Source organism: Neisseria bacilliformis, from assembly GCF_014055025.1.
Classification (GTDB): Bacteria; Pseudomonadota; Gammaproteobacteria; order Burkholderiales; family Neisseriaceae; genus Neisseria; species Neisseria bacilliformis.
Genome location: NZ_CP059571.1, coordinates 112,124 through 167,677, shown reverse-complemented (window position 1 = coordinate 167,677; position 55,554 = coordinate 112,124). Strand labels below are relative to the sequence as shown.

55 protein-coding genes and 2 tRNA genes (1 of these 57 running past the window's edge) are annotated in these 55,554 nt (G+C 58.2%); 29 read left to right on the top strand and 28 right to left on the bottom strand.

What is annotated here, in order from left to right; all coding sequences use genetic code 11:
- Positions 1 to 188: 188 nt before the first annotated feature.
- From mltA to H3L91_RS00860, 4 genes are all read left to right on the top strand, one after another.
- Complete coding sequence (gene mltA / locus H3L91_RS00875) at positions 189 to 1,517, top strand: murein transglycosylase A (RefSeq protein ID WP_007341500.1); 1,329 nt, start codon at positions 189 to 191, stop codon at positions 1,515 to 1,517.
- A gap of 267 nt (positions 1,518 to 1,784) precedes the next feature.
- Complete coding sequence (grpE, locus tag H3L91_RS00870) at positions 1,785 to 2,333, top strand: nucleotide exchange factor GrpE (protein ID WP_040659275.1); 549 nt, start codon at positions 1,785 to 1,787, stop codon at positions 2,331 to 2,333.
- A gap of 233 nt (positions 2,334 to 2,566) precedes the next feature.
- Complete coding sequence (dnaK, locus tag H3L91_RS00865; protein ID WP_007341496.1) at positions 2,567 to 4,498, top strand: molecular chaperone DnaK; 1,932 nt, start codon at positions 2,567 to 2,569, stop codon at positions 4,496 to 4,498.
- Positions 4,499 to 4,628: 130 nt separating this feature from the next.
- Positions 4,629 to 4,705, top strand: a tRNA-Met gene (locus H3L91_RS00860).
- 331 nt (positions 4,706 to 5,036) lie between these two features.
- Here the strand turns inward: H3L91_RS00860 and H3L91_RS00855 are convergent.
- The 10 genes from H3L91_RS00855 to H3L91_RS00810 all read right to left on the bottom strand — a co-directional run bounded on the left by H3L91_RS00855 (position 5,037) and on the right by H3L91_RS00810 (position 11,065).
- Positions 5,037 to 5,609 carry a hypothetical protein gene (locus H3L91_RS00855; RefSeq protein WP_007341494.1) on the bottom strand — a complete coding sequence of 191 codons (573 nt, stop codon included), beginning with the start codon at positions 5,607 to 5,609 and terminating at the stop codon, positions 5,037 to 5,039.
- 659 nt (positions 5,610 to 6,268) lie between these two features.
- Positions 6,269 to 6,433, bottom strand: a complete 165-nt coding sequence (locus H3L91_RS00850) for a hypothetical protein (RefSeq protein WP_007341493.1) — start codon at positions 6,431 to 6,433, stop codon at positions 6,269 to 6,271.
- Entirely contained in the window at positions 6,430 to 6,675 is a 246-nt protein-coding gene (locus H3L91_RS00845; RefSeq protein WP_007341492.1) for a hypothetical protein, read from the bottom strand. The genes H3L91_RS00850 and H3L91_RS00845 overlap by 4 nt, the downstream gene beginning before the upstream one ends.
- Before the next feature lie 244 nt (positions 6,676 to 6,919).
- A complete protein-coding gene (locus H3L91_RS00840) occupies positions 6,920 to 7,381 on the bottom strand; it encodes a hypothetical protein (protein ID WP_007341490.1) in 462 nt (153 codons plus the stop codon).
- An 8-nt stretch (positions 7,382 to 7,389) separates the two neighbouring features.
- Entirely contained in the window at positions 7,390 to 7,665 is a 276-nt protein-coding gene (locus tag H3L91_RS00835; protein WP_007341489.1) for a helix-turn-helix domain-containing protein, read from the bottom strand.
- A gap of 11 nt (positions 7,666 to 7,676) precedes the next feature.
- Positions 7,677 to 7,904, bottom strand: a complete 228-nt coding sequence (locus H3L91_RS00830) for a helix-turn-helix transcriptional regulator (protein ID WP_007341488.1) — start codon at positions 7,902 to 7,904, stop codon at positions 7,677 to 7,679.
- An 89-nt stretch (positions 7,905 to 7,993) separates the two neighbouring features.
- Entirely contained in the window at positions 7,994 to 8,755 is a 762-nt protein-coding gene (locus tag H3L91_RS00825) for a hypothetical protein (RefSeq protein WP_007341487.1), read from the bottom strand.
- Between the two features lie 13 nt (positions 8,756 to 8,768).
- Positions 8,769 to 10,010 (bottom strand): tyrosine-type recombinase/integrase, encoded by a 1,242-nt coding sequence (locus H3L91_RS00820; protein ID WP_007341486.1) that lies wholly within the window; start codon positions 10,008 to 10,010, stop codon positions 8,769 to 8,771.
- 207 nt (positions 10,011 to 10,217) lie between these two features.
- Positions 10,218 to 10,293: transfer RNA gene (locus tag H3L91_RS00815), tRNA-Phe, on the bottom strand.
- Positions 10,294 to 10,498: 205 nt separating this feature from the next.
- Complete coding sequence (locus H3L91_RS00810) at positions 10,499 to 11,065, bottom strand: NADPH-dependent FMN reductase (protein ID WP_007341484.1); 567 nt, start codon at positions 11,063 to 11,065, stop codon at positions 10,499 to 10,501.
- A 198-nt stretch (positions 11,066 to 11,263) separates the two neighbouring features.
- On the opposite strand from H3L91_RS00810, the gene H3L91_RS00805 reads away from it, so the two are divergent.
- From H3L91_RS00805 to lptA, 3 genes are all read left to right on the top strand, one after another.
- The gene (locus tag H3L91_RS00805) at positions 11,264 to 11,809 is read left to right on the top strand and encodes a KdsC family phosphatase (RefSeq protein ID WP_007341483.1); all 546 of its coding nucleotides are present in this window, start codon (positions 11,264 to 11,266) and stop codon (positions 11,807 to 11,809) included.
- A complete protein-coding gene (gene lptC, locus H3L91_RS00800; protein ID WP_007341482.1) occupies positions 11,806 to 12,387 on the top strand; it encodes an LPS export ABC transporter periplasmic protein LptC in 582 nt (193 codons plus the stop codon). Before H3L91_RS00805 ends, lptC begins: the two co-directional genes overlap by 4 nt.
- Before the next feature lie 181 nt (positions 12,388 to 12,568).
- Entirely contained in the window at positions 12,569 to 13,057 is a 489-nt protein-coding gene (lptA, locus tag H3L91_RS00795; RefSeq protein ID WP_050783151.1) for a lipopolysaccharide transport periplasmic protein LptA, read from the top strand.
- Positions 13,058 to 13,402: 345 nt separating this feature from the next.
- Here lptA and H3L91_RS00790 read toward each other — a convergent pair whose 3' ends face one another.
- Together H3L91_RS00790 and lysS are read right to left on the bottom strand one after the other, a co-directional pair.
- Positions 13,403 to 14,005: a UbiX family flavin prenyltransferase gene (locus H3L91_RS00790; protein ID WP_007341480.1), complete on the bottom strand. Its 603-nt coding sequence runs from the start codon at positions 14,003 to 14,005 to the stop codon at positions 13,403 to 13,405.
- 117 nt (positions 14,006 to 14,122) lie between these two features.
- Positions 14,123 to 15,634: a lysine--tRNA ligase gene (lysS, locus tag H3L91_RS00785; protein WP_040658506.1), complete on the bottom strand. Its 1,512-nt coding sequence runs from the start codon at positions 15,632 to 15,634 to the stop codon at positions 14,123 to 14,125.
- A 257-nt stretch (positions 15,635 to 15,891) separates the two neighbouring features.
- Here lysS and H3L91_RS00780 point away from each other — a divergent pair, with 257 nt between their 5' ends.
- From H3L91_RS00780 to fabF, 4 genes are all read left to right on the top strand, one after another.
- Positions 15,892 to 16,263 (top strand): ACP-like domain-containing protein, encoded by a 372-nt coding sequence (locus tag H3L91_RS00780; RefSeq protein ID WP_007341477.1) that lies wholly within the window; start codon positions 15,892 to 15,894, stop codon positions 16,261 to 16,263.
- Between the two features lie 94 nt (positions 16,264 to 16,357).
- The gene (locus tag H3L91_RS00775) at positions 16,358 to 18,382 is read left to right on the top strand and encodes a prolyl oligopeptidase family serine peptidase (protein ID WP_007341476.1); all 2,025 of its coding nucleotides are present in this window, start codon (positions 16,358 to 16,360) and stop codon (positions 18,380 to 18,382) included.
- A gap of 231 nt (positions 18,383 to 18,613) precedes the next feature.
- Complete coding sequence (gene acpP, locus H3L91_RS00770) at positions 18,614 to 18,850, top strand: acyl carrier protein (protein ID WP_007341475.1); 237 nt, start codon at positions 18,614 to 18,616, stop codon at positions 18,848 to 18,850.
- 118 nt (positions 18,851 to 18,968) lie between these two features.
- Positions 18,969 to 20,216, top strand: a complete 1,248-nt coding sequence (fabF, locus tag H3L91_RS00765) for a beta-ketoacyl-ACP synthase II (RefSeq protein WP_007341474.1) — start codon at positions 18,969 to 18,971, stop codon at positions 20,214 to 20,216.
- A gap of 465 nt (positions 20,217 to 20,681) precedes the next feature.
- Here the strand turns inward: fabF and pyrI are convergent, their stop codons facing one another.
- The 6 genes from pyrI to H3L91_RS00735 form a co-directional block, all read right to left on the bottom strand.
- Entirely contained in the window at positions 20,682 to 21,140 is a 459-nt protein-coding gene (pyrI, locus tag H3L91_RS00760; RefSeq protein WP_007341473.1) for an aspartate carbamoyltransferase regulatory subunit, read from the bottom strand.
- 11 nt (positions 21,141 to 21,151) lie between these two features.
- On the bottom strand, positions 21,152 to 22,072 hold the full coding sequence (gene pyrB / locus H3L91_RS00755; RefSeq protein ID WP_007341472.1) for an aspartate carbamoyltransferase: 921 nt from the start codon (positions 22,070 to 22,072) through the stop codon (positions 21,152 to 21,154).
- Between the two features lie 422 nt (positions 22,073 to 22,494).
- Positions 22,495 to 24,414, bottom strand: coding sequence for a nucleoside-diphosphate sugar epimerase/dehydratase (locus tag H3L91_RS00750; RefSeq protein WP_040659267.1), 1,920 nt, complete (start codon positions 24,412 to 24,414; stop codon positions 22,495 to 22,497).
- Positions 24,415 to 24,550: 136 nt separating this feature from the next.
- Positions 24,551 to 25,039: a DUF302 domain-containing protein gene (locus tag H3L91_RS00745; RefSeq protein ID WP_007341469.1), complete on the bottom strand. Its 489-nt coding sequence runs from the start codon at positions 25,037 to 25,039 to the stop codon at positions 24,551 to 24,553.
- A gap of 77 nt (positions 25,040 to 25,116) precedes the next feature.
- Complete coding sequence (locus H3L91_RS00740; RefSeq protein ID WP_040658505.1) at positions 25,117 to 25,491, bottom strand: rhodanese-like domain-containing protein; 375 nt, start codon at positions 25,489 to 25,491, stop codon at positions 25,117 to 25,119.
- A gap of 163 nt (positions 25,492 to 25,654) precedes the next feature.
- A complete protein-coding gene (locus H3L91_RS00735; RefSeq protein WP_007341467.1) occupies positions 25,655 to 25,990 on the bottom strand; it encodes a carboxymuconolactone decarboxylase family protein in 336 nt (111 codons plus the stop codon).
- A 102-nt stretch (positions 25,991 to 26,092) separates the two neighbouring features.
- On the opposite strand from H3L91_RS00735, the gene H3L91_RS00730 reads away from it, so the two are divergent.
- Positions 26,093 to 27,025, top strand: coding sequence for an AraC family transcriptional regulator (locus H3L91_RS00730; RefSeq protein ID WP_007341466.1), 933 nt, complete (start codon positions 26,093 to 26,095; stop codon positions 27,023 to 27,025).
- 76 nt (positions 27,026 to 27,101) lie between these two features.
- On the opposite strand, the gene H3L91_RS00725 is transcribed toward H3L91_RS00730, so the two are convergent.
- The gene (locus H3L91_RS00725) at positions 27,102 to 27,395 is read right to left on the bottom strand and encodes a hypothetical protein (RefSeq protein ID WP_007341465.1); all 294 of its coding nucleotides are present in this window, start codon (positions 27,393 to 27,395) and stop codon (positions 27,102 to 27,104) included.
- Positions 27,396 to 27,492: 97 nt separating this feature from the next.
- Here H3L91_RS00725 and H3L91_RS12415 point away from each other — a divergent pair, with 97 nt between their 5' ends.
- The 9 genes from H3L91_RS12415 to mutY all read left to right on the top strand — a co-directional run bounded on the left by H3L91_RS12415 (position 27,493) and on the right by mutY (position 36,326).
- Positions 27,493 to 27,615 carry a hypothetical protein gene (locus tag H3L91_RS12415; protein WP_256998568.1) on the top strand — a complete coding sequence of 41 codons (123 nt, stop codon included), beginning with the start codon at positions 27,493 to 27,495 and terminating at the stop codon, positions 27,613 to 27,615.
- Positions 27,616 to 27,690: 75 nt separating this feature from the next.
- Positions 27,691 to 28,368 (top strand): sulfite exporter TauE/SafE family protein, encoded by a 678-nt coding sequence (locus tag H3L91_RS00720; protein ID WP_007341463.1) that lies wholly within the window; start codon positions 27,691 to 27,693, stop codon positions 28,366 to 28,368.
- Between the two features lie 107 nt (positions 28,369 to 28,475).
- The gene (locus H3L91_RS00715) at positions 28,476 to 30,416 is read left to right on the top strand and encodes an ATP-binding cassette domain-containing protein (RefSeq protein WP_007341462.1); all 1,941 of its coding nucleotides are present in this window, start codon (positions 28,476 to 28,478) and stop codon (positions 30,414 to 30,416) included.
- Between the two features lie 81 nt (positions 30,417 to 30,497).
- Positions 30,498 to 31,133, top strand: a complete 636-nt coding sequence (locus tag H3L91_RS00710) for a DUF1287 domain-containing protein (RefSeq protein WP_007341461.1) — start codon at positions 30,498 to 30,500, stop codon at positions 31,131 to 31,133.
- Between the two features lie 104 nt (positions 31,134 to 31,237).
- Positions 31,238 to 31,657 carry a hypothetical protein gene (locus H3L91_RS00705; protein ID WP_007341459.1) on the top strand — a complete coding sequence of 140 codons (420 nt, stop codon included), beginning with the start codon at positions 31,238 to 31,240 and terminating at the stop codon, positions 31,655 to 31,657.
- Between the two features lie 192 nt (positions 31,658 to 31,849).
- Positions 31,850 to 34,012: a YccS family putative transporter gene (yccS, locus tag H3L91_RS00700; RefSeq protein WP_040658504.1), complete on the top strand. Its 2,163-nt coding sequence runs from the start codon at positions 31,850 to 31,852 to the stop codon at positions 34,010 to 34,012.
- 190 nt (positions 34,013 to 34,202) lie between these two features.
- On the top strand, positions 34,203 to 34,865 hold the full coding sequence (gene nth, locus H3L91_RS00695) for an endonuclease III (RefSeq protein ID WP_007341456.1): 663 nt from the start codon (positions 34,203 to 34,205) through the stop codon (positions 34,863 to 34,865).
- 26 nt (positions 34,866 to 34,891) lie between these two features.
- Positions 34,892 to 35,200, top strand: coding sequence for a DUF7716 domain-containing protein (locus H3L91_RS00690; protein ID WP_154647165.1), 309 nt, complete (start codon positions 34,892 to 34,894; stop codon positions 35,198 to 35,200).
- A gap of 34 nt (positions 35,201 to 35,234) precedes the next feature.
- Positions 35,235 to 36,326 (top strand): A/G-specific adenine glycosylase, encoded by a 1,092-nt coding sequence (gene mutY / locus H3L91_RS00685; RefSeq protein WP_081458556.1) that lies wholly within the window; start codon positions 35,235 to 35,237, stop codon positions 36,324 to 36,326.
- Positions 36,327 to 36,707: 381 nt separating this feature from the next.
- Here mutY and H3L91_RS00680 read toward each other — a convergent pair whose 3' ends face one another.
- The 4 genes from H3L91_RS00680 to rsmI all read right to left on the bottom strand — a co-directional run bounded on the left by H3L91_RS00680 (position 36,708) and on the right by rsmI (position 40,456).
- Positions 36,708 to 37,748: a zinc-dependent alcohol dehydrogenase family protein gene (locus H3L91_RS00680; RefSeq protein WP_007341453.1), complete on the bottom strand. Its 1,041-nt coding sequence runs from the start codon at positions 37,746 to 37,748 to the stop codon at positions 36,708 to 36,710.
- A 270-nt stretch (positions 37,749 to 38,018) separates the two neighbouring features.
- Positions 38,019 to 38,969 (bottom strand): 4-hydroxy-3-methylbut-2-enyl diphosphate reductase, encoded by a 951-nt coding sequence (gene ispH, locus H3L91_RS00675; protein WP_007341451.1) that lies wholly within the window; start codon positions 38,967 to 38,969, stop codon positions 38,019 to 38,021.
- Entirely contained in the window at positions 38,966 to 39,481 is a 516-nt protein-coding gene (lspA, locus tag H3L91_RS00670) for a signal peptidase II (RefSeq protein ID WP_007341450.1), read from the bottom strand. Before lspA ends, ispH begins: the two co-directional genes overlap by 4 nt.
- A gap of 102 nt (positions 39,482 to 39,583) precedes the next feature.
- Positions 39,584 to 40,456, bottom strand: coding sequence for a 16S rRNA (cytidine(1402)-2'-O)-methyltransferase (gene rsmI / locus H3L91_RS00665; protein ID WP_040658503.1), 873 nt, complete (start codon positions 40,454 to 40,456; stop codon positions 39,584 to 39,586).
- A gap of 118 nt (positions 40,457 to 40,574) precedes the next feature.
- On the opposite strand from rsmI, the gene H3L91_RS00660 reads away from it, so the two are divergent.
- The 4 genes from H3L91_RS00660 (at position 40,575) to H3L91_RS00645 (ending at position 43,768) form a co-directional block, all read left to right on the top strand.
- On the top strand, positions 40,575 to 40,919 hold the full coding sequence (locus tag H3L91_RS00660; RefSeq protein WP_007341448.1) for a YraN family protein: 345 nt from the start codon (positions 40,575 to 40,577) through the stop codon (positions 40,917 to 40,919).
- 5 nt (positions 40,920 to 40,924) lie between these two features.
- Complete coding sequence (locus H3L91_RS00655; protein WP_007341447.1) at positions 40,925 to 41,518, top strand: phosphoheptose isomerase; 594 nt, start codon at positions 40,925 to 40,927, stop codon at positions 41,516 to 41,518.
- A 158-nt stretch (positions 41,519 to 41,676) separates the two neighbouring features.
- Complete coding sequence (locus H3L91_RS00650) at positions 41,677 to 42,831, top strand: THUMP domain-containing class I SAM-dependent RNA methyltransferase (protein ID WP_007341446.1); 1,155 nt, start codon at positions 41,677 to 41,679, stop codon at positions 42,829 to 42,831.
- 199 nt (positions 42,832 to 43,030) lie between these two features.
- Positions 43,031 to 43,768, top strand: a complete 738-nt coding sequence (locus H3L91_RS00645) for a pseudouridine synthase (RefSeq protein WP_007341445.1) — start codon at positions 43,031 to 43,033, stop codon at positions 43,766 to 43,768.
- Between the two features lie 549 nt (positions 43,769 to 44,317).
- On the opposite strand, the gene H3L91_RS00640 is transcribed toward H3L91_RS00645, so the two are convergent.
- The 5 genes from H3L91_RS00640 to tagD all read right to left on the bottom strand — a co-directional run bounded on the left by H3L91_RS00640 (position 44,318) and on the right by tagD (position 51,727).
- Complete coding sequence (locus tag H3L91_RS00640; RefSeq protein WP_007341442.1) at positions 44,318 to 45,784, bottom strand: DASS family sodium-coupled anion symporter; 1,467 nt, start codon at positions 45,782 to 45,784, stop codon at positions 44,318 to 44,320.
- 186 nt (positions 45,785 to 45,970) lie between these two features.
- A complete protein-coding gene (locus H3L91_RS00635; RefSeq protein WP_007341441.1) occupies positions 45,971 to 47,041 on the bottom strand; it encodes a glycosyltransferase family 2 protein in 1,071 nt (356 codons plus the stop codon).
- Between the two features lie 18 nt (positions 47,042 to 47,059).
- Positions 47,060 to 50,047, bottom strand: coding sequence for a CDP-glycerol glycerophosphotransferase family protein (locus H3L91_RS00630; RefSeq protein WP_007341440.1), 2,988 nt, complete (start codon positions 50,045 to 50,047; stop codon positions 47,060 to 47,062).
- Positions 50,034 to 51,323 (bottom strand): LicD family protein, encoded by a 1,290-nt coding sequence (locus tag H3L91_RS00625; protein WP_007341439.1) that lies wholly within the window; start codon positions 51,321 to 51,323, stop codon positions 50,034 to 50,036. Before H3L91_RS00625 ends, H3L91_RS00630 begins: the two co-directional genes overlap by 14 nt.
- Before the next feature lie 2 nt (positions 51,324 to 51,325).
- A complete protein-coding gene (gene tagD / locus H3L91_RS00620) occupies positions 51,326 to 51,727 on the bottom strand; it encodes a glycerol-3-phosphate cytidylyltransferase (RefSeq protein WP_007341438.1) in 402 nt (133 codons plus the stop codon).
- Positions 51,728 to 51,879: 152 nt separating this feature from the next.
- Here tagD and H3L91_RS00615 point away from each other — a divergent pair, with 152 nt between their 5' ends.
- From H3L91_RS00615 to pdxA, 4 genes are all read left to right on the top strand, one after another.
- Positions 51,880 to 52,560 carry an IS1595 family transposase gene (locus H3L91_RS00615; protein ID WP_007343968.1) on the top strand — a complete coding sequence of 227 codons (681 nt, stop codon included), beginning with the start codon at positions 51,880 to 51,882 and terminating at the stop codon, positions 52,558 to 52,560.
- A gap of 162 nt (positions 52,561 to 52,722) precedes the next feature.
- Positions 52,723 to 54,378, top strand: coding sequence for an ArnT family glycosyltransferase (locus H3L91_RS00610; RefSeq protein WP_040658502.1), 1,656 nt, complete (start codon positions 52,723 to 52,725; stop codon positions 54,376 to 54,378).
- Positions 54,379 to 54,568: 190 nt separating this feature from the next.
- Positions 54,569 to 55,045 carry an RICIN domain-containing protein gene (locus H3L91_RS00605; protein WP_007341436.1) on the top strand — a complete coding sequence of 159 codons (477 nt, stop codon included), beginning with the start codon at positions 54,569 to 54,571 and terminating at the stop codon, positions 55,043 to 55,045.
- Between the two features lie 78 nt (positions 55,046 to 55,123).
- Positions 55,124 to 55,554 carry the 5' end (the start) of a 4-hydroxythreonine-4-phosphate dehydrogenase PdxA gene (gene pdxA / locus H3L91_RS00600; RefSeq protein WP_007341435.1) on the top strand. The gene runs 547 nt beyond the window's last position, so 431 of the gene's 978 nt are visible here — the first part of the coding sequence; it begins with the start codon at positions 55,124 to 55,126; the stop codon falls past the right edge of the window.

Genomic DNA, 55,554 nt, shown 5'->3' with positions numbered 1-55,554 from the left:
CAAACCGAATGCCGACACGCCCCGGCATCTCTGCGCCGCACCGCCCGCCGCCCTGACGTGCCGCTTCTCGCCCGCCAAAACGGCGCGGCGGCGGCCTTGTGGTATAGTGCCGTCGTTTTCCCTTCTCATGTTTTTCAGGCCGTCTGAAAAAGCATTTCAGACGGCCTTTCCCTTTGCATCGAAACCGTATGAACAAAACCCTAATGCGCGGCGGCATCCTGCTGCTGGCCTGCCTACTGGCCGCCTGCCCGTCGAAAAGAGCCCCCAAACCTGCCCCCGCCGGCCAAACCCTGCCGCCCGTCAACACCCGTCTGCCGCCGCAGCCGGCCGGCCAGCGCGCCCCCGCCGGCACAAGCGTATCCGGCGGCGGCGCGGTTTACACCGCCGCCGACTATTCCGCCCTGCCGCAGTGGACGCACCAGCATTTCGCCGCCTCCCTCGAATCCTTCCTCAAAGGCTGCGCCAAACTGCAAAACCAGCCCGGCTGGCAGAGCGTCTGCATCCAGGCCGCGCAAACACCGCGCCACAACCACGCCGCCCGCCACTTCTTCGAGCAGTATTTCACCCCTTGGCAGGTAAACGGCAACGGTAGCCCCGCCGGCACCGTAACCGGCTACTACGAACCCGTCCTCCACGGCAGCGCAAGCCCCACCGCCCAAGCCCGCTTCCCCATCTACGGCATCCCCTACGACTTCGTCTCCGTCGAACTGCCCGCCGCCCTGCGCAACAGCAAAACCACCGTGCGCGTCCGCCAAACCGGCCAAAACAGCGGCGTCATCGACCCCGCGGGCAGCTACACCGCCAACCTCGCCGCCTTCCCGACCAACGAACGCAGCAAAGCCCTCAAAGGCCGTTTTGAAGGCAGCCGCTTCGTCCCCTACCACACCCGCCGCGAAATCAACGCCGGCGCGCTCAACGGCAAAGCTCCCGTCCTCGGCTACGCCGACGACCCCGTCGAACTCTTCTTCCTGCAAATCCAAGGTTCGGGCCGTCTGAAAACCCCGCAGGGACGCTACATCCGCCTCGGCTATGCCGATAAAAACGAATACCCCTATGTCTCCGTTGCCCGCTACATGGCCGACAAAGGCTACCTGCCGCTGGCGCAGACCGACATGCAGGGCATCAAAAACTACATCCGGCAAAACCCGCAGCGGCTGGCCGAAATCCTCGGCCAAAACCCCAGCTTCGTCTTCTTCCGCGTCCTCGAAAACAACGGCGACGGCCCCGTCGGCGCACTCGGCACCCCGCTCACCGGCGGCTACTCCGGCGCGGTGGACAAACACTACATCACCCTCGGCGCGCCCCTCTTCCTCGCCACCACCCACCCCGACACCCGCCACGGCCTCAACCGCCTCATCATGGCGCAGGACACCGGCAGCGCAATCAAAGGCGCGGTGCGCGTCGACTTCTTCTGGGGCTACGGCGACGAAGCCGGCCGCACCGCCGGTAAAATGAAACACCCCGGCTACGTCTGGCAGCTCCTGCCCAACGGCATGAACCCGCGCTACACCCCCTGACCCCGCCCGCAGCAAGAGGCCGTCTGAAAAACGTTTTTCAGACGGCCTCTGCCCTTATGCAACGTGTGCGGCGCAGCCACGCACGCATTTTTTCGGGGTCGGCAGTTGGTTTGAGCGGAGAAAAAGCAAGAGGCCGTCTGAAAACCGGTTTTTCAGACGGCCTCTCCAAAAGACCCCTGCATTGCGCCCGCGCTTGAAACCCTTTCAGACGGCCCTATATAGTCACGCATGAAAAACCCATTCCGTCATCTCAAAAAAGGCAAAAGCATGAACGAACAAAACCCTGCACCCGAAGAAGAACAAACCCCCGCTGCCGAACAGCCCGCCGAAGCCGCCCCGCCTACCTACGAAGAGCTGCAAGCCAAAGTAGAGGAGCTTGAAGGCCGTCTGAAAGACGAAGAATTGCGCGGCCTGGCCAACGAACAAAACCTGCGCCGCCGCCACCAGCAGGAAACCGCCGACGCATACAAATTCGCCGGCCAGAAATTCGCCGCCGAAATGCTGCCCGTGAAAGACTATCTGGAAATGGCCCTGCTCGACCAAAGCGGCAATTTCGACGCGCTGAAAACGGGCGTGCAAATGACGCTGAACGAGTTGAACAAAGCGTTTGAAAACACAAACATCAGCGAAATCAACCCGCAGCCGGGCGACAAACTCGACCCGCACCGCCACCAGGCCATGCAGGCTGTGGAAAGCGATCAGGAGCCGAACACCGTGGTCGGCGTGATGAAAAAAGGCTACGCCCTATCCGACCGCGTATTGCGTCCGGCCATGGTAACCGTCGCCAAAGCCGCCGCAGAAAACACGGCGCAATAAACACGGCACAGAGGCATTTTCAGACGGCCTTTTGAGGCCGTCTGAAAAGCCGGTAGGCAGCAAAAACCGCATAACGGTTTGATTTTAAAATTCAAAAAGTTGTGATTTTTTTACAACACAGCACTTGAAAAGTTTCTCTTCTTCCCTATTTTGCAGCGCATGACAAGACGGCGGCAGCATCATGAGGCCGTCTGAAAACAGATTAACCAATCATTTTTTAGGAGCAATACAATATGGCAAAAGTAATCGGTATCGACCTGGGTACAACCAACTCCTGTCTGGCCATCTCTGAAAACGGCCAAACCAAAGTCATTGAAAACGCCGAAGGCGCGCGCACCACGCCTTCCGTGATCGCCTATCTCGACGGCGGCGAAATCCTCGTCGGCGCACCGGCCAAACGTCAGGCCGTAACCAACGCCAAAAACACCATCTACGCCGTCAAACGCCTGATCGGCCACAAGTTTGAAGACAAAGAAGTGCAGCGCGACATCGAATCCATGCCCTTCAAAATCGTCAAAGCCAAAAACGGCGACGCATGGGTGGAAGCGCAAAACAAAGAACTGTCTCCGCCGCAGGTTTCCGCAGAAGTGCTGCGCAAAATGAAAGAAGCCGCCGAAAGCTATCTGGGCGAAAAAGTAACCGAAGCCGTGATTACCGTGCCGGCCTACTTCAACGACAGCCAGCGTCAGGCCACCAAAGACGCAGGCCGCATCGCCGGTTTGGACGTAAAACGCATCATCAACGAGCCGACCGCAGCCGCACTGGCCTTCGGCATGGACAAAGGCGACAGCAAAGACCGCAAAGTAGCCGTTTACGACTTGGGCGGCGGCACATTCGATATTTCCATCATCGAAATCGCCAACCTCGACGGCGACAAACAGTTTGAAGTATTGGCCACCAACGGCGACACCTTCTTGGGCGGCGAAGACTTCGACCAACGTCTGATCGACTACATCATCGCCGAGTTCAAAAAAGAACAGGGCATCGATCTGAAAAACGACGTGATGGCCTTGCAGCGTCTGAAAGAAGCCGCCGAAAAAGCCAAAATCGAGCTCTCCAGCGGCCAGCAGACCGAAATCAACCTGCCGTACATCACCATGGATGCCGCAGGCCCGAAACACTTGGCGATGAAAATCACCCGCGCCAAATTCGAGAGCCTGGTGGAAGACCTGATCCAACGCTCCATCGAGCCTTGCCGCATCGCGCTGAAAGACGCAGGTTTGAGCACCGGCGAAATCGACGACGTGATTCTGGTCGGCGGTCAGAGCCGTATGCCGAAAGTTCAGGAAGCCGTAAAAGAATTCTTCGGCAAAGAACCGCGCAAAGACGTGAACCCCGATGAAGCCGTTGCCGTAGGCGCAGCGATTCAGGGCGAAGTATTGAGCGGCGGCCGCAGCGACGTATTGCTGCTCGACGTTACCCCGCTCTCGCTCGGTATCGAAACCATGGGCGGCGTGATGACCAAGCTGATTCAGAAAAACACCACCATTCCGACCAAAGCGTCGCAGGTGTTCTCGACAGCCGAAGACAACCAGAGCGCGGTAACCATCCACGTTTTGCAGGGCGAACGCGAACGCGCCTCGGCCAATAAATCGCTCGGCCAGTTTAACTTGGGCGACATCGCACCCGCACCGCGCGGTATGCCGCAAATCGAAGTAACCTTCGACATCGATGCGAACGGCATCCTGCACGTTTCGGCCAAAGACAAAGGCACGGGCAAAGCCGCCAACATCACCATCCAAGGCTCTTCCGGTTTGAGTGAGGAAGAAATCGAACGCATGGTGAAAGATGCCGAAGCCAACGCCGAAGAAGACAAAAAACTGACCGAACTGGTGCAGAGCCGCAATCAGGCCGAAGCCCTGATTCATTCAGTGAAAAAATCGCTGGCCGACTACGGCGACAAACTCGACGCTGCCGAGAAAGAAAAAATCGAAGCCGCGCTGAAAGAAGCCGAAGAAGCCACCAAAGGCGACGACAAAGCTGCCATCGATGCCAAAGCCGAAGCACTCGGCGCAGCCAGCCAGAAACTGGGCGAAATGGTTTACGCCCAAGCGCAGGCCGAAGCACAGGCAGAGGGGGGCGCGGCGCAGTCGGAGTCTTCCGCCAAGAAAGACGACGACGTAGTCGATGCCGATTTTGAAGAAGTGAAAGACGACAAGAAATAAGGCCGTCTGAAAAGAAAAAACGGAAGCAGCCAAAGCCGCTTCCGTTTTTTCTTTCCCAATACCGCCGGACGGATTATCGGTAGAACGCTTGACACGCACCAGCCAAGCCTGTATAGTTCACTCCTTCTGACGCGGGGTGGAGCAGCATGGTAGCTCGTCGGGCTCATAACCCGAAGGTCGTAGGTTCGAATCCTGCCCCCGCAACCACTAAACCGCTTTTGAGCGGTTATTTTTTTGTCCAACGCTGTCTAATCATCAACCAAACCCGCGCCCGCATGGTTTGCCGCCGGTTTTATCCTGTTTCAATCATCCAACGCTGCCTAATCCCGTTTAATCGAATCGTCCAAAATCAAAGGTATTATGGGAAGGAATCCGCAAATTTTGTTTGAATAAAAGAAAAAGCCCAATCAGAAGATTGGGCTTAGGAAACCTGGTCAGAGGCTCTATCGAAATAGCAAATCAACACACTGATTTAAAAAATAATTTTTCTATTAAAAATCAGGCTAACCAACAAAAACGCCAACAAATTACAAGGGCTTTATTTCTTAGCCGCCGTCTGCGGTTTCAGATTATCCAGCCGCCTTCCCAAGATGCCGAGTTTCTTAGAAACCAGCTCATCGGCTTTTTCTTCTGCTGCCAGCCATTGCCGGTAAATCCGCTCGTAGGTTTGATGGTGCATTCCTTTGGGGCGGCGCGGTATGCCTGTATCCAGCGGGTCGATTTTTGCCAGCAGGCGGCGGGCTTTGTCGATTGCGTTGTAGGCGGCGGGCTGCCTTGTGCTGGGGTAGTTCAGGTTTTTGCAGTGTCGGCATACGAAAACACGCCCGCTGTACAGTACGCCGACGCGGTGGCGGCATTGCGGGCATTCAAACCATAAGCGGCTGCCGCCGTAGTTGCAGGGGGTATGCAGCAGTTTGACGGGATAGGTGCGGGCTTCGCCGTTTATGCGGTAATCCAGTATCAGGCGGTTTTCGGTTGCCCGATAGCTTCGGATGGCTGCCTGCTCTATGCCGCCGCGTGTCCAGCGGGCAGTGATAACGCTGCCTGTCGGGTATTTGGCGATGTCTGTGATTTTGAGCTGCCGATAGTCTTCTGTGCTTGCTTTTGCCATTTTTGCCTGTTGATTTAGTCTGTTTGCAAGTTTAACCGATTTTCCGCCCTCGGCTCAAAAATGAGCTTGCGGCCTCAAATTTGAGGGCGTTAGCCCGTCCATATTTGGATTGGCTGAAACCAAATATGGATTTAGTGCCGAAATGGCTCTGTGCTGCGTTTTTAGCGCGGTTAAATGCGCTAGTAATGGGGTAGGGTAGCGGACAGGGTGCAAAATCAATCCTAGCGCGTTCTAGGGGGTATTTACGGCGGTTTAGCTTTTCAGGCTGCCTTTTGGTTTCCTGCCTAAGTTTTACTAAGTTGGGATGGTTTGGCAAATCCGTTTTTCAGGCTGCCTTGCGGATGGGAAAACGGCCAAATTCGCCCCCCATCCCTTTTGCCTTAAATTTTTCAAGAAAAGGGCAAGAGGGACGCGCTAAAAAGCGCGTATAGATGGCTTATATAGAAAGGTGTACGGAAAACGGGGCAATGGGTAGGGCGAAAATGGGCTGACTGCCCCGTAAAACGGGGCAATGGGGGTGTTCTTTACATTTATGTGGTACGTAAAACGGGGCAATGGATGGGCTATTGCCCCGTTTTACGGGGCAAGGACTTTAATTTTTCAGGCTGCTTTGTATCTGCGGCCAGCGGCCTTGCGCGGCGGCTTTGAGGTCGGACAGGTCAAAGGGTTTCATGCGCTTCGCTCCTTTCGGGTGGTTCTCCCAATGTGTCCCAATCGGGCGGAAACAGTGCCAGCAGCAAATCGGTTTCCGTTGCGTCGGCGGGCAGGGCTTCGATTTGTGCCGTTACCCATTCCCGTATGCGGGTTTCGTTTTCGCCGCTCATTGCGTTCTCCTTTCGGGCGTTTCGGGCAGGATGCCCATGCTTTCGGGGCTTGCGCCTGCCGCTTCCAGCACGGCATACAGCAGGCTGCGCATTTGGGCGGTGGTGGTTTGGTTTTCGGGATGCGGGCAGGATGTTTTGCCGCATCTCGGGCAGGGCGGCAAATCGGCGATGCGCCGTAGCTCGGCAAAGGGCAGATTCAGCCTGCGCAGGCCGTCGGCCAAAATGGTGCGGTTGGTGTCCATGCGGTTGCCTTTTCCCCGCCGCGCAGGCGCAATACGGGCTTTTGTGTGGCGGGGATAGGGTAGGGGATGCCTGCAAAGGCCGTCTGAAAGCCTCTGTGGTTTCGGATTGATGGGTTTTGCCATTTCTGCCAAAATAAAAAAATCAAGATATTGTTTTATAGTAATATTTTATGTTTTCACACCCCATGCCCCCCTCGTTTTCTGCCATTTTTCTGTTTCAAGATGTCGTTGATACGGCATTGGGTCAGTCCGTAGCGTTGGTTTGGTCGGGCGGTTTCAACGGTGGGGGCGGGGTCATTTCGTAGTGCCGCCGCTTCCAGTCGTCAGGCGGGCGGGCGGTGGCCTCGATGTCCAGCTTGCCGCCGCAGTGGTCGATGGCTAGGAAAGTCATGGCATACAGGTTGCAGCGGTTGCGTCCGCCCTGCCTTGATACGGTTATCAGGCCGTTGCCCCGCAGTTCGGCAATCGCTTTTCCCAATGTCTCTTTGGACGGGAAACCTGCGCTTGCGTATGTGGCCGTCAAATCGCCGTTGTTGTGGCCGTTGTACTGCGCCATAAGGTGCAGCAGCAGGCGGGCGGCACTGCCGGAAAGGGTTTGTACTACGGGGCTGCGCAATACGTCGTGCCGCAGCGGCATGAATGACTGGTTGCCGCGTTTTTCGGCGGCCTCGCGCCATTTGTCGGCCTGTTTTTGTCGGCTTCCCATGCCGCCCCCTATGCCAGCCAATACCGTTTAATTTTTGTTTTCCGCCCGAACTGGTTGGTATGCGGCTCGTAACGGTCTTGCACGGGGTAGCCCATGCGGCGCAGTTCCGAAATGCGGGCGGTGGCGGCGTTGATGCCGCGCGTGTGCATTTCGTAGTTGGTAATGCCGCCGTTTTTGAGCCATTGCAGAATGCGTGCGTGTTGGCTCGGCGGTTTGGTAGAATGGCGTTTGCTGTTCGTGCCGTCTGAATGGTTTGCCGTTTGGGCGGTATTTTTTTGCGTCATGGTCTGCCCTCCTATTTGCCTGCTTCGCGGCTGCGGCTGATTAAAATCTGCTGGTAGGCGGCAATTTCGCTTGCCAGCCATGCGGTGGCGCGTTTGCCCACTTTCACGGATTTGGGCATATCGGGGTCGTAGCGGGGGTTGCCCTCGCGCATACGGGAATAAACGGCCTCGCTGCTGGTTACGCCTAAGGCTTTTTTGACTTCGCCGATACGCAAAAAGGTTTCTACTTGGTTTGTCATAATGGCTTCCTTTTGCCGTTGGTTGTGAAACAGGCAAAAGAATAGCCGCCTTGATAGGCGGCTTCATTCTAAATGGGGTGGATTTTGCCCTATTTAGGGTCTGACAAATACTGGTTTGCCAAAGAAAAAACGTTGTCTAAATTGCTGTCTGATATACCTGTGTAGCCGTCATATTGCTTTAACAGGTAGGTTTTCAGCTCGGCTTGGCTTTTAAATCTGTTTTCAGATAACACCGTGCCAAGCAATGCGCCGATAATATTCATATTTGCTGTAACCGATTTTCCTGATTTGATAACGGCATTCAGGTTATTTTTTAAAGCGGTATTGTCAGATTCAAGTTGTCTGTTTGCCGCCATGAATGCTTCCGTATCGGAAGAATCTACCCTATTTGGGGTGGGGGTATTTCCTGAAAACAGGCCGTAGTGTTTGCAAAATTCAAAAAATTTGTCTTTTTTCCAGTAAATGTCAAAATCATTTTCTACGCCAAAATCGTGATAGGTACAGCAGTTAGTTTCAATCAGATGTTGTACAAACCTCGCTGTTTCGTCGTTGTATGCCTCGGGGGTAACGGTAAACACTCCCTTATCAGCATTTGTAAAAAAGCAATTAGCAAAATTTCTTGCTTCTATATCTAGCTCTATTGGTTCGATTTTTTTGTATATCCCTGTATCTTCATATTGGTAATACGAAAAATCGCAAAATTCAACATGGAAGAAAAGGCTTGCCAAGAATCTGCCCACTTCCCGAATTTCATCATTTGTTTCTCTTGCTATCAATTCTACCGCTTCACGGCAATGGATATACTCATCATCATGCCTGACGGATTTTAGAATGCTTTGTAATTTACTCATTTTTCAGACGGCCTCAAACGCCAGCGGCAAGCGTTTCAACCGCTTTGTCAAACCGCTGTTTCAAAAATTCCGCATACCATTTCATCATCTCGTGCCGTTGGGGCAGGTATTCCGTGCGGTGGTATGCCGCTCTTACTTTGTTTTGTTCCACATGGGCAAGCTGCCGCTCTATCACGTCGGGCGGGTAGCCGTTTTCGTTCAATACGTCCGTTGCCAAGCTGCGGAAACCGTGCGGGGTGGCAATGCCGCTGTATCCCATGCGGCCTGTGAGGTAGCTTAGTGTGTTTTCGCTCATGGGCTTGTCGGGGCTGCCGACGGCGGGAAACAGATAGCGGCTGTGGCCTGTGATGATTTTCAGCTCGGCCAAGATTTCCAGCGTCCAATCGGCCAGCGGTACGATGTGCGGGGCTTTCATCTTCATCTTTTCGGCGGGTATGCGCCATTCACGCGCTTCAAAATCAAAATCTGCCCATTCCGCTTTGCGAAGTTCGCCCGCCCGCACAAAGGTCAGCATGATAAGCAGCATGGCAAGGCGGGTGGGCTGTTTGATGTTTTCGCGCATCAGGCGGCGGTAAAACTCGGTCAGCTCGGATTGCGGTAAGGCAGGCTGGTGTTTTTGTTTGGGTACTTTAATCACGCCCGTCAGCGGTACGGCGGGATTGTTTTCCGCCCGCTCGGTGCGTATGGCGTAATTAAATACGGCCTTGATGCGCTGCAAGACGGTGGCCGCCGTATCCAATGCGCCGCGTGCGGCCACATGGTCGATAACGGCCTGAATCTGTTTGACGGTAATGGTGTGTATCGGTTCTTTGCCGATGGCGGGCAGTATATCCGCCTCAAAGCTGCGCCAAACTTTGGCGGCATGGGCGGGTGTCCAGCTTGGCCGCTGGTAGGCGTGCCATTCTGCGGCGATGTTCTCAAAAGTGTTTTTCAAGGCGGCCTGCTTGGCTTGTTTGGCCTGCTGCTTTGAGGCGTTGGGGTCTATGCCCTCCGCCAGCATTTGCCGCGCCTGCAAGTGTTTTTCACGCGCCTTTGTCAGGGGGATTTCGGGGTATGAGCCAAGCCGCAAGGTTTTTTGTTTGCCGTCATGCCTGAAATTGTATTGCCAGTATTTGCCGCCTGCGGGGGTAACAACCAACGACAAGCCGCCGCCGTCGGAAAGTGTCTGTTTCTTGCCCGTTGGTTTGGCCGCTCTGATTTGCCTGTCGGTTAAAGCTATGTCTGATAAGCCTTTTCTGGGGATTTGTTGGTGCATTTTTTTGAAAGTGTTGGTGCTTTTCTAAAAAATGTTGGTGCTTTGCTGCAAATGTACCAACAAAAATATGTTGCTTCAAGCGGTCGAAAATGGCGGTTTGTTGCGAAAGTGTCAGGCTGGAAAATTAAAAAATATCTGATATATGAAAGAGTTGTTGCTGTTGGTTGTGTTCGGAAGACAAAAAAATAACCGCTGAAAAGCGGTTAATGGTGGCCAGAGGCAGGATCGAACTGCCGACACACGGATTTTCAATCCGTTGCTCTACCGACTGAGCTATCTGGCCTTGCGAAAGACGCGCATTAAATCATATTCTTCTTACCGAGGCAAGCATATATTTTTGAATACTTGTTAAGCATTTAATATTTAACAATAATTCTGTTTTGCTGCGTCCGGATTCGCGGCATCACATGGCAAAGGCCGTCTGAAAAGCGTTTTCCATTGTAGGGGAGTTGGGTTTTCAGACGGCCTTTTCGGTTTTCCGAACGCTGTTATTTCGGGTTTTTCTCAATCAGCGCGACGAGCTGGTCGATGTAGCCCTGAACAAAGCCGCGTGCGGATTCGATCAGTTTGCCGTTGTCGTCGAACAGGGTCGGCGAGTTGCCCAAAAACACTTCGGGCTGGCCAGTGAGCGGCATGTCGAAGTAGGAGAGGGCGAGGCGCAGGTTTTTCTGCGAGCTGTAGCCGCCCATTTTGCCGACCGAGTGGCTGATGATGCCGGCGGGTGTTTTTTTCCAGGCTACGTCGGCGTTGGGTTTGGAGCCGATGTCCACCGCGTTTTTCAGGCAGGCGGGCACGGTGCGGTTGTTTTCGGCGGTAACGAACAGCACGCCGTCGGAGGCTTTGATGGTTTCGCGGAATTCGGTGTAGCTCTCGGGCGTGGGGAAATCGGTTTCGTTGGGGTCATCGTAGTCGAAGTTGTACAGCGGCAGGTGGCCGATTTCGACGATTTTCGCTTCGTAGCTTGCGGGGAACATGTCAATCGCGTTTTGCGCCACTTTGCGGGCGAAAGAGCCTTTGCGCAGGCTGCCGACGAGGATGCTGACTTTTTTTGCCATGATGTTTTCCTTTCGAAGGGGTGGAAGAAGCCGCCGTGCGGCGGCGGGAGTTTGGGGAATGATAATAAGTGTAAAACCATTGTAATGCAAGCGGCGACGGGTGCGGGTATGCGCATGGGCGCATGGGCGGTTTGTGCGCAGACGCTGAACGGGTTCTAATGTTAAAATAAACTTTTTTATGCCGTCTGAAAGATTGCTATGAGAAAGAGAAGCCTTATTCCCGAAGAGTTGCAGGCGCGTGCCGCCAAAGTGAAGCTGCTGATTATGGATGTGGACGGAGTGCTGACCGACGGGCGCATTTTCATCCGCGACAACGGCGAGGAAATCAAGTCTTTCCACACGCTCGACGGGCACGGCCTGAAAATGCTGCATGCGGCGGGCGTGCGCACCGCCGTGATTACCGGCCGCGACGCGCCCTCTGTTGCCGTGCGCGTGCAGCAGCTGGGCATAAGTTATTATTTCAAAGGCATTTACGACAAACTGGCGGCCTATGGCGAGCTGCTGGCGCAGGCGGGCGTGGCGGAAGATGAATGCGCCTATATCGGCGACGATGTGGTCGATCTGCCGGTGATGCTGCGCTGCGGCCTGTCTGCCGCCGTGCCCGAGGCGCACTGGCTGGTGCGCAAGCACGCGGGCTATATCACCCAGAGCGGCGCGGGCTGCGGCGCGGTGCGCGAGCTGTGCGAACTCATCATGCAGGCGCAGGGCACGCTGGCCGCCGCGCTGGAAAGCTATGTCAAATGACCTACAAACGCTATGCCGGCTGGCTGTTTCCGCTGGTGCTGGCACTCGCGCTCGGCGGCCTTTCCGCCTGGCTCGACCGCATCAGCACCGTTACGGTCGAGGAGGCCGCCCTCAATCCGAACGAGCCGCAGTATGCGATGGAAGGCATTTCCGGCAGCCGTTTCGACCGGCAGGGTGCGTTGCAGGACAGGCTGGACGCCGAAGCCGCATGGCAGTTTCCCCAAAGCAAAGAAGTGGTTTTCAGACGGCCTCTGTTGCAGGTTTACGCGCAGGGGGAGAAAGCCTACCAGGTCGGCAGCGAAGAAGCCCGCTACGACACCGGCAGCCGGAAAATCCTTTTTGAAAAACAGGTTGTGCTGGACAAAGAAGCCGCCGCAGGCAAACCCGCCGGACGGCTCGCCACCGACAGCCTCTCTGTTGACACCGTTTCCAAAACCGCCGCCGCCCCCGGCTTCGTGCGCTTCGACTACGGCCAGTCGCACGGCACGGCCGAGGGCATGACCTACGACTACAACCAAGGGCTGCTGCGCCTGCCCTCACGAGTGAAAGCAACTGTTTATGAACCGAAAAACCCTTAAAACCTGTTTGGTGTCTCTGGCACGGACGCCGCTGACACATCTTAGCCGTCCGGCTGCGTTGCGAAACTTGACAATAGTCCCGCTATTGCCTGCGTTTTGCGCCTTGCCGTGCAGCCAATCTGTATCAGCGGACGTCGCGCGCAGAGGCACCAAACAGGTTTTTAACGCCCTTGCCGCCGCCCTGCTGCTGGCCGCCCCCTTGGCGCACGCCCTCGAAAGCGACCGCAAACAGCCCATCGAAATCGAAGCCGACCAGGGCGAACTCGACCAGAAAAACCGTTCCACCACATTCAGCGGCAACGTGTCCATCAAACAAGGCACGCTCAATATCCGCGCCGCCAGCGTGCACGTCGTGCGCAGCGACGACGGCCAGCAGACCATGAAAGCCACCGGCAGCCCCGTGCGCTTCGGCCAAACCCTCGACGGCGGCAAGGGCACGGTCAGCGGCGAGGCGTCGCAGGTGGACTACTCCTCCGCCACCAACGTCGTGCGCCTCAGCGGCAACGCCAAAGTAACGCGCGGCGGCGACAAGGCCGAAGGCGCGGTCATCACCTACAACACCCGCACCGAAGTCTATACCGTCAGCGGCAGCAAACCCGCCAGCGGCAAGGGCGGCAAACGTGTCAGCGTCGTCATTCAGCCCGACAGCATGGGCAGCCGGGGCAAATAACCGCCAACGCCCGCAACGGGGTGTGCGGCGGAGTGCCGGACAGAGGCCGTCTGAAAAACAGCAAACAAGGTTTTCAGACGGCCTCTCGGTTTGTTTGCAGCAAACGCGTTTTATGCCAGCAGGTAGGGTGTGTCGCCCCAGCGACGCACGCGGTCTCTGCCATGTAACAAATCCGCGCTTTCCCAAAAATCCGAAACTGCGTGCGTGGCTGCGCCACACACCCTACTGGGCTTGGGACGGCACCCTGCCTTATTGTCCGCATTGGCGTTACAGCAGCAAGAGGCCGTCTGAAAAATGCTTTTCAGACGGCCTCTGTGTGTTTGCGGCGTTTGGCGGCCGGGCGTTTCATTCGGCCGTGCCGCCCTGCCATTGCAGGTTTGGCGGCAGGGGGATGCCGAGCAGGGCGAGGGCGCGGGCGGTGCTGTGGGCGACGATTTCTTCGGCGGTTTGCGGGCGGTGGTAGAGGGCGGGCACGGGCGGGAAGACGATGCCGCCCATTTCGGTTATGCGGCGCATGTTGTCGAGGTGGGCGAGGTTGAGCGGGGTTTCGCGCACCATCAGAACGAGGCGGCGGCGTTCTTTCAGGGTAACGTCGGCGGCGCGGGTGAGCAGGTTGTCGGACAGGCCGTGCGCAACGGCGGCGAGGGTGCGCATCGAGCAGGGAGCGACGATCATGCCGTCGGCGGGAAACGAGCCGCTGGACACGGGCGCGCCGAGATTGCCGACGGCGTGCACCGTGTCGGCCAGGGCGTGGATTTCGTCTTTGCGGTGCGGCGTTTCGAGGGCGCGGGTGAGTTCCGCGCCTTTGGAGACAATCAGGTGGGTTTCCGCGCCCGCTTCGCGCAGGATGCGCAGGGCGGCGATGCCGTATTGGAAGCCGCTGGCTCCGCTGATGCCGACGATGATGCGGCGTTTGTGCATGTGGTTGTCCTTCGTGGTTGCAGCCATCCGCTTTTTTCGGACGGCTTTCAGACGGCCTCTTGGCCAAGTCGGCATGATGAATCAGGCCGTCTGAAAACCGAAACCGGGCTTTTCAGACGGCCTTTTGGTCTGTGAACGCTGCGCCTACTCCGGCCGCATCTGCGGGAACAGAATCACGTCGCGGATGCTGGGCGCGTCGGTGAGCAGCATCACCAGGCGGTCGAGGCCGATGCCGCTGCCGCCGGTGGGGGGCAGGCCGTATTCCATCGCGCGGATGTAGTCGGCATCGTAGTGCATGGCTTCGTCGTCGCCTGCGTCTTTCTGCGCCACTTGGGCTTTGAAGCGGGCGGACTGGTCTTCGGGGTCGTTCAGCTCGGAATAGCCGTTGGCCAGCTCACGGCCGACCACAAACAGCTCGAAGCGGTCGGTCAGGCCGGGTTTGGTATCGGAGGCGCGCGCCAGCGGCGATACTTCCACCGGATAATCGATGATGAAAGTCGGGTTCCACAGTTTGCCTTCGGCGCAGCCTTCAAACAGCGCCAGTTGCAGGCTGCCGATGCCGGGCGCGGGCGGCAGACTTTCGCCCAGGCGCACGATTTCTTTTTTCAGCCACGCTTCGTCGGAAAGCTGCTCGTCGGTGTAGTGCGGATTGTATTTTTTGATGGCTTCGAGAATGGTCAGACGCTCAAACGGGCTTTCCAAATCGACTTCTTTGCCGTTGTAGCTGATTTTGGCCGTGCCGCACACTGCTTGGGCGCAGGCGCGGATCACGCCCTCGGTCATCTGCATCATGCGCTCGTAGGTGCAGAAGGCTTCGTAAAACTCCATCATGGTGAACTCGGGGTTGTGGCGGGTGGACATCCCCTCGTTGCGGAAGCTGCGGTTGATTTCAAATACGCGCTCCAAGCCGCCGACAATTAGGCGTTTCAGATAAAGCTCGGGTGCGATGCGCAGATACAGCGGCATATCCAGCGCGTTGTGGTGGGTTACAAACGGTTTCGCGCTCGCGCCGCCGGGAATCGGGTGCATCATCGGTGTTTCCACTTCGAGATAACGCTCGCCCACCATGTAGTTGCGCACGGTTTGGATGATTTTGCTGCGTTTGATAAAGGTGTCGCGCGATTCGGGGCTGACGATCAAGTCCACATAACGCTGGCGGTATTTGACTTCCTGGTCGGCCAAGCCTTTGTGTTTGTCGGGCAGCGGGCGCAGCGATTTGGACAACAGGCGGATATTCGACACGCGCACGGTCAGCTCGCCGTGGTTGGTTTTGAACAGTGTGCCTTCCGCGCCGACGATGTCGCCCATGTCCCAATGTTTGAAATCTTCGTGCGCCGCTTCGCCTACGCCCTGATTGTTGATGTAAAGCTGGATTTGGCCGCTCACGTCCTGAACGGTGGCGAAACTCGCTTTGCCCATCGCGCGTTTGAGCATCATGCGCCCCGCGATTTTGACGGGGATTTCCTGCGGGTCGAGTGCTTCTTTAGAGAGGGCATCGTATTTTTCGTGCAGCTCGCCCGCGAAGCTGTCGCGTTGGAAATCGTTGGGGAAGGCGATGCGCTCTTGGCGGATGGCATGCAGTTTTTCGCGGCGCAGGGCGATAATCTGGTTTTCGTCGAGCTGGGGTTCGGCGGCGGGGGTTTGGTGTTCGGTCATATTATTTGCCTGATAAAAAACAGGCAGTTGTAACTGCCTGACGGTGGAGGGATTTACGCGGATTTTACGCGGTTTTTCTTTTTTTTGAAAGACAGGCCGTCTGAAAACACGGCGGCGCGGCCGGTTTCCTTTACAAAAATTATCCGAAATCATTAGGCGTTTTAACGGAAAAAGTTTTAGTATGCGCTCGCTTTGCGCACGGGCGGCCGCGTCCGGCGCAAAGCGTTTCAAATTTCACATTTTTTGAGGATATTAAAATGAAATTGTTATCTGCCGTTGTCTTGTCTTCCCTTGTTGCCTTCAGCGGCACCGCCCTGGCCGAAACCGGCAATCCCACCGTGTCCAAAAAATCCGTTTCCTACCGCTGCCAGCAGGGCAAACGCATCAACGTAACCTACGGTTTTAACAAACAAGGCCTGCCCAACTACGCCGTTGCCCGCATTGACGGCCGCAACCGCACCATGGACATCAACCTCGACCGCTCCGACAATGTGGACACCTTCTTCATCGACGAGGGCGGCTACACTCTGGGCACCGGCGCGATGAGCACCAAAAACTACCGCAAGCAGCCCATCATGATCACTTCGCCGAAAGACGAAATCCTGTTCAAAAGCTGTACGCCCCGCTGATTGTGCATCAAGCGCAGAGGCCGTCTGAAAACGTTTCAGACGGCCTTTTTGTTTATAATCGCGCCCTTTTCTCCTTTTCAGACAGCCTCACACCATGCCCGAGCAACACGATCCGTTTTCCCGTTTCCACAATCTTTCCGACCCCGCCACACAGGATTTCGCCCGCGCCGCCCATGCCGAAACGCTGGCGCGTTTTGCCGGCGACGACGCCTTCCGCGCCCTGCGCGACGACATCGCCCAAGCCATGCGCGACGAGCGGCAGATTCCGTTTTGCCAGGAACACCGCGCGCGGATGTACCATTTCCACCAGAGCGCGGAATTTCCCAAAGGCGTCTACCGCGTCTGTTCCGCCGCCTCCTACCGCGCCAGTCTGCCCGATTGGGAAGTGCTGTTTTCCGTAGCCGATTTCGACGAAATCCTCGGCGACGACGTTTACTTGGACGGCGTGTCGCATTATGTCGGGCAGCCGCTGCGCGTGCTGTTGAGCCTGAGCGTGGCGGGCGGCGACGCGGCCTACACGCTGGAATTCGATTTGGCCGGGCGGCGCATCGTCGAAAACGGCTTCCAATTTCCGGCGGGCAAAAACCATATTTCGTGGCGCGACGAAAACAGCGTGTGGGTCTGCCCCGCCTGGGACGATCGCCAGCTCACCGAATCGGGCTATCCGCGCCAGGTGTGGCTGCTCGAACGCGGTCAGGCGTTTTCAGACGGCCTGCCCGTGTTGCAGGTGGCGGAAAACTGGATGATGGCCAACGCCTGGCGTTATCTCGACGGCCTCGGTTCGCCCGTGGATCTGATCGAAGCGGCGGAAGGCTTTTTCACCAAAGACTATTACCAGGTGCTGCCCGACAACAGCACCGCCAAACTGAACCTGCCGCGCGACTGCGACATCGTCGGCTACACGGCGGGGCAGTTGCTCGTGCAGCTGCGCGAACCGTGGCAGCGCGCCAAGCAAAGCTATCCGGCGGGCGCGCTGGTGGCGGTGAAGCTGAACAAGGGCGTGCTGGGCGAAGCGGTGCTGTTGTTCGAGCCGGCGGACACGCAGGCGGTGGACAGCGTGGAAACCACCAAACGCTTTATCGCCGTGTCGCTGCTGGATAACGTGAAAGGCCGTCTGAAAGCGTGGAAATGGACGGGCAAAACATGGGAAGAACAAAGCCTGCCCGAGTTGCCCGAAGGCGCGCTGGAAATTACCGACCAGCCCTGGGGCGGCGACGTGCTCTATCTGGCCGCCGACGATTTCACCACGCCGCTCACTCTGTTTGCCCTCGATTTGCACGTCAACGAACTGAGCGTGCTGCGCCGCCAGCCCGAACAGTTTGTTTCAGACGGCATCAAAGTACAGCAGCTTTGGGCAGAGTCGGCCGACGGCACGCGGATACCTTATTTCCACGTCGGCAAAACCGCCGCGCCCGACACGCCGACACTGGTTTACGCCTACGGCGGCTTCGGCGAACCCGAGCCGCCGCACTACCCCGAAAGCATCGGCCGCCACTGGCTCGAACAGGGGAATGCTTTTGTCGTTGCCAACGTGCGCGGCGGCGGCGAGTTCAAACACTGGCATGCCGCCGCACAAGGCAGACACAAACACCGCAGCGCCGACGACCTTCTGACCGTGGTGCGCGATCTGGCCGCGCGCGGCATGAGTTCGCCCGAGCGCATTGCCGTACAGGGCGGCAGCAACGGCGGCCTGGTTGCCGCCGCTGCCTTCGTGCGCGAGCCGCAAAGCATCGGCGCGCTGGTGTGCGAAGTGCCGCTCACCGACATGCTCGCCTACACCGAGCTCTCCGCCGGCGCAAGCTGGACCGACGAATACGGCGACCCCGCCGATCCCGAAATACGCCCGCACCTGGCCGCCCTCTCGCCCTACCACAATCTTTCAGACGGCCTCAGCTACCCGCCCGCCCTGATTACCACCAGCCTGTCCGACGACCGCGTCCACCCCGCCCACGCCTTGAAGTTTTACGCCAAACTGCGCGGCTTCGGCGCACCCGCCTGGCTCTACGTCCCCGACAGCGGCGGCCACACCGGCAACGGCACACAGGAAGACACGGCGGCGGAACTCGCCTGCGTGCTGTGTTTCCTCAACCAAACCATAGGCCGGAAAAACGGCGGATAATCGCCGAACAGGGCGCAACTGCGGCGAAAACCGGACAACGCCCCCTTGTCGGAAAAATCGGCCGCGTGCTAATATGCCGCACATTGCGCCGCATCAGGCCGTCTGAAAAACAGAAAAACGCGGCCGCCGAATCAGATAGCAAACTCCAAGCCAATCGGTTACAATGCCGCCCGTTTCGAGTTTCAACACCAACCCCACCCGCCGCAAGGCTCAAATTAAGGACTTAAAAACATGTCAAACGTTGAACAAAAAGTGAAAGAAATCGTTGCCGAGCAGCTTGGCGTTGCCGCCGACGAAGTGAAAAACGAATCCTCTTTCCAAGACGACCTCGGTGCCGACTCCCTCGACATCGTCGAACTGGTCATGGCTTTGGAAGAAGCCTTCGGCTGCGAAATCCCCGACGAAGAAGCCGAAAAAATCACCACCGTGCAGAAAGCCATCGACTACATCAATGCAAAACAGGGCTGATACGCGTCTGTAACCCCTTTCCCGGCCTCTGTGCGCAGGCTTTCTGCACACAGGGGTCGTTTCTCATTGATACGGCGCAGCGTGCCGCCGCAACCCGATTATCCGACGAGCAGATTTTATGAGTCAGAGAAGAGTAGTGATTACCGGACTGGGGCAGGTTTCCCCGGTCGGCAACGATATACCGAGCGCGTGGGAAAACCTGCTCGCAGGTAGAAGCGGCATCGGCCCGATTACCCGTTTCGACGCATCCGACATCAACAGCCAAATCGCCGGCGAAGTGCGCGGCTTCGACATCGGCCAATACATCAGCGCGAAAGAAGCCCGCCGCATGGATGCCTTCATCCACTACGGCATCGCCGCCTCCCTGCAAGCCATCGCCGACGCAGGCTTGGACGACATCTCCGGCCTCGACAAAGACCGCGTCGGCGTCAACATCGGCTCCGGCATCGGCGGCCTGCCCAGCATCGAAGCCACCGGCAAAGCCGTGGCCGAAGGCGGCGCGCGCAAAATCAACCCCTTCTTCATCCCCGGCTCGCTGATCAACCTCATCTCCGGCCACGTTACCATCCTCAAAGGCTACCGCGGCCCCAGCTACGGCATGGTTTCCGCCTGCACCACCGGTGCGCACGCCATCGGCGATTCCGCCCGCCTCATCAAATACGGCGACGCCGACATCATGATCGCCGGCGGCGCGGAAGGCGCAATCTGCGCCCTGGGCGTGGGCGGCTTTGCCGCCATGAAAGCCCTTTCCACCCGCAACGACGACCCCGCCGCCGCCTCCCGCCCGTGGGACAAAGGCCGCGACGGCTTCGTCATCGGCGAAGGCGCGGGCATTTTGGTCTTGGAAGAACTCGAACACGCCAAAAAACGCGGCGCGAAAATCTACGCCGAGCTGGTCGGCTTCGGCATGAGTTCCGACGCCTACCACATCACCGCCCCCGACGAAGAAGGCCCCGCGCTGGCCGTTACCCGCGCCCTCAAAGACGCAGGCTTGAACGCGCAAGACGTCGATTACGTCAACGCGCACGGCACGTCCACCCCGCTGGGCGACGCCAACGAAACCAAAGCCCTCAAACGCGCCCTGGGCGAGCACGCCTACAAAACCATCGTCAACTCCACCAAATCCATGACCGGCCACCTCTTAGGCGCGGCCGGCGGCGTGGAAGCCGTGTACAGCGTATTGGCCGTGCACCACCAAAAATCCCCGCCCACCATCAACCTGTTCGAGCAGGACATCGAAGGCGGCTGCGATTTGGACTACTGCGCCAACGAAGCCCGCGACGCCAAAATTGGCGTGGCGATTTCCAACTCCTTCGGCTTCGGCGGCACCAACGGCACGCTGGTGTTCAAACGTTACATCGGCTGACCGGCAGGACTTGCCGCAATATCAAACAGGCCGTCTGAAAAACGCTTTTTGCGCTTTTCAGACGGCCTGTTGTCCTTCCGCCCATGGTGAATCAAACGTAGGGTGTGTCGCGCCCCAAGGCGGCGCACGCGTTCCCTGCTGCGCAAAGAATCCGCAAGTTTCCCCAATCCCAAACCGCGTGCGTGGCTGCGCCACACACCCTACCTTAGCGGCAGATTGCGTAGGGTGGGTCTCGACCCACCATTTCAAACGGCTTCCGATGCCGGTGTTTAAAAGGGAATGACGGCGGGCGGGTTATACGTAGGGTGTGTCGCCCCAGCGGCGCACGCGTTCCCCGCCGCGTAACGAATCCGCGCGTTTGCCCAAAACCGAAACCGCGTGCGTGGCTGCGCCACACACCCTACCTAACGGCGAAAGGCCGTCTGAAAACCCGTTTTACGGTTTTCAGACGGCCTTTCGCCGTGTTTACGCTTCCAACACCGCCTGTCGCGGGAAGGTTTTTTCGCAGTAGCGGCATTTGAGTTTGGTGTGGCCGCCCTGGTGTTTCACATAGAAGCGGCTTTTCACCGGCTCGCCGTGGCTGGCGCAGTTGGCGTTGGGGCAGCGGAACACTTCGGCGATTTCGTCGGGCAGGGTGAGGCGGCGTTTGGATACCACTTTGAAATCGGCGATGGTGTTGACTACGGCTTCGGGGGCGAACAGGGCGAGGCGGTTGGCGGCGGCTTCGTCGAAGCTCACGCCCGCGATTTTGATGATGTCTTTGCTGCCCTGCGTTTTGCTGGGCAGGTTGAAGCCCACCGTTACCGCGCTGCCGTAGTGCAGCAGTTTGAAGCGGTGCAGAATGGTCAGCCCCAAACCGGCGGGGATGTGGTCGATGACGGTGCCGTTTTCAATGGCTTCTACGCTGAGTTTCTGATGTTCCATGGTTGCGCTCCTTACACTTCTTCGTTCAATACCAGCGACAAAATCGCCATGCGCGCGTACACGCCGTTCACGGCCTGCTCGAAATAGTAGGCGTGCGGCGTGGCATCGACATCGGGATGGATTTCATCGACGCGCGGCAGCGGGTGCAGCACGCGCAGATTGGGTTTCGCGCCGGCGAGCATGGAAGCGTCAAGGTTGAATTTGCCTTGGATTTTGGCGAACTCCTGCTCGTCAAAACGCTCGCGCTGCACGCGGGTCATGTAGAGAATGTCCGCCCATTGCGCGGCTTCTTCGAGGCTGGGGAGGATTTGGTAGGCGCAGCCGGCTTCGTCGAGTTCTTCGGTGATGTAGTCGGGCATGGCGAGGCTGGGGGGCGACACAAAGGCAAATTCGCAGCCCCAGCGTTTGAGTGCCTGGCAGAGCGAGTGCACGGTGCGGCCGTATTTCAAGTCGCCCGCCATGGCGATTTTCAGATTGTTCAGACGGCCTTGGGTTTCGTAAATCGTTACCAAATCCAGCAGGGTCTGGCTGGGGTGTTGGTTGGTGCCGTCGCCCGCGTTGATGACGGGCACTTTGGAAAACTCGGCCAGCACACGCGCCGCGCCGTCTTTGGGGTGGCGTTGGATAATCGCGTCGGTGTAGCTGGAAATAATCCGCGCGGTGTCGGCCAGCGTTTCGCCTTTTTTCGCGCTGGTGTTCGCGCCGTCGGCAAAACCGATCACCTTGCCGCCCAAACGCTGCACGGCGGTTTCAAACGACAGCCGCGTTCGCGTGGACGGCTCGAAAAAACACGAGCCGACGAGCCTACCCGCGAGCAGGTCGCCGCGCGGCGCGGCTTTGAGTTTCAGCGCGGTGTGCAGCAGGCATTCGAGCTGTTCGGTTGACAAATCGGCAATGGAAATAATGTGTTGGCGGTAGAGGGGATTGGGCATGGGTTTCTTTGTTCCGTAAAAAAACCCGCGCGTCGGCGGGAAGGATGGAAAAACGGAAAACCGCTGCGGCGGGCGGCGGCGGTACGGGGGGCGGCGCACTGGGGCATGGCGGTTGTCCTGCGGGAAAAAACGGCGCGATTATCGCACAAGGGCAGGCCGTCTGAAACCATATCGGGCGGTTTGGGCGCGGAGGAGGCCGTCTGAAATACCGTTTGCGTTTTTGGCTGCGCCGAAGCCGCGCTTTCAGAAACGTCATCCCCGCGTAGGCGGGGACGGCCTCTTTCGCTCATGTAGGGTGTGTGGCGCAAGCCGCGCACGCGGTTTTGGACTTTGGGGAAGGCGCGGATTCGTTACGCGGCGGGGAACGCGTGCGTCGCCTTGGGGCGACATACCCTACGTCTGGTTCGGCATGGGTTGGTTTTTCAGACGGCCTCATCCGCTTTGCGCCCGCCGCCGTTTTGCGCGGTCCACACCAGATCGCAGATGCCGTCCTGCGGGGCGAAGGCGGCGGGGGCGGACAGCAGCAGGCGGCGCAGGGTGGCCTGGTCGCCCGCGTCGCAGGCGGCGGCGGTGTCGTCGAGCAGGGCGCAGAGTTCTGGCCAGGGCAGCATGGTTTCGGCGGCGGTGAGGATACGCGGGTGGCGGGTGGGGGAGACTTGGTCGCCGATGAGCAGTTCTTCGTAGAGTTTTTCGCCCGGGCGCAGGCCGGTGATGCGGATTTCGATGTCGCCGTGCGGGTGGCTTTCGTCTTTCACTTCGAGGCCGGAGAGGCGGATCATGCGGCGGGCGAGGTCGGCGATTTTCACCGCTTCGCCCATGTCGAGCACGAACACGTCGCCGCCTTTGCCCATCGCGCCGGCCTGGATGACGAGCTGGGCGGCTTCGGGGATGGTCATGAAATAGCGGGTGATGTCGGGGTGGGTGAGGGTTACCGGGCCGCCTTGGTCGATTTGGCGGGCGAAGGCGGGCACGACCGAGCCGGAGGAGCCCAGCACGTTGCCGAAGCGCACCATGCAAAAGCGGGTGCGGCAGGCAGGCTCGGCGGCCAGTGCCTGCAATACCAGTTCGGCCATGCGTTTGCTCGCGCCCATGGTGTTGGTGGGGCGCACGGCTTTGTCGGTGGAGATCAACACAAAGGTGGACACGCCGCCTTCCTGTGCGGCCAGGGCGCAGGCGAGTGTGCCGAACACGTTGTTGCGGATGCCTTCGATGGTGTTGAGGGCGACGAGGGGGACGTGTTTGTAGGCGGCGGCGTGGTAAACGGTGTCCACGCCAAAGGCGGCGATCACGCTTTTCAGACGGCCTTTGTCCTGCACCGAGCCCAAAAGCGGCAGGATTTCGCAGCCGCCGTGCTGCCGCTGCCATTCGTCCAACTCGCGTTCGATGGTGTAGAGGGCGAACTCGGAAAGTTCGAACAGCACCAGCCGCGCGGGGCGGCAGGCGATAATCTGTCGGCACAGCTCCGAGCCGATGGAGCCGCCCGCGCCGGTTACCATCACGCTTTTGCCGGCGATGTCCAGCGACATCAGTTCCGCATCGGGTTCGACCGGCTCGCGTCCCAAGAGGTCGGCGACGGAGATTTTTTTCAGTACGCCGGTGTGGATGCGGCCGTCCACCAGGTCTTTCATGCCGGGGATGGCCAGCACTTCGCAGGGGTAGGCTTCGAGTCGGCGCAGGATGGCGCGGCGGGCGGCGGGCGGCGCGCTGGGGATGGCGAGTAGGATTTTTTTCACGCCGTAGCGGGCGATGAGTTTTTCGGTTTCGGACGGCCTGTGCACCGGCAGGTCGCTGACGGTGGTGTCCTGCAAGCGCGGGTTGTCGTCCACAAAGGCCACGGCGCGGTATTCGTTTACCTGTTTCACCGCCTCGGCAAGCTGCCGTCCCGACTGCCCCGCGCCGTAGATGATGACCGGCACCGCGCTGTTGCGCTCGCTGCGCTCGGTGAGCATCAGCCGCAGCAGCAGGCGCGAACCGGCAATCAGCACCACCAAAAGGAAGAAATACACCACCGGCAGGGCGAGGCGCAGCTGTTTTTCAAACACCAGCACGCTGAAAAAAAACGCCAGCATCGAGGCGAAGCTGCCAAAGAGGGCGACGGCGAGGATGCGCAGGCTGATGTAGCGGGTAACCGCGCGGTAGAGCCCCAGCCGCGCGAACAGCGGCACGGTGAAGGCCACGGTGGCGGCGAAGGCGTACCAGTTGGCCGGGTCGTACCATTCGCGGTCGTAATCCGCTTTCAGGCTCTGGGTGAACCAGAAGGCGCAGAAAACCAGCAGCAGGTCGTGGACGACGAACAGCAGTTTTTTCACATGGCGCGGCAGCGACAGCAGGGTTTCGGGCATGGCGGGGGCGGGTTTGGCGGTTGTCAAAAAGGCCGCCCGAACGGCATCGGTCCGGGCGGCGCGCATTATAGCGGATTCGGCAAAACAGGCCGTCTGAAAAACACGTTTCAGACGGCCTCTGCGTTTGGCGGCGCGGCTATTGCGACACGGTTTTCTCAATCAGCACCCCCGCGAGGGCGAGGCTGTTTTCCACATCGGCAGCCGAGATGCCGCTGTCTGCGATCAGGTCGCGGGTGTCGTAAAACACGGCGCGTACCCGGCCGCCGGTTTCGGTTACCAGCACTTTGAGCGGCAGCCGCAGCGCGAAATCGGGGTCTTTGACCATCAGCGGCGTGCCGGCCTTGGGCGCGCCGAACACAATCACCGTGGCCGGCTGCATCTCCAATCCGGCGGCGCGGGCGGCGGCCTGATGGTCGATGACGGCAAACACGGTCATGCCTTTGGCCTTCACGGCCTGTTGCAGGCGGGACACGGTTTCGGCGAAGCCGTAGCGGCTTTGCACGCTGCGGGTGCGGGTGGCTTGGGACACGGTTGCCTCCTTGTCCGAATGTGCGGCCGAGGGCGCGGCGCAGGCGGCAAGCGCGAGCGCGGCGGACAGCAGCACGGGTTTTGCGGAAAATTTCATCGGATGCTCCTTTAAGGGAAAGGGCTTTGAGGCCGTCTGAAAAATACGTTTTCCATTTTTCAGACGGCCTCAAAGCCTTATTTCAAACCCTTGGCCAGCAAATCCTGATAGCCGCCCCGGTTGCTTACATTGGTGTAGCCCAGCTTTTCCAGCATCTGCTTGGCCAGCCCCGCGCGGCGGCCGGATTTGCAGTAGAGGTTGATCGGGGCGGTTTTGTCCGGCTGCACCTGGACGATTTTGCCGGTAATCTGTTCCAGCGGGATGTTTGTCGAGTCCGACAGATGGCCTTCGGCGTATTCCTCGGGCGAGCGCACATCGATCCACACGCCCTCGGCGCGCACGGGCTGCTGCGCTTGGGCGGCATGGCCGGCCTTGTGCGCGGGCGAAACGGCGAAGGCGGGCTGGGCGGCCAGAGCGGCGGCCAGCAGGGCGGGGACAATCAGTTTTTTCATGGGTTTTCCTTTCGGGTGGTCAAACGGGAAACGGTTGCGGGGCAGGCCGTTCCCGCCTATGCGGGGATGACGTTTCTGAAAATGTCTGAAACGCTGTTTTAACTTCGTTGAAGTTTCGCTTTCAGACGGCCTCAAAGCGCAAGGCCGTATGCAAGTATTTGTTTCAGCGTTGGCTTTCGGCCGCCTCGAACGCACGCAGGGCGTAAGTATAGGCCGCGCCGGCGTTGAGGGAAATCGCGGTGGCCAGCGCGCCGGCGATTTCGCCTTCGGTCGCGCCCGCTTTCACGGCGGCGGCGGCGTGCACGCTGATGCAGCTTTCGCAGCGGGTGGTGATGGCCACGGCGATGGCGATCAGCTCGCGCGTTTTCGCATCGAGGGCTTCGGCGGCGGCCGCCTGCTCCAACGCGCCGTAGGCTTGCAGCATTTTCGGATGGTCTTTGCCCATTTGGGCAAACGCTTTTTTCACCAGGGCGGTGTGTTCGGGCCAGTCTTTAAACATGGTTTGATCCTTTCTTCAAAATGGAGTCGGTGGGAAAAGGCCGCCATTTTTGCGCCTTTCGCTTTATAATACCCTGCAAATCGTATCATAAGGCTGTGCAAAATGGATATGCTCGACAGATTGGTGTCGCTCGCGCAAATCAGCGGCAGCGCGGACGTGCAGTGCCTGTTTCAGGGCGGCTGGTATGTGCGGCACGAGGTTCGGCGCGGGCGCGCGCTGGTGCACATCGTTACCGGCGGCACAGGCTGGCTCAAAGCCGACGCCGAAGCCCAGCCGCGCCGCCTGCACGAGGGCGACGTGGTGTTTTTCCCGCGCGGCGCGGCGCACGTTTTGAGCAGCGAAGAGGGCTGCGCCAACAGCGGCGCGGCGGTGGAAACGGCTGAGGACGGCGCGTTTCTGCGCAAAAAAAGCGGCAAGGGCGCGGCCGATTTGAGCCTCTTCTGCGCCCGTTTTTCCTACGACACACAGGCCGACCTGATGGCGGGGCTGCCCGAAACCGTGGTGCTCAACATGCGCGGCACGCCGCTGCGGCATCTGCTTGCCCTGTTGCAGACCGAGGCCGACAACGCCGCGCCCGGCGCGCGCTCGACGGTGGACGCGCTCGCCACTGTGCTCTTGGTGCAGCTTTTGCGCGTCTTCCTCGCGGAAAAACGCCTCAGCCCGCTGCCCGAGGGCGTGCTGCGCGGCTGGCGCGACCGCCGCCTGCGCACTGTGATCCGCGCCGTGCTCGACGACCCGGCGCACCCGTGGGCGATCGAGGAAATGGCCGCCCTGGCCGGCGTTTCCCGCGCCCAGCTTATGCGCCTGTTCAAAACCCACACCGCCACCAGCCCCTATGCCTTCGTCAACCGCATCCGCCTGCAACAGGCCGCCGTGCGCCTCAAACGCAGCGCGGATTCGGTGCTCGCCGTCGCGCTGGACGTCGGCTTCGGCTCGGAAACCCATTTCGGCAAAGCGTTCAAGCGCATGTACGGCATCACCCCCGGGCAGTACCGCAAACAAAGCGAAGCGGCAGAGGCGGATTTTGTGATTTGAGGCCGTCCCCGCCTTCGCGAGGATGACGTTTCTGAAAGCGAAGCTTCAACGAAGTTAAAACTGTTTTTCAGACGGCCTAACGCGTCGGCCGGTATTCCCAACGCCGGTTTTGTTCGTCCCACCGCCAGTCCTGATCGCGATCCCGCTCCTGCGGCACCACCACGACAACCGGTTCGGCCTTCGGCGGGCGGCCGTAGAGGCGGTCGAGCCGGTCGCAGGCGGGCGTGCCGTTGCGCTCGCGCAGCAGCGATTCGCGCCCGATGGCGCAGCTGCGCTCCAAACGTTCGGTTTCGTAAGAATCGGGCTTGGTCTCCGCCGCAAAAACGGGCGCGGCGGCAAGCAGCAGCAAAACAGAAAAAAGGCGCGGCATTTCGGTCTCCTTAAAAAACGGCTGCGGGTGCGGCGGCTGCGCCTATTTTATTGCTGTATATTGTTTTTAAAACGGTTTTTACATTTTCCAACCCGATATGAACGCTTTTTTATTTGTCGGCAAACTGTACAACCTGCCTTTTGAAAGTGCCGCCCGAACCGCCGCCGCCGTGTCGGCCAACCTTGCGGCCATGCTGTTTTTCTTTTATACCAGCCGCTGAACCCGTTTGCAAACAGGCATTCAGGCCGTCTGAAAAAAGGGAAAACCGTTTTTCAGACGGCCTCAAACACACACCATGAACAACCTCTCCTACCTCACCCTCTTCCTGCTCGGCTTCTTCGGCGGCGGGCACTGCCTGGCCATGTGCGGCGGCCTCTCCTCCGCCTTCGCCCTGCAACTGCCGCCGCACATCGGCCGCCTGCGCCTGATTGTGTTAATGAACCTCGGCCGCCTTGCCAGCTACACTGCCATCGGCACGCTGGCCGGTGCGTTCGGCCAGTTCGGCATTTCGCTCTACCAGACGCGCGGCCTGCAAACCGCCCTGTTTTTCGCCGCCAACATCCTGCTGCTGCTGCTCGGCCTTTATCTGGCCGGACTGTCCGATTTCGTGCGCCATATCGAGGGCGCGGGCAGACCCGTTTGGCGGCGGCTCAACCCGCTGCTCAACCGCCTGCTGCCGATCAAAAGCACCCCCGCCTGTTTCGCCGTCGGCCTGCTGTGGGGCTGGCTGCCCTGCGGCATGGTGTACAGCGCGTCGCTCTACGCCCTAGGCAGCGGCAGCGCGGCGCAGGGCGGCCTCCTGATGCTCGCCTTCGCCCTGGGCACCCTGCCCAACCTGCTGGCCTTCGGCTGGTTTGCCGGACAACTCAAAACCCTGCTGCAAAACCGCCGCCTGCGCCTCGCCGCCGGCCTGTCCGTCTGCGGCTGGGCACTGTGGCAGCTCTACCGCGCCGCCGCGATGCTGTTCGCCTGAGGCCGTCTGAAAAACCATAAAACAGGGTTTCAAACGGCCTTTGTGCCTTTTCCAAGCTGCCTTTGCCTGTACAATCCGCCTCTTTCATCCCTACTAACCGAACCCCCATGAACATCCTCCAAGCCGAAAACCTGTGTTTTGCCGTCGGCCATGTCGCCCTGCTCGACAAGGCTTCCTTCCAACTCGACGCCGGCGAGCGCGTCGGCCTGATCGGGCGCAACGGCGCGGGCAAGTCGTCGCTCTTGAAAATCCTCGCGGGCGTGCAGAAGGCGGACGACGGCCAAATCGTGCTGCAAAACGGCCTGAAAACGGTGTATGTGCCGCAGGAGAATTTTTTCGACCCCAAATCCACCGTGTTCGACGCCGTATCCGAAGGCTTGGGCGGCCTGCGCGATGTGCTGCGCCGCTATCATGCCGTGTTGTCCGAACTCGAAAGGCAGCCTGCGACCGAAGGAAGTCCCTTTGGGAAAAATTCGGAACTCGCCGCCGAAATGAACGCGCTGCAAAACCAAATCGAAGCGCAAAACGGCTGGCAGTTTGATGCCGCCGTGCGCCAGACCATCGGCGAATTGGGGCTGCCTGAAAACGAAACCATCGCCAACCTGTCCGGCGGCCAGAAAAAGCGCGTCGCGCTGGCGCAGGCGTGGGTGCAAAAGCCCGATATTCTGTTGCTCGACGAGCCGACCAACCACCTCGACATCGACGCGATTTTGTGGCTGGAAAACCTGCTGCGCGGCTTTTCAGGCAGCCTGATTGTCATCACCCACGACCGCCGCTTCCTCGATAACGTCGCCACCCGCATCGTGGAACTCGACCGTGGCACGCTGCGCTCCTACCCCGGCTCGTTCGCGCGGTACAGCGAGAAAAAAGCCGAAGAGCTGGCCGTGGAAGCCGAACACAACCGCCTGTTCGACAAATTTCATGCCCAAGAGGAAGCGTGGATACGCAAAGGCATCGAAGCCCGCCGCACCCGCAACGAAGGCCGCGTGCGCCGACTGGAAGAGCTGCGCCGTCAGCGTGCCGCCCGCCGCGAGCGTCAAGGCCAGGTGTCCTTCCGCCTCGACGCGGGCGAAAAAAGCGGTAAAATCATCGCCGAACTGGAACACGCCTCCTTCGACTACGGCGGCAAACCCATCATGCGCGACTTCTCCGCCGTCATCCAGCGCGGCGACAAAATCGGCCTTATCGGCCCAAACGGCATCGGCAAAACCACCTTTTTAAAGCTGATTCTCGGCGAACTCGCGCCCACATCGGGCAAAATCCGCCTCGGCAGCAAGCAGGAAACCGCCTATTTCGACCAGTTCCGCAGCGCGCTCAACGAAAACGACACCGTGTTCTACACCCTCGGCCAGGGCAACGATTATGTGGAAATCGGCGGCAGAAAACGGCATGTGATGGGCTACTTGGAAGACTTCCTGTTTTCCCCCGCCCGCGCCCAATCGCCCGTCTCCTCCCTCTCCGGCGGCGAGCGCAACCGCCTGCTGCTGGCCAAACTGTTCACCCGCCCCGCCAACATCCTCGTCCTCGACGAGCCCACCAACGATCTGGACATCGACACCCAAGAGCTGCTGGAAGACCTGCTGCGCGACTATGCGGGCACCGTGTTCCTCGTCTCCCACGATCGCGCCTTCCTCGACAACGTGGTAACCCAAAGCATTGTGTTTGAAGGGGAAGGCCGTCTGAAAGAATACATCGGCGGCTATCAGGATTATCTCGATGCCAAAAACCGCGAACAGGCTTTTCAGGCTGCCCCGCCTGCGAAATCAGCCGCCGAAGACACGCCCGCCAAGTCCAAACCCAAGCCCAACCGCACGGTCAAACTCTCCTACAAAGAACAGCGCGAACTCGACGCCCTGCCCGACCAAATCGCCGCCCTCGAAGCCGAACAGGCCGCCCTCGCCGCCCAACTCTCCAACCCCGACATTTTCCGCGACTACGAAAAAGCCGCCACGCTGCAACAGCGGGCGGAAGAAATCGAAACCGAATTGTTGGAAAAGCTGGAACGCTGGGAGGAATTGGAAGCGAAACAGGGCGGAGAGGCCGTCTGAAAAAGCCGTCTCTGCCATGCAGGTAGTTTTTTGCCATACAAGCCTGTTTACACACAACAGAGGCCGTCTGAAAACCACGCCATGAAACCCGCCCGCCCGTATCCCGCCGTTTTACTGGCCGCCCTGCTGGCCGCCTGCTCCGATTCCGAACCGCAGCCGCCGCAAGCCCCGCCCGACGCGTCCGCCGTGCAAACCGAAGCCGCCGCCGCGCCGCAAAATCCGTCTCCCCCGCTGGTGGCCGCCGCCCGCGCCCAAATCGGGCAGACAGTGGCCTACGACCCGGCCTACACCAAACTCGCCTACCCGATGGGCGACGTACCGCCGCATAAGGGCGTGTGCACCGACGTGATCATCCGCGCCCTGCGGCGGCAGGGCGTGGATTTGCAGCGGCTCGTGCACGAAGACATGCGCCGCCACTTCTCCGCCTACCCGCAAAAATGGGGGCTCTCCGCCCCCGACCCCAACATCGACCACCGCCGCGTGCCCAACCTCGCCGCCTATTTCCAACGGCAGGGCTATCAGGCCGATGGCCGCGATTTTCGGGCGGGCGACATCGTTACCTGGAACGTAGGCCGCGACCGCCCGCACATCGGCATCGTCTCCGACCGCCGCGCAGGCAGCCGCCCGCTCGTCATCCACAATATCGGGCGCGGCACGCAGGAGGAAGACATCCTCTACCGCTACCCGATCACCGGCCACTACCGCCTGTCGCAGTAGCCGCCGCTTAAAAGGCCGTCTGAAAGCAAGCGTAGGGTGTGCGGCTCCGCCACGCACGCGGTTTCAGACTGCCGGAAAAACCCTCTGCCCCCGCCCCGCCCGTTATGCAAAAAACAAGCCCCGAACCTTTTTCCCTGAAACGCGTACCGCTGCGCCTGTGGCGGCGGCTGGCGCACATTGCGCTGCCGCTCTTGGCCGTGTCGGTGCTGCTTGCGCTGCTGATGCTGGGCACGGCGCTGGCGGGCGTGTTCGGCCAACCGCTTGCGCCGAAAAAACGGCTGTGGCTGGCCGGTTTGTGGCTGGCACTGACCACGTTGTTTGCGGTGTGGCTGGCAGAGGAAGACTTTGCCGAGCCGCAGCCGGCATACAGCCGCTTCGACCAATATCTGATTGCCATCACGGGCGGGGCGGCGGCGGGCGGTTTGATGGGGCAGGCTTGGGCGGCGGCATTGGCGGGCGCGGCCGTCGGCGCGGCGGCGGCTCTGCTGATGCGCTGGCTGAAGTATGTGATGCGGTATCTTTAAGGCGTGTTGACATTCAGCCTTGCGGGCGGTGTTTTTGGCAACAAACACCGCCCGCACCGCATTTTGTTCGGAAAAAGGCCGTCTGAAAAAGCCGCGCCAGCCGCGCCGCAGCTTTTTCAGACGGCCTTATGCGCCCGCCGCCGCGCCGTGTACAATCCGCCCCCGTTTTGTCCGCTTTGTTTTGGGAATGCCATGAAATTCAAAACCCCGCCCGTCAGCGGCAAGGTGCTGGCGGTGCTGCCGCCGCTGCTGGCCGTGTCGATTGTCGCCCTGCTTGTGTACCGCTTCCGCCTGCAAAGCGTGGCCATTCCGCTGGTGTTGGGGGTGATTGCGGGCGGGCTGGTGGATTTGGACAACGCCTTTGCAGGCCGTCTGAAAAACAGTGCGGTGTCGCTGGCAGCCTTTGCCGTGTCGTCGCTGGCGGTGCAGGCTTCGCTGGGTCATCCGGCGATATTTCTGCCGGTGATGGCGGCTCTGGCCTTTGTGTTCACCATGGCCGGGGCGGTGGGGCTGCGCTACCGCACCATCGCCTTTGGCACGCTGGCGGTGGCGGTGTACACCACGCTCACCCACAATCCCGAGAGCGCGTCGCCCTGGTATCTCAACCCGCTGATGATACTGTGCGGCGCGGGTCTGTACAGCCTGTGCGCCCTCGCCATGCACGCGCTGCTGCCGCACCGCACGGTGCAGGAAAACACCGCCGACGCTTATGAAGCGTTGGGCGCGTATCTCGACGCGAAGGCCGGTTTTTTCGACCCCGACGAAACCGCCGCCCTCGAAGAGCGGCAAATTGCGCTGGCGATGGCCAACAGCCGCGTCATCCAGGCCTTCAATCTCTGCCGCAGCGCGCTGTTTTACCGGATGCGCGGCCAGCACCGCCACCCGCGCACCACCCGCATGCTGCGCTACTACTTCGCCGCGCAGGACATCCACGAGCGCGCCAGTTCCAGCCACATCAGCTACCGCGACGCGGCCGACAAGCTGAAAAACACCGACCTGATTTTCCGTTTCCTGCGCCTGATGGAATTGCAGGCGCAGGCCTGCCGCGACATCGCCGAGAGCCTGCGCGACAACCGCGTCTACGAACCCGACCCCCGCCTCGCCCGCGCCCGACGCGGCCTGAAACAGTCGGCCGCCCACTACGCCGCCGCCCACGCGGGCGCGCCGGAAACGCCGCTGCTGCAACGCCTCTCCGGCAACCTGCAAAACATCAACCACCGCCTCTCCACCCTCGACAGCGGCCTGGATGAAAACCCGTCCGCCGACCAGCGCATCGCCCACCACGACTCGGCCAAACTGCGCGACGCCCTCAAAAGCATCGCCGCCCAGCTCAACCCCCAGTCGGCCACCTTCCGCCACGCCGTGCGCATGTCGCTGCTGGTGCTGGTGTGCGGCCTCATCGTCGAAACCCTCAACCTCAACTTTGGCTACTGGATACTGCTCACCGCCGTATTCGTCTGCCAGCCCAACCACTCCGCCACCCAAAGCCGCCTCAAACAACGCATCACCGGCACCCTCGGCGGCGTACTGGTCGGCTCCCTGATGCCCTATTTCACCCAGTCGCTCGAAGCTAAACTGATGGTCATGTCCGCCGGCGTCGCCCTCTTCTTCCTCTTTCGCGCCAACAAATACAGCTACTCCACCTTCTTTATCACCATCCAGGCACTCATCAGCTTCTCCATCGCCGGCTACGACATTACCCAAGCCCTGCCCATGCGTATGGCCGACACCGTCATCGGCTGCCTCCTGGCCTGGGCGGCCGTCTCCTACATCTGGCCCGACTGGCACTACCTGCAACTGGGCAAAACCGGCGCGGCCGCCGTATCCGCCGACGCCGGCTACCTGCGCGCCGTACTCGTCCAGCTCGAACACGGCGGCGGCGACAACGTCGCCTACCGCGCCGCCCGCCGCCTCGCCCACGAACGCGCCGCCGCCCTGTCCAGCACCCTCTCCGACATGTCCGGCGAACCCGAAAAATACGGCACCCGCCTGCACGACGGCTTCCGCCTGCTCAAAATCAACTACTCCCTCATCGGCTACATCTCCGCCCTGGGCGCATACCGCGACACCCTCAGCCGCGACGAGTCCCACCAAACCTTCCTGCGCCAATGGTTTCCCGCCGCCGATGCCGTCTGCACCCTCGCCGCCGAACTGCCCGAACTGCCCGAAGACACCTTTGCCCAACGCCTTGCCGACACCCGCGCCGCCCTCTCCGCCCTCACCCCCGACAGCGAGCAGGCGCACGTCCTCACCCAGCAGATCACCGCCACCGCCGACCTGCTCCAACCCGCCCGCGAATCCCTGCACGGCAAAGCCCGACCCGCCCCCGTCCCGCAGGCCGCAGAGGCCGTCTGAAAAGCGCGTTTTACGTTTTCAGACGGCCTCTGCGGCCAAGGCAGGGTGTGCGGCGCAGCCACGCACGCGGTTTGGGAGTGGCGGCGGTTGTTTGGTGCGTTGGTGAAACGAAAGGCCGTCTGAAAAACGTTTTTCAGACGGCCTCCACCAATTGGGCTACAATACCGGCACACAAAACACACGCGAAAACATGAACAAACATACCCGCTACCAAATCTTCGCCCGCTGGCGCGCCGCCAACCCGCACCCGCAAACCGAGCTGCACTACAACAGCCCCTTCCAGCTCCTCATCGCCGTCCTCCTCTCCGCCCAGGCCACCGACAAAGGCGTGAACAAAGCCACTGCGCACCTCTTCCCCGCCGCCCCCACGCCGCAGGCCATGCTTGATTTGGGCTTGGCCGGTGTGATGGAATACACCAAAACCATCGGCCTTTACAAAACCAAGTCCAAACACATCATCGAAACCTGCCGCATCCTCATCGAAAAACACGGCGGCCAAGTGCCGCAGACGCGCGAAGAGCTTGAAGCCCTCCCCGGCGTCGGCCGCAAAACTGCCAACGTCGTCCTCAACACCGCCTTCGGCCAAAAAGCCATGGCCGTGGACACCCACATCTTCCGCGTCAGCAACCGCATGAACCTCGCCCCCGGCAAAAACGTGCGCGAAGTGGAAGACAAACTGCTGCGCGTCATCCCCGACGAATTCATTTTAAACGCGCACCACTGGCTCATCCTGCACGGCCGCTACGTCTGCAAAGCGCAAAAACCCCTGTGCCACCAATGCATTGTGAACGACTTGTGCGAATACAAAGGCAAAACCGTTTCCCTGCCGCCGCCTCTTGCCGAGGCCGTCTGAAAATGTTTTTACAGGAAACACAAACCATGGCAACCGCCCAACTGCGCCACCCCTACACCCTCGCCGAACTCGTCGCCGCCCCCGTCGCGCCGATTGCCGCCGACACCGTCTGCCTGCTCGACGAACCGCTCGACGACGAAACTTTCGACGAAGACGACAACCCCGAAGGCTATTCCGACTTCGTATTCGCCAACGGTTTGGAACTGCTTTACTACGGCCGGCAGTTCGCCGACGCCGTCGCCAACACCCTGCACCAGAAAAGCGGCGCGGCAACGGAAGACATCGTCCGCAACCTCGGCTACTACGCGCAACACGACACCTATCTTGATTTTTAGGCCGTCTGAAAACCCAATCATAAAAAAACAAACCATGCACACCGCCGTCCCGCCCGCACAAAGGCCGTCTGAAACCCGTTCAGACGGCCTCGCCGACACCTTCGCCGACCGCCTCATCCGCTGGCAGAAACAACACGGCCGCCACAACCTGCCCTGGCACAGCCGCGACCCCTACCGCGTCTGGCTCTCCGAAATCATGCTGCAACAAACCCAGGTGTCCACCGTTGCCCGATACTACCCGCGCTTTCTCGCCGCCTTCTCCACCGCCGCCGCCCTTGCCGCCGCGCCCGAAGACCAAGTGCTCGCCCTCTGGCAGGGGCTGGGCTATTACAGCCGCGCCCGCAACCTGCACAAAGCCGCCAAACAAATCGCCGCAGAGCACGGCGGCGCGTTCCCCCGAAGCCGCGCCGGTCTCGAAACCCTCAGCGGCGTCGGCCGCAGCACCGCCGCCGCCATCGCCGCCTTCGCCTTCTGCCAACGCGAAACCATCCTCGACGGCAACGTCAAACGCGTCCTCTGCCGCGTTTTCGCGCGCGAGGGCGACCCCGCCGACAAAAAATTCGAGCAAAGCCTGTGGACGCTGGCCGAAAGCCTGCTGCCCGCCGACCCCGCCGACATGCCCGCCTACACCCAGGGGCTGATGGACCTTGGCGCAACCGTCTGCACCCGCGCCAAACCGCAATGCCCCGCCTGCCCGATGGCCGACGTCTGCCAAGCCCGCAAACAAGGCCGTACCGCCGAACTGCCCCGCCGTAAAAGCACGCAGCCCGTGCCCACCCTGCCGCTCTACTGGCTTGTTTTGCGGGACTCTGACGGCGCGGTTTTCCTGCAAAAACGCCCCACCAAAGGCATCTGGGGCGGCCTCTACTGCGTGCCCTGTTTCGACACGCTCGAAGCCTTGCACGATGCCGCCGCGCAACACGGCGTGTGTTCGGACGGCCTCGAAGAACAAGCCGCCCTCACCCACCGCCTCACCCACCGCCTGCTGCTCATCACCCCCTTCGCCGCCCGCTGCGGGAGGCCGTCTGAAAAAGTTTCAGACGGCCTGTGGGTGCCGCCGCAAGACCTGCCCGCCTACGGCCTGCCCAAACCGCTGGCGGCCTATCTGGGCGCAGAGGCCGTCTGAAAAAACCGCCCGCGCCACAAGCCGACGTTCGGCCACGGAGTAGGGTGTGTGGCGCAGCCACGCACGCGGTTTGGGTTTGCGAAGAGGGCACGGATGCGCGGATTTGTCGGGCGGCAGAAACCGCGTGCGTCGCCTTGGGGCGACACACCCTACGTCAGGCCGTAGGCCGGGCTTCAGCCCGGCTAACTCACTATTTCTCCGATATTTTGCCGGGCTGAAGCCCGGCCTACACCGGATACTTTTTATCTTTATCCACTATAAAAGCCCGGATGTTTGGCGGCGTAAAAACAAAAAAGGCCGTCTGAAAACCTGTATTGCGGTTTTCAGACGGCCTCTTTGCTTTTTATATCAACAGATTGGCTCGTCGGCAAAACGCCTGCCTTATCCGTTGACCAGCACCACTTTCATCGCCTGGTTTTCGGCGGCGTGTTTGAACACGTCGTAGGCTTTTTCCAGTTTGTCGAATTTGAAATGGTGGGTGAGCATTTTGGTGTAATCGACGGGGCTGGACGAGATGGCTTTCATCAGCATTTCGGTGGTGTTGGCGTTGACCAGGCCGGTGGTGATGGCGAGGTTTTTGATCCACAGTTTTTCCAGTTTGAAATCAACCGATTGCCCGTGAACGCCGACTATGGCGATGTGGCCGCCGGGTTTGACGATATCCTGGCACATATTCCAGGTGGCGGGGATGCCGACCGCTTCGATGGCGCAGTCCACGCCGTCTTGTCCCACTATATCAAATACTTGCTTGGACACGTCGCCCGATGCGGGGCTGACGGTGTGCGTTGCGCCGAGCTCTTTGGCGAGTTTGAGGCGGTTTTCGTCCATGTCGCACACGATAATCGCGGCGGGGCTGTAAAGCTGGGCGGTGAGGAGGGCGGACATGCCCACGGGGCCTGCGCCGGCGATGAATACGGTGTCGCCGGGTTTCACGTCGCCGTATTGCACGCCGATTTCATGGGCGGTGGGCAGCGCGTCGGAGAGCAGCAGGGCGACTTCTTCGTTGACGTTGGCGGGCAGCGGCACAAGGCTGTTGTCGGCATAGGGGGTGCGCACGTATTCGGCCTGCGTGCCGTCGATCATGTAGCCGAGTATCCAGCCGCCGTTGCGGCAGTGCGAGTAGAGCTGGATTTTGCAGTTGTCGCAGGTGCAGCATTTGCTGACGCAGGAAATAATGACTTTGTCGCCGGGTTTGACGTTTTTCACCGCCGAGCCGACTTCTTCGACGATGCCGATGCCCTCGTGGCCGAGGATGCGGCCGTCGGCCACTTCGGGGTTTTTGCCTTTCCAGATGCCCAAGTCGGTGCCGCAAATCGTGGTTTTGACGATTTTCACCACCGCGTCGGTGGGATCGATAATCTGCGGCTTGGGTTTTTCTTCAAAGCGGATGTCGCCCGCGCCGTGGTAAACCATTGCTTTCATGGTGTTTCCTTTCGTTCGGAAGGTTGGAGAAAACGTAACGACTGCATAAACCCGCTTATAGGACGATTGATATTGTTTGTCAAATTATTTAAAGTTTTCAATGTGTTATACTATAACAAGAGGCCGTCTGAAAACCCGTAAAACAGGTTTTCAGACGGCCTCTGCCGTTATGTGGGGTGGGTCAACGATGCACGCGTTTCATGTTCCCGCAAGCCCAAACCGCGTGCGTGGCTGTGCCGCACCCCCTACGCCTGCCGATCAAGCCCTTTTTCAGACGGCCTTTTTCTCGCCGCGCAGCTCTTTGGGCAGCACGAAAACAATGCTTTCTTCCGTGCCCTCGCCCTCGCGCAGGGTGTCGTGCCCCCAGGCTTTGAGCGTGTCCAGCACTTCCTGCACCAGCACTTCGGGGGCGGACGCGCCGGCGGTTACGCCCACCTGCCGTTTGCCCGCGAACCATTCGCGGCGCAGGTGGGAGGCGTTGTCCACCATATAGGCGTCCACACCGCGCTGGGCGGCCACTTCGCGCAGGCGGTTGCTGTTGGACGAGTTGGGCGAGCCGACGACGATGACGATGTCGCATTCGGCGGCCAGCTGCTTCACCGCCTCCTGACGGTTGGTGGTGGCGTAGCAGATGTCGTCTTTGGGCGGGCTTTTGATGTTAGGGAAACGCGCTTTGAGGGCGGCGATGATGTCGCGCGTTTCGTCCACCGAAAGCGTGGTCTGGCTCACGTGCGAGAGGCGGTCGGGGTCGGCCACTTCGAGCGCGGCCACGTCTTCGACGGTCTGCACCAAAAGAATCGAACCTTCGGGAAGCTGCCCCATCGTGCCTTCCACTTCGGGGTGCCCCGCGTGGCCGATCATGATGATCTGGTAGCCCTGCGTATCCAGCCGCGCCACTTCCTTGTGCACTTTGGTAACCAGCGGGCAGGTGGCGTCGAACACGCGGAAACCCCGCGCCGCCGCCTCGTCCTGCACCGCCTTGGACACGCCGTGCGCCGAGTAGATCAGGGTCGCGCCCGGCGGCACGTCGGCCAAATCCTCAATGAAAACCGCGCCTTTCTCGCGCAGGTTGTCCACCACGAATTTGTTGTGGACGACTTCGTGGCGCACGTAAATCGGCGCGCCGAATTCTTCCAGCGCGCGCTCCACGATGCTGATGGCTCTGTCCACGCCCGCGCAGAAGCCGCGCGGGTTGGCGAGCATGATGGTTTTGCCGCTCATGAGGCTTCCTTTTGCGTGTTTTCAGACGGCCTGCCGTGTTTTTTGTGGGTGAAGCTGTCGAGCACCAGCAGTGCCGCGCCGACGCAGATAAAGCTATCGGCCACGTTGAATGCGGGATAAGACCATGTTTCGCCGTAGAAAAGTAGAAAGTCCACCACTTTTCCGTGGACAAAGCGGTCGATAACGTTGCCCAGCGCGCCGCCGACCACCATCGCCGCGCCCCACGAGCCGAGTGCGCCGAACTCGCCCTTTCGCACCGCGCGCACCAGCCACACGGAAATCACCGCCGCCAGCGCGACAAAAAAGTATTTCTGCCAGCCGCCGGCTGAGGCGAGAAAGCTGAACGCCGCGCCGGTGTTGTACACCAGCGTGAGGTCGAAAAAGCCGCTGACGACGGGCAGGCGTTCAAAGTCTTCAAAACGCGCCAGAACGGCGTATTTGCTGATTTGGTCGAGCACCACGGCGGCGGCGGAGAGCAGCCAGTAGCGCAGGGTGGACGGTGTGTTTCGCATGTTGTTCTAAGATGCCGTTTTCAGACGGCCTGTGATGGGAAAGGGCGGCATTTTAACCGATATGCGCGGGGCGGCGGGCAAAGGCCGTCTGAAAGTGCGGCCTCAGCCGTTTTTGTGCGCCAGCGCGGCGTCGTACAGGGCTTTTTTGTTCGCGCCCGTTATCCGCGCCGCCAGCTCGGCCGCCTGTTTGGTGGGCAGCTCCGCCGCGAGGATGTCCAGCACGCGCAGGGCTTCGGCGGGCAGGGCGGCGTTTTTTTCCGGCGCGGCGGGGTGGAGGATCAGCACCATTTCGCCGCGCGTCTGGTTCGGGTCTTCGCGTAAGGCCGTCTGAATTTCGGCCACGGTACCGCTTAAAAAGGTTTCAAAGGTTTTGGTCAGCTCGCGCGCCAGCGTGAGGCGGCGCGCGGGGAAGGCGGCGGCCATGTCGGAGAGGGCGGCTTCGATGCGGTGCGGGGCTTCAAACATCACGACCGGATAGTCCGCGCCCTGCCACGCTGCAAACAGTTTTTGGCGGGCGGCAGCTTTGGGCGGCAGAAAACCGTTGAAATAAAAGCAGGATTCGGATACGCCCGCCGCGCTGAGGGCAGCCATCACCGCGCTCGCGCCGGGCACGGGGATCACTTTGAATCCGGCTTCGCGCACGTGTTCGGCCAGCCTTGCGCCGGGGTCGCACACGGCAGGGGTGCCCGCGTCGGACACTTGGGCGACGATGAGGCCGTCTGAAAGGGCGGAAACGATCTTGTCCGCCATCTGCCGCTCGTTGTGTTCGCGCACGCTGATAAGGCGCGCCTGTATGCCGTAGGCGGCGAGCAGGCGGGCGGTTACGCGGGTGTCTTCGGCGCAGACGAGGTCGGCGCGGCGCAGCACGGCAAGGGCGCGCAGGGTGATGTCGGCGAGGTTGCCGATGGGGGTGGCGACGGTATAAAGCGCGGATTCGAGGCTGTCGGCGGCTTTTTGCAGATGGGTTTGCGGCATGGCGGGATTCCGGTTTGAAACGGGCGGCATTGTAGCTTTCAGACGGCCTGTTTGCAGCAGGCCGCATTACCGCTTACCATGCAGGCCGTCTGAAAACCGCGTTGTCAGAAAGAAAAGCATGCGTTTGAACCACCCCAGCGGGCAGGCGGCCGAGGATGCCGCGCTGCGTTTTTTGCAGGAAAACGGCTGCCGCCTGCTGGCGCGCAACTGGCACTGCCCGCACGGCGAAATCGATCTGGTCGTGCAATCGGGCGCACTCTTGCTGTTTGTTGAAGTAAAATACCGCAAATCCGCCGCGTTCGGCGGCGCGGCATACAGCATCACGCCCGCCAAACTGGCCAGGCTGCAAAAAAGCGTCGAGCACTACCTGCAAAAACACCCGCACCGCGGCGGCTGCCGCCTCGACGCGGTGCTGATCGAAGGAAACGCCCGCCCGCTCTGGCTGCAAAACATCACAGGATAAACCTTATGACCACCCTTGAAGAACGCGTCCGCGCCCATTTTGAAGAAAGCATCGCCGCCAAACGGCAGGCCGCCGAAGTGCTGGCCGGGCCGACCGCCGAAGCCGCGCAAATGCTGCTCGAATGCCTGATGAACGACGGCAAAATCCTCGTCTGCGGCAACGGCGGCTCGGCGGCCGACGCGCAGCATTTCGCCGCCGAACTCACCGGCCGGTTTGAAAAAGAACGCATGGAGCTGGCCGCCCTCGCCCTCACCACCGACACCTCCGCCCTCACCGCCATCGGCAACGACTACGGCTTCGAGCACGTATTCAGCAAACAGGTGCGCGCCCTCGGCCGCCCCGGCGACGTGCTGCTGGGCATCTCCACCTCGGGCAACTCCGGCAACGTCATCGAAGCCATCAAAGCCGCCCACGAACGCGACATGCGCATCCTCGCCTTCACCGGCCGCGACGGCGGCAAAATCGCCGCCATGCTCAAAGACGACGATATTTTGTTAAACGTCCCCCACCCGCGCACCGCCCGCATTCAGGAAAACCACATCGTCCTCGTCCACGCCCTGTGCGACTGCATCGACACCATGCTGATGGAAGGCGTGTAAAACGGCGTTGAGGCCGTCTGAAAAATAAAAAATCGTTTTTCAGACGGCCTCATGCCGCCCCGCCGTCAAACAGGCCGCCCGTACCAACCGCCGCTACACAAAGGCCGTCTGAAAGCGCAGCTTCGGCGCGCCGAAACGCGGCGCCAACAAAGTTACCCATGACCGACTACCCCCTCTTCGCCACCTGTCCGCGCGGCCTCGAAACCGTGCTCGCGCAAGAACTCGCCGAGCAAGGCTGCGCAAACGTCCGAACCGCCGACGGCGGCGCGTCCTGCACCGGCGGCCTCGAACAAATCTATCGCGCCAACCTCCATTCCCGCACTGCCTCCCGCGTCCTCCTGCGCCTCGCGCACGGCGCGTACCGCAGCGAAAACGACATCTACCGCCTCGCCCGCAGCATCCGCTGGCACAAATGGTTTTCAGACGGCCACACCGTCAAAGTACAAACCGAAGGCCGCCGCGCCGCCGTCAAAAGCCTCGACTTCGTCAGCCTCAAAACCAAAGACGCCCTCTGCGACCACTTCCGCGAGCGCACCGGCCGCCGCCCCTCGGTAGACAAACACCGCCCCGACATCCGCATCCGCGTCTTCCTCGACGACAAAACCGCGCAAATCTTCCTCGACACCAGCGGCGAAGCCCTGTTCAAACGCGGCTACCGCCAAGACACCGGCGAAGCCCCCCTGCGCGAAAACCTCGCCGCCGGCCTGCTGCTTTTGGCAGGCTACGACGGCAGCCGGCCCTTCCAAGACCCCTTCTGCGGCAGCGGCACCCTCGCCATCGAAGCTGCCTGGATCGCCCTCAACCGCGCCCCCGGCCTCATGCGCCGCTTCGGTTTTGAAAAACTGGCCGTGCACGATCCCGCCCTGTGGGCGCGCCTCAAAGCCCAAGCCCGCGCCGCCGCCAAAGACAGGCCGTCTGAAAACATCGCCGCCGGCGACAACGACCGCGCCATGACCCGTGCCGCCCAAGCCAACGCCCGCGCCGCCGAAGTTGAAGCCTTCATCGACATCGCCACCTGCGACGCGCAGGACGCCCGCCCCAACGGCGCGGACGGCATCATGCTCTCCAACCCGCCCTACGGCGTGCGCCTCTCCGAAGTGCAGGCACTGCACGCCCTCTACCCCCAGCTCGGCAGCTGGCTCAAACAGCACTACCCCGGCTGGCGCGTCGGCATGTTCACCGCCGACCGCGACATGCCCAAACTCATGCGCCTCACCCCGAGCCGCAAAATCCCCCTCTACAACGGCAAACTCGACTGCCGCCTGTTCCTCCTGGACATGGTGTCCGGCAGCAACCGCAAAAACGGCGCGTAGCGGCCGTTCCCGCCTACGCGGGGATGACGTTTCTGAAAGCGCAGCTTCAACGAAGTTAAAACAAAAGACGGCGTATGCGCTGCCAACGGAACAGCGGCTGACGGGTAGGGCGTGTGGCGCAGCCGCGCACGCGGTTTCAGACGGCCTGAACGGCAACGACACATGCGCCGCACCGGCAGCCAAACAAAAAGGAATCCGCATGACCGGACAAGAACCCCTCCGCCTTTCCAAACGCATGGCCGAACTCGGCCTCTGCTCGCGGCGCGAAGCCGACGCCTATATCGAACGCGGCTGGGTACGCGTGAACGGCCAAACTGCCGTGCTCGGCCAGAAAGTAAGCCCCGCCGACCGCATCGACCTCGCCCGCGAAGCGCACGAAACCCAGGCGCGGCGCGTAACCGTCCTCCTCAACAAACCCGTCGGCTACGTCAGCGGCCAGCCCGAAAAAGGCTACCGCGCCGCCGTAGAGCTTTTCACACCCGAAAACCGCTGGGAAGGCGACCAAAGCCGCATCCCGTTCGACCCGCGCCACCTGCGCGGCCTCGCTCCCGCCGGCCGCCTCGACATCGACTCCGTCGGCCTGCTCGTCCTCACCCAGGACGGGCGCACCGCCAAACAGCTCGTCGGCGCGGACGGCGGTAGCGAAAAAGAATACCTCGTGCGCGTCAGAGGCCGTCTGAAAGAAAACGGCCTCGCCCTGCTCAACCACGGATTAAGCCTCGACGGCGAACCGCTGCGCCCCGCCAAAGTGGAATGGCAGAACCGGGACCAGCTCCGTTTCGTGCTGCGCCAGGGCAAAAAACGCCAAATCCGCCGCATGTGCGAACTGGTCGGCCTCACCGTGGTCGGCCTCAAACGCATCCGCATCGGCCGCGTCAAACTCGGCGCACTGCCCCCGGGCAAATGGCGTTACCTCGCCTCGGACGAGCGTTTCTGAACGCGCGTCCGAACAAAAAGGCCGTCTGAAAGCGCAACTTCAACAAAGTTGAAACCGTTTTTCAGACGGCCTTTCGCCGCCCGGCCTGCACCGGATACTTTTTACCTGTATCCACTGTAAAGCAAAGAGGCCGTCTGAAAAACCGTGTGTAGGGTGTGTGGCGCAAGCCACGCACGCGGTTTGGGATTGGCAGGGAGGGCGCGGATTTCTTGGGCGGCAGGGAACGCGTGCGTCGCCTTGGGGCGACACACCCTACGGCAGGTTCGGCGGGTAGCTTGGGTTGCAAACCCAACATCGACCGATTGCACGGACGTTGGGCTTGACCCAACCTGCCTTCTTAGCGGCAGAGGCCGTCTGAAAAACCGTGTGTAGGGTGTGTGGCGCAGCCACGCACGCGGTTTGGGATTGGCGGGAAGGGCGCGGATTTGTTGTGTAGCAGAGAACGCGTGCGTTGTTTGGGCGACACACCCTGCAAAACGGCAGAGGCCGTCTGAAAACCGCGTTTTGCAGTTTTCAGACGGCCTCTTGCCGTATTTTATGCGGAACGGTTTACCAGTAGCCCAAGGCCTTCCACCAGATGCCGCCGACGATGAGGAATACCAGCAGGTTGGCCACGCTCATCACGAAGCCGGCCTTCCACCATTCGCCCAGTGTGGCGTAGCCCGAGCCGAAAATTACGGGGGCGGTGCCGGTGGCGTAGTGGGTGAGGGTCATCATCAGGCTGGACGCGGCGGCCATAATCAGGCCGAAGGCCATCGGCGGTGCGCCCAGTGCAAGCCCCGCCGCGTAGAAGGCGGCCAGCATGGCGGTGATGTGGGCGGTGGTGCTGGCGAACATATAGTGGGCGTACATGTACACCAGAAGCAGCAGCATGGAGGCACCCATCCAGCCCATGCCGGTGTGTTCGATGCCGGTTTTGAGCGCGTCGGAAAACCAGGCGATCAGGCCGAGTTTGTTGAGGAAGGTGGCCATCATCACGAGGGCGGCAAACCAGGTGATCGTGTCCCACGCGCTTTTTTCTTTCAGCACGTCGTCCCACGAAAGCACGCCGGAGAGCAGCAGCAGCGAGAGGCCGATAAAGGCGGTGGTGGTGGCATCGACGGCAAACGCGTCGCCGAAAACCAGCGCGGGTATGCCCGCCCACAGGATGAGCAGCAGGGCGAAAATCGCCAGCATGATTTTCTCGCCGCCGTTCATTTTGCCCAGCTCGGCCAGACGCTCTTTGGCAAACTGCGCCGCGTTGGGCGTGGCTTTGATTTCGGGCGGGCTGACGAAATACAGCACCAGCGGCATCAGCAGCATGGCGACGAGGCCGGGCAGCAGCATGGCCACCGCCCAGGTGCCCCAGCTCAGATGGATGCCGTTGCCGGTGGCTTTGGCAATGATGTCCACCACCAGCGGATTGGGCGCGGTGGCGGTGATGAACATCGCCGATGTGATCGGGTTGCTGTGGTAGTTCACCAGCGCGAGATAGCGGCCGATGCGCCCCTGCGTGCCTTTTTCGGGGTCGGAGTCGTAACTCGACGCGATGGCCTTCATCACCGGATGGATGATGCCGCCGCCGCGCGCGGTGTTGCTCGGCGTTACCGGCGCGAGGATCAGCTCGGAGATGGCGAGGCTGTAACCGATGCCCAGCGTTTTTTTGCCGAACAGGGAAATGAAGTAGTAGCCGATGCGCGCGCCCAGGCCGGTTTTCAGAATGCCGCGCGAAATCATGATGGACACGCCGATCAGCCAGATCAGCGGGCTGGCAAAGCTCGAAAGCGCGTCTTTGATCGCGGCGTCAGGCTTGTTATTGGTTACGCCGGTTACCGCCACCAGCATCACCGCCACCATCGACAACGCGCCGATGGGCATCGCCTTGCCGATAATCGCGGCAATCACGCCGACAAACATTGCCAGAAGATGCCACGCCTGCGGCGTTACGCCCGTGGGAACGGGGATGACGAACCAAATCAGCAGGGCAAGCCCCACCGCAACGGCGGCGGGAACGGGTTTGAAACCGAGTTTGTCCATGGGAACACTCCTTTCTCGCGGCATCCGCAAAGGATACCTGTTGGTAAAAAAAAGTGGATTGGAGAAACTATACGCCTGCCGCGCCGTTTTGGTAAGCGAAAAACAGAATATTCTATTTTAAAAGAAGAGGCCGTCTGAAAGCCCGGTATAAGGGATTTCAGACGGCCTTAATATATTGGAATATTGTCAGGCTTTCTGCTTTGCAAGTTGTTCGTCTTGGAAAGTCTGCGACAGAATGTTCGCTGTGTAGAGAAACTTCGCTTCGTCTCTATCGCAAAGAGCATCCAGACAGGCTCGGTTCAGACTCGTCGTTACCAATTTTTTATAAACAAGGTTTTTGTTTTCTCCAATAAAATCAGCTGCCGACTGATAAATATCATGTTTTTCCTCTTCGGAATAGAAAATAAATTCGCGCAAATAAATCAGCAGATCGTGATTAATATAAAATATTAATTGATATGCTTTCCGTAAGGCAGGTAAATATGGCCATAACTTTCGAATGGCAACCATGCGCTCTTTATAATTGTCTACCGATTTAGATGTAGTGATACTGGTTTGATTACCATAGACAAACCAGATATAAACGCGGTTGTCGATTAGGCCGATACGGTCTATTTGAGAGTAAATCTTTGCAGTGAAGATTTTGTCTTCATACAAGCCTTCGTCAAAATAAATATTTTTATCTCTCAATACTTGGGTTCGATACAGCTTGTTTGTAGATAATGTATCGCTGTATAAATTAAGCCGTTCATTGAATGTATTGATTTTTTTTGTTTTATACAGATCTCTAAACCATTCGCCTTCCGCACCAGTATCAATCTGCTTGCGTACGGTTACCCCGGAAACCACATCCAAATCATGTTCTCTGGCATATTTGAGCAAGTGAACTAAGGAATCGGGATATATTGCATCGTCAGCGTCCAAAAAGAAAATGTATTCCCCTTTTGCGTGGTCAATACCAAAATTCCTCGCCAATCCCGGTCCGGCATTCTCTTTCCAAAAATAGCGGAAACGGTTGTCTTTAAAAGAGTTGACAATATCTTCAGCTCTGTCTTCGGAACCATCGTCAACCACTATCACATCTAGGTTAGTGTGTTGGGATTTTTGCAATGATTCTAAGGTTGAGGCAAGCGTTTTTCGCGCATTGTAACTTGGGATGACCACGGAAATGACAATATTGTCTTCTGCTTCCGCTTTGGGTGGATTGCTTGATGTTTGCGGCTTTCCAGGACGAAATAATTTTTGCAAGAATGACATATTATAACCTTTAAAGTATTATCTATTTTCTAAATTATCTAATTCTGAGAAAAGCTGATCCCATTTGCCAAAAACAGTTTCATTACTAAACTCGTTAAATGTATCTTTAATATCGTTTACATCCAAAGTATCCAGTCTGCCTAATGTATCAATTACACCCGTATAGTCATCGTAGGGTACTAAAAATCCGGTTTTGCCATGTTTGACTACTTCCGATGCACCTGTATAAGAGTCAAATACAACCACAGGTTTTCCATGGGCATAAGCCTCCAATAACACAAGACCGAATCCTTCAGATTTAGATAATAAAATTAAAGAATCGTTTTCGGTAAAAATTTTGCCTTTATCTGGTTCAAAACCACGAAGACGGATAATGTCATGAAGACCGTTGTCATCAATAGCTGCTTGAAACTCGCCTTTTAATTTACCGTCTCCATATACGTTGACTACAATGTTTGAGTTTTTCGTTTGGATTTCCTTGCCTAATTCTATCAAGGCAAAGATATTTTTATCGGCATCCAAACGGCTGATAACGGCTGTATGATTAGGGCAGTGTGAGTCAATCGCTTGGTACTCCGCTTCAATAGAGTTGTGGATAAAACCAAGCTTATTACGTACTTCTTCTTTTAGGTGAGGCGAGAGCAGCTGAACAGCTGAATCAGTAAGCAGAAGCAGCTTGTCATAATTGTAAAGATTACCTTCGTTCAGCCAACCCAAATGAGGTCCATACATCTCCTGAGAAATAATGTCTTTCACATCACCATGGAACATTAATACCGTTTTTGCACCACTCAGATATTTTTGGAAGTGAAGGTGAGCAGAGAATTGCAACGAAATAACAATGCCGTCAGTGTTTTGCAGAATACTGGCACAACCGCCTCGCAAATACTGTGATGACATATAAAAATCAATATATGGACTTTGGAATACGTGGTATTCAGAGTTGTTTTCCGCAAACTCTTTAATAGCCAGCACATAAATACGGCTATTGTATTTTTCCTTATAATACTTAGCCATATTCTTAATAAAAGTATGTATCCCACCTATTTGATTCAAATCATTGATTAGAAAAATAATATCCTTACCAAAACGAGGATCAGCATCTAAGGCTAAAACATCCGCTATGCGTTTGGTAGAGTGTCCGTCTTCCAATGGGTAAAAGGTTTGTACCAATTTGTTATTGTCGGAATCAAGACTGTTCCAATCCAAACGGTAGAGATCAATTTCTCTATCAATTATCTGACGTGCTGGCAGATATTCCTCAAAATCAAAATAAACGCCTCTTTGACGCATATAATCGTAGCTGTCATATTGGAACAGGATAATCGGTTTGTTCAAGACGGCAAAGTCCAATACCAACGAAGAATAGTCGCTGATAAGAATGTCCGCCATCTTCATTAGATCGGCTAAATCGGCAGTTGATGTGCAATCAATAACATTTTTGTATTCCCGTTGCAAGCTGTTTAAATAATGTAGTTTAGTAATAATGACATATTCGTTATTAAGATGACGCAGAAGCCGAGCGGGATTAAACGGTAAAGATATAGGGCCTCTTTCTCGATAAGTTGGTGCATAAAGAATAACTTTTTTGTCTTCCGGAATACCAAGTTTTTGTTTGATGTTTTGATAGGCCCAATTTTCAGAAGGGACAAGTGCTAACGAAGCAGATTGGCAAATGTTCTTCCAATCCAAGTTATATAAATGTGATTCTCTAGTTGCTGTATACGGATTATTGGCGAGTTTTTCCAATTCCTTACGGCGCTCCTTATGTGTAGAAATAAATTTATCATAATCATACTGATAAAGTACAACTGGCTTCTGATATTCATTAAACAAATGAATTATCGGATGATAATCACTAATTAAAATATCAGCAACTAAAAAATTTTCGATTTCGTTCATATCTAAATTTGATATAAATCGGATATTTTCTGTGTCTTCTGGCAGCTCAGCAGATCTTGATGGTGTCCTGACTAATAAAAGCCATTTCTCTCCAAGTAAACAGGCAAGTTTTTCCACATCAAAAGGTAAATTTTCTTTACTCATGTAACAGCGGGAGGCGGGGGCATAAAGCGCAATCTGACGGTCATCTGGTAGATTAAACCGCTTTCTGACCGATTGTACTGAATATTTGTTGTTTAACAAATTATCCATTTTTGCACAGCCCACTTGATGGATAATACCGTCATAGCGCATTGCGCCTTTTAGGAAAGTGTTAGTATAGAAATCTGACATTGAAATCATGCAATCGTAAGCCAAACCATAGCGAATGGCACCTGAAAGATGCTTGATATCTAAATCAACAAACATTTTTTTGTATGGGATGCCATGCCATACCGATATCCATTTATTAGTATCAGTAATACGGTAACCGGCATTCATTGTGCCGGCATCAATTACATAATCAGCAGTAAATTTCAGAAACTCTCCATAGGGGGTACCGTTTTTTACAATAGTGTAATTTAATCTTCTTTCTATATCGGCATCGCATTCCCGCAGAATGATATAAATATCAAAGTCATATTTATAATGTTCGATAAAAGGCATAATGTCTGCCATGACTCGGTGATTATAGTCGGAGGGAATTAGCAGCAGTTTCTTTTTTAGACGTACATTCAAGGTATTGCTAGATCCGTCTTGAGAAATACGGGGCAGGGGAGCAAGCGGAGCTGGCGCGGATGAAGCAGATGTTATTGGATGGGACGCATGCGCACCAATATTGTGCAGCTTTTTCTCACATTGTTCCATTTGGGTTTTCCATGAAACATTATAAGGAGCCTGACGTATGGCGTATCCTATGTGCTGGTGCGCTTCCTCCAAATTTCCAAGTTTCATATAGCAAAGACCGAGTTTAAAATGACTTTGCGGATGTTCAGGCGATTGTTTGACGGATGTCTGGAAAGATGCGAGAGCCTGCTGCCATTGTTTGGCCGAATATTCTTTCAGACCTTTTCTATATGAGGCGGGCGCAAAAAGATAGTTTAACGAGTTTTTAATTGCTTTCATCTTTTTCTTTCGTAATAGATTCACCCAAGAGGGATAGGGCCGTTGTTAATCGTTGATACATTTTATTGCTTAATTTTTTTGGTGATGCTAATTTTTTATACAGATAGATAGCCATATCAATTTTATCTGATATTTCCATATTTGGCGTATCCAGCGCACTGTCGAAGTCTGTCATTGGGTTGCGCCAATTACCATAATTTTCAGTTAAATATAATTCATAATTCTTGGGGATGAAATAGTCTTCTGCCAAAAAATGCAAAGGGGTTAGGCAAAACGGCGTGTTGTGCCAAATGCTTTTCCCTCCCGCATGCCAATAGTCAGTTTCCGTTCGATAGTGAATGAAGATATCAATGGTTACACCATTAACATGGCGCACAACTAAAAGATAGTTGCTGTTTCCAGGTAATACATAAAAACAACCACTATTATAAAATATTTCGTTTAATTGGTTTATTGAATAATTATCCCAGACGCCCAAGTCAATATCTTTATCATGGCTAAGCAATTTCCCTTCTCTAATGGCTCCAAGTAGCGTTCCACTAATAAGAAAAAATGTGATATTGGATTGTGAGAATACTTGTTTTGCTGATTTTAATGCTACCGCTGCAAGTTCGTCATTATAACGTTTCTCTGGGAGTTTATTGCTTTTTACTGTTTTCCCTTGATTACTTCCATGAAACTTCTCTCTCCATATCATTAAAGCGAAATCTTTTCTTTCTCCACGGATGGCGGCATTGGAAAGGTGGCAGGATAAATCAAATGGAAGAGTAGAAAATTGCCCTGGATATTTTTTTTGAAATAGGCTGTAAAACCGGTCAAAGTCTTCAGGCGTATCAACCAAATTGGAAAGAGCTTGCCATGTTTTCCTACGCTTGGAATATTGAAGCAGTGTTTCTAATTTTTCCCAAGATTGTTCTTTAAATCCCTTTTTTGCCAATAATTCCGCTAACAGATATGTTCCATCCGGATGAAATGGGATATTTTTTAATAGTTGATCTAGGGCTTCGAACGCGGCATTGGTCTTGTTTTGCAAAGAAAGGCTCTGTGCTTTATAAAAAAAGCCTGTTGCGCATCCGTTCAATACTAAGTCTGCCGCATAACGTTGCACAGCAGGATGATTTGCAGATTCTAATGCATTGATTATTTTGTTAACTCTGAGATACCAAGTAAGTCTAATATGCTTTTTTTCTGCTGCTAGTTCACGATGTATTTTGCTTATACGCCTAATGAAAACAGAGGGTAACAGGGAAGCAATCCTTTTGGTCAGGACATGCATTATTATATGCCTGCTTTATTTTCAGATAAAATTTGTTTGATTTGGGTCGTAGAAATATCGGGAGTACGGGGTAAATAGACTACTTCGCAATAGTCTTTTAAAAAATCAAATTTGCCCTTCCAGTCGTCCCCCATAACGAATACGTCGATATTATGGTTTTGCACGTCTGGAATTTTCTGTTCCCATGTTATCTCAGGGATAACCTCGTCCACATAACGAATGGCGCGTAGAATAGTGGCTCGTTCTTCAAAAGGATAAGTACATATTTTATTTTTTAATAGATTAAACTCATCGGTAGAAACAGCGACAGTCAGATGATCACCTAAGGCGCGAGCCCGTTGCAAAAGATTGATATGCCCGTGATGCAACAGATCAAATGTTCCATATGTTAATATTTTTTTCATGGTATCCCCTGTGTCAGATTCCGTAGTCGAAGTTGCTTATTGCTGTCCGAACGCTAAAGGTTGTGATTATAAGGATAATAAATCCCCCTGAAAAGAAAATTGTTAAGGGGTTTAGGAAGCAAAATCACCAAAAACAGTGATAAGCTTCTGAAATGAAATTAAAAAACAAGTATCAAAAGTTCAGCAAAATTTCCGAACCGCAATTTCGTCAAATCCTGCGGCTGTTTGCTTTGGATTTGACCGCCTCCGATACTGCCGGGCTAACCGGTATCAGCGTCCGAAGCATCAACACGCCCTTTCTGAAATTGCGCCGGCGTTTGGCTGTCGAAAGCGAGCGGCAAACCCCTTTTGACGGCGTTGTGGAACTTGACGGATCTTACTTTGGCGCAAAGCGCATCCGTGGTAAACGCGGGCGCGGTGCCGGTGGCAAAACCATCGTTTCCGGCGTACTCAAACGGGGCGGCAAGGTCTATACGGAAATCGTTCCTGATGCGTCCAAAGCCACACTGCAAAAGGTAATACGCGGGCACATTTCTGTTGGGAGTGTCATCAATACTGATGGCCGGCGTGGTTATCACGGCTTGGTTGATATGGGTTTTGCAAAGCATTTCAGGGTGCGTCACGGGCAGAATGAATTTGCCCGCGGAGCGCGGCATATCAACGGTATCGAGTCGTTTTGGAGTGATGCAAAACACCGTCTGATACAATTTCACGGCGTAGCACGACATACGTTTTACCTGCACTTGAAAGAAACCGAATTCCGCTTTAATCACAGGCATGATGATTTGTACAAAGTGCTGCTGAAAATGTTGCGAAAAGATCCTTTGAAATGATTTTTGCTTCCTAAGCCCCTTGTTAAATTAAAAAACGGAATGGCAGCAGCACCGGATACTCATCAGAATTTAATTTTTTGTTTTCAGACGGCCTCCCCATCCCACCCCGACGCGGTGCGGTTTTTTGTTACACTACCGTCTGTTTCCCAACCCGAAGCCGTCATGCTGACCTACACCCCGCCCGAAAGCCGCGCCGCGCCGCCGACGCATGAGAAGCCCTGGATTCTGCTGCTGCTGGCTTTTGCCTGGCTGTGGCCGGGGGTGTTTTCGCACGACTTGTGGAAGCCGCACGAGATTTGGACGAACGAGGCGGTGAAGGACGTGCTTGCGGGCGGCAACGCGCTGCTGCCGCAGGTGCAGGGGCATTACGATGCCGGTGTTTCCTTTGTGTATGTCTGGCTGGCGGCGCAGTGCCGCGTGCTGTTTTCGCCGTGGCTGGCGGACGCGTATTCGGCGATGCGTTTTGCGGGCGTGCTGTTTGCCGCTCTCGGGCTGGCCTGCTGCGGCATGGCCGGTTTCCGGCTGGCGGGGCGGCATCAGGGGCGCAGCGTGGTGCTGATTCTGATCGGTTGCGCGGGGCTGATTGCCAACGCCCACCTGCTCGGCGGCGTGCCGGTGCAGTTTGCCGCGCTGGGGATGTGCCTGTACGGGCTGGCCGAGGCGCGGCGGCGGGTGATTTTCGCCGCGCTGCTGACGGGCGGCGGCTGGGCTTTGCTGTCGGTGTCGGGCGGCTGGGCGGTTACGGCGGCTCTGATGCTGGCCGCCTGCCTGATACCGCTGTTTTCGCCCGCGTGGCGGGAGAAGCGGTTTTATGCCGCGCTGGCGGCGGTCTTCGCGCTGGGCGTGCCGCTGGTGCTGCTTTATCCGGCCGCGCTGTATTTTTCCTCGCCCGAAGCGTTCGCGTGGTGGCGGGACAACGCGGTGTTCGGCATTTTCGGCGGCATCTCGTCCCTGCGGTTGTCATTCCACGCACCTTTTTATCTGAAAAACCTGTTGTGGTTTGCCTTTCCCGCCTGGCCGCTGGCGGTGTGGACGTGCGCGGGCAGGGGTTTTCTGCGGCGCGACTGGGCCGCGCCGCTGTTGTCGTGGCTGGCGGCGGTGTCCCTGCTGCTCGTTTTCGCGCCGAAGGCAGGCACGGACGCCCTGATCTGGCTGCTGCCGCCGCTTGCCCTGCTCGGCGCGGCGCGGCTGGACGGGCTGCGGCGCGGCGCGGCGGCGTTTTTCAACTGGTTCGGCATCATGATTTTCGGCGCGCTGGCGGTGTTTTTGTGGACCGGCTGGCTGGCGATGAACTTCGGCTGGCCGACGAAGCTGGCGCAGCGTTCGGCCTATTTCAGCCCGTATTACACGCCCGATTTCGACATTATGCCGATTATTGTCGCCGTGCTGTTCACGCCGCTATGGCTGCGGGCGGTAACGCGCAAAAACGTGCGCGGGCGGCAGGCGGTAACCAACTGGGCGGCGGGCATGACGCTGGTGTGGGCGCTGCTGATGACGCTGTTCCTGCCCTGGCTCGATGCGGCCAAAAGCTACCGCCCCGTGGTGGAGCGCATGGAGGCCGCCGCCCCCGCCGCGCTGCAAACCGGCACACAATGCCTGTTTGTCGGCGCGGACACGCCGCTCGCCCGCGCCGCCTGGGGCGAATACGGCCGCCTTCCCCTGTCCGATAACCCCGCCTGCCGCTACCGCGTGGTGCAGACCGACGGCGCGGACACGCCGCCGCCCGAGGGCTGGCGCGTGCTTTGGCAGGGCGGCCGCCCGCGCAACAAAGACGAGCGTTTCGTTTTGCTGGAAAACACGCGGGCGCAGCAGCCGTAAAACCCTGAAATCTGTTAAAGGCCGTCTGAAAACGCACTGAAAACGCAGCTTCAACACAGCCCGAACCCGCGCCGCGCTTTTTCAGACGGCCTCCGTTGCCCCCTTAAATTCAAGAAAGCCGTGCTTTCAGAAACGTCATCCCCGCGCAGGCGGGGACGACCTCCATCCCTTCCGAAAAGGACGCAAACACATGAACAAAACCCCTGCCATCCTGGCCGCCCTGCTGCTGTCCGCCTGCGAAATCAACCTGCCGCCCGCCGCCGTTTCCCAAAGCGGCGGCGCACCCGTCGTCGTCCTGCACGACACCGCCCCCATGCGCGCCGTACTCATCCGCACCGCCGACGGACAATGCCTCGACATCAGCGGCGGCGACGGCAAAAGCCTCATCCGCTACCCCTGCCACGGCCGCGCCAACCAGCAGTTCCGCTTCGACGCAAAAAGCGGCGCGATCACGCAAAACGGCGGCTGCCTCGACGTGGCGGGCGCGGAAAAACGCGACGGCGCGCCCGTCATCCGCTACCGCTGCACCGGCGCGGCCAACCAGCAGTGGTATGCCGACGGCAGCCGCATCCGCAGCGCGGACAGCGGCAAATGCCTCGACGCTTCCGAACACCGCCTCGCCGTCCGCCGCTGCAACGGCAGCCGCGCCCAGCAGTTCGCATGGTAAACAGGCCGTCTGAAAACACGGACTAACGGTTTTCAGACGGCCTCATCCCTCCAAAAAAAACCAAACCACGGAAACCCCATGACCCTTCCCGTCATCGCCGTAACCTCCGGCGAACCTGCCGGCATCGGCCCCGACATCTGCCTCAACCTCGCCGCGCACAGCCTGCCCTGCCGCCCCGTCGTCCTCGGCGACAAACACCTGCTGGCCGAACGCGCCGCCATGCTCGGCAAAACCGTCCGCATCCGCAACTACCACCCCGAACACGCTCCCGAACCCGGCACGCTCGAAGTGCGCCACATCCCGCTTGCCGCCCCCTGCCAGCCCGGCCGCACCAATCCCGCCAACGCCCGCTACGTGCTCGAACTGCTCGACACCGCCTGCGACGGCATCACACGCGGCACATTCGCCGCCCTCGTTACCGCCCCCCTGCACAAAGGCGTCATCAACGACGCGCTCGGGCAGTTTTTCAGCGGCCACACCGAATACCTCGCGCAAAAAAGCGGCACCGA

Excerpts from the sequence above, each read along its gene's own strand:
- lptC (WP_007341482.1), top strand. The coding sequence starts at position 11,806 with ATGACCTACAAACGCTATGCCGGCTGGCTGTTTCCGCTGGTGCTGGCA.
- H3L91_RS00835 (WP_007341489.1), bottom strand. The coding sequence starts at position 7,665 with ATGACGCAAAAAAATACCGCCCAAACGGCAAACCATTCAGACGGCACG.
- acpP (WP_007341475.1), top strand. The coding sequence starts at position 18,614 with ATGTCAAACGTTGAACAAAAAGTGAAAGAAATCGTTGCCGAGCAGCTT.
- lspA (WP_007341450.1), bottom strand. The coding sequence starts at position 39,481 with ATGCGAAACACACCGTCCACCCTGCGCTACTGGCTGCTCTCCGCCGCC.
- nth (WP_007341456.1), top strand. The coding sequence starts at position 34,203 with ATGAACAAACATACCCGCTACCAAATCTTCGCCCGCTGGCGCGCCGCC.
- H3L91_RS00830 (WP_007341488.1), bottom strand. The coding sequence starts at position 7,904 with ATGACAAACCAAGTAGAAACCTTTTTGCGTATCGGCGAAGTCAAAAAA.
- H3L91_RS00775 (WP_007341476.1), top strand. The coding sequence starts at position 16,358 with ATGCCCGAGCAACACGATCCGTTTTCCCGTTTCCACAATCTTTCCGAC.
- H3L91_RS00650 (WP_007341446.1), top strand. The coding sequence starts at position 41,677 with ATGACCGACTACCCCCTCTTCGCCACCTGTCCGCGCGGCCTCGAAACC.
- H3L91_RS00825 (WP_007341487.1), bottom strand. The coding sequence starts at position 8,755 with ATGAGTAAATTACAAAGCATTCTAAAATCCGTCAGGCATGATGATGAG.
- dnaK (WP_007341496.1), top strand. The coding sequence starts at position 2,567 with ATGGCAAAAGTAATCGGTATCGACCTGGGTACAACCAACTCCTGTCTG.
- H3L91_RS00720 (WP_007341463.1), top strand. The coding sequence starts at position 27,691 with ATGAACAACCTCTCCTACCTCACCCTCTTCCTGCTCGGCTTCTTCGGC.
- mutY (WP_081458556.1), top strand. The coding sequence starts at position 35,235 with ATGCACACCGCCGTCCCGCCCGCACAAAGGCCGTCTGAAACCCGTTCA.
- H3L91_RS00780 (WP_007341477.1), top strand. The coding sequence starts at position 15,892 with ATGAAATTGTTATCTGCCGTTGTCTTGTCTTCCCTTGTTGCCTTCAGC.
- H3L91_RS00660 (WP_007341448.1), top strand. The coding sequence starts at position 40,575 with ATGCGTTTGAACCACCCCAGCGGGCAGGCGGCCGAGGATGCCGCGCTG.
- H3L91_RS00735 (WP_007341467.1), bottom strand. The coding sequence starts at position 25,990 with ATGTTTAAAGACTGGCCCGAACACACCGCCCTGGTGAAAAAAGCGTTT.
- H3L91_RS00855 (WP_007341494.1), bottom strand. The coding sequence starts at position 5,609 with ATGGCAAAAGCAAGCACAGAAGACTATCGGCAGCTCAAAATCACAGAC.
- lysS (WP_040658506.1), bottom strand. The coding sequence starts at position 15,634 with ATGACCGAACACCAAACCCCCGCCGCCGAACCCCAGCTCGACGAAAAC.
- tagD (WP_007341438.1), bottom strand. The coding sequence starts at position 51,727 with ATGAAAAAAATATTAACATATGGAACATTTGATCTGTTGCATCACGGG.
- H3L91_RS00655 (WP_007341447.1), top strand. The coding sequence starts at position 40,925 with ATGACCACCCTTGAAGAACGCGTCCGCGCCCATTTTGAAGAAAGCATC.
- H3L91_RS00845 (WP_007341492.1), bottom strand. The coding sequence starts at position 6,675 with ATGGACACCAACCGCACCATTTTGGCCGACGGCCTGCGCAGGCTGAAT.
- H3L91_RS00750 (WP_040659267.1), bottom strand. The coding sequence starts at position 24,414 with ATGCCCGAAACCCTGCTGTCGCTGCCGCGCCATGTGAAAAAACTGCTG.
- H3L91_RS00790 (WP_007341480.1), bottom strand. The coding sequence starts at position 14,005 with ATGGCTGCAACCACGAAGGACAACCACATGCACAAACGCCGCATCATC.
- H3L91_RS00605 (WP_007341436.1), top strand. The coding sequence starts at position 54,569 with ATGAACAAAACCCCTGCCATCCTGGCCGCCCTGCTGCTGTCCGCCTGC.
- H3L91_RS00610 (WP_040658502.1), top strand. The coding sequence starts at position 52,723 with ATGCTGACCTACACCCCGCCCGAAAGCCGCGCCGCGCCGCCGACGCAT.
- grpE (WP_040659275.1), top strand. The coding sequence starts at position 1,785 with ATGAACGAACAAAACCCTGCACCCGAAGAAGAACAAACCCCCGCTGCC.
- H3L91_RS00625 (WP_007341439.1), bottom strand. The coding sequence starts at position 51,323 with ATGCATGTCCTGACCAAAAGGATTGCTTCCCTGTTACCCTCTGTTTTC.
- H3L91_RS00690 (WP_154647165.1), top strand. The coding sequence starts at position 34,892 with ATGGCAACCGCCCAACTGCGCCACCCCTACACCCTCGCCGAACTCGTC.
- pyrB (WP_007341472.1), bottom strand. The coding sequence starts at position 22,072 with ATGCCCAATCCCCTCTACCGCCAACACATTATTTCCATTGCCGATTTG.
- yccS (WP_040658504.1), top strand. The coding sequence starts at position 31,850 with ATGAAATTCAAAACCCCGCCCGTCAGCGGCAAGGTGCTGGCGGTGCTG.
- H3L91_RS00730 (WP_007341466.1), top strand. The coding sequence starts at position 26,093 with ATGGATATGCTCGACAGATTGGTGTCGCTCGCGCAAATCAGCGGCAGC.
- H3L91_RS00680 (WP_007341453.1), bottom strand. The coding sequence starts at position 37,748 with ATGAAAGCAATGGTTTACCACGGCGCGGGCGACATCCGCTTTGAAGAA.
- H3L91_RS00710 (WP_007341461.1), top strand. The coding sequence starts at position 30,498 with ATGAAACCCGCCCGCCCGTATCCCGCCGTTTTACTGGCCGCCCTGCTG.
- H3L91_RS00630 (WP_007341440.1), bottom strand. The coding sequence starts at position 50,047 with ATGAAAGCAATTAAAAACTCGTTAAACTATCTTTTTGCGCCCGCCTCA.
- H3L91_RS12415 (WP_256998568.1), top strand. The coding sequence starts at position 27,493 with ATGAACGCTTTTTTATTTGTCGGCAAACTGTACAACCTGCCTTTTGAA.
- H3L91_RS00640 (WP_007341442.1), bottom strand. The coding sequence starts at position 45,784 with ATGGACAAACTCGGTTTCAAACCCGTTCCCGCCGCCGTTGCGGTGGGG.
- H3L91_RS00850 (WP_007341493.1), bottom strand. The coding sequence starts at position 6,433 with ATGAGCGGCGAAAACGAAACCCGCATACGGGAATGGGTAACGGCACAA.
- rsmI (WP_040658503.1), bottom strand. The coding sequence starts at position 40,456 with ATGCCGCAAACCCATCTGCAAAAAGCCGCCGACAGCCTCGAATCCGCG.
- H3L91_RS00745 (WP_007341469.1), bottom strand. The coding sequence starts at position 25,039 with ATGAAATTTTCCGCAAAACCCGTGCTGCTGTCCGCCGCGCTCGCGCTT.
- H3L91_RS00635 (WP_007341441.1), bottom strand. The coding sequence starts at position 47,041 with ATGTCATTCTTGCAAAAATTATTTCGTCCTGGAAAGCCGCAAACATCA.
- H3L91_RS00840 (WP_007341490.1), bottom strand. The coding sequence starts at position 7,381 with ATGGGAAGCCGACAAAAACAGGCCGACAAATGGCGCGAGGCCGCCGAA.
- pyrI (WP_007341473.1), bottom strand. The coding sequence starts at position 21,140 with ATGGAACATCAGAAACTCAGCGTAGAAGCCATTGAAAACGGCACCGTC.
- mltA (WP_007341500.1), top strand. The coding sequence starts at position 189 with ATGAACAAAACCCTAATGCGCGGCGGCATCCTGCTGCTGGCCTGCCTA.
- H3L91_RS00810 (WP_007341484.1), bottom strand. The coding sequence starts at position 11,065 with ATGGCAAAAAAAGTCAGCATCCTCGTCGGCAGCCTGCGCAAAGGCTCT.
- H3L91_RS00715 (WP_007341462.1), top strand. The coding sequence starts at position 28,476 with ATGAACATCCTCCAAGCCGAAAACCTGTGTTTTGCCGTCGGCCATGTC.
- H3L91_RS00725 (WP_007341465.1), bottom strand. The coding sequence starts at position 27,395 with ATGCCGCGCCTTTTTTCTGTTTTGCTGCTGCTTGCCGCCGCGCCCGTT.
- H3L91_RS00645 (WP_007341445.1), top strand. The coding sequence starts at position 43,031 with ATGACCGGACAAGAACCCCTCCGCCTTTCCAAACGCATGGCCGAACTC.
- H3L91_RS00615 (WP_007343968.1), top strand. The coding sequence starts at position 51,880 with ATGAAATTAAAAAACAAGTATCAAAAGTTCAGCAAAATTTCCGAACCG.
- H3L91_RS00805 (WP_007341483.1), top strand. The coding sequence starts at position 11,264 with ATGAGAAAGAGAAGCCTTATTCCCGAAGAGTTGCAGGCGCGTGCCGCC.
- ispH (WP_007341451.1), bottom strand. The coding sequence starts at position 38,969 with ATGAGCGGCAAAACCATCATGCTCGCCAACCCGCGCGGCTTCTGCGCG.
- H3L91_RS00705 (WP_007341459.1), top strand. The coding sequence starts at position 31,238 with ATGCAAAAAACAAGCCCCGAACCTTTTTCCCTGAAACGCGTACCGCTG.
- fabF (WP_007341474.1), top strand. The coding sequence starts at position 18,969 with ATGAGTCAGAGAAGAGTAGTGATTACCGGACTGGGGCAGGTTTCCCCG.
- H3L91_RS00820 (WP_007341486.1), bottom strand. The coding sequence starts at position 10,010 with ATGCACCAACAAATCCCCAGAAAAGGCTTATCAGACATAGCTTTAACC.
- H3L91_RS00740 (WP_040658505.1), bottom strand. The coding sequence starts at position 25,491 with ATGAAAAAACTGATTGTCCCCGCCCTGCTGGCCGCCGCTCTGGCCGCC.